Source organism: Pseudomonas syringae pv. coryli str. NCPPB 4273 (genome assembly GCF_000972175.1).
GTDB lineage: Bacteria > Pseudomonadota > Gammaproteobacteria > Pseudomonadales > Pseudomonadaceae > Aquipseudomonas > Aquipseudomonas syringae.
Genome location: NZ_AWQP01000004.1, coordinates 399,305 through 456,975 on the forward strand (window position 1 = coordinate 399,305; position 57,671 = coordinate 456,975).

Annotated in this window: 50 protein-coding genes, 1 tRNA gene and 1 pseudogene (2 of these 52 running past the window's edge); 23 read left to right on the forward strand and 29 right to left on the reverse strand. The window is 60.1% G+C overall.

Going from position 1 to position 57,671, the window contains the following annotated elements:
* The 6 genes from P406_RS03635 to P406_RS03660 all read left to right on the forward strand — a co-directional run.
* Positions 1-261 carry the 3' end of a response regulator transcription factor gene (locus P406_RS03635; RefSeq protein WP_003343378.1) on the forward strand. The gene continues 423 nt to the left of window position 1, outside the view, so the window shows 261 of its 684 coding nt (coding positions 424-684); the start codon falls outside the window, past its left edge; it ends in the stop codon at positions 259-261.
* Positions 239-1,636: a sensor histidine kinase gene (locus P406_RS03640; protein ID WP_003411536.1), complete on the forward strand. Its 1,398-nt coding sequence runs from the start codon at positions 239-241 to the stop codon at positions 1,634-1,636. The genes P406_RS03635 and P406_RS03640 overlap by 23 nt, the downstream gene beginning before the upstream one ends.
* A gap of 498 nt (positions 1,637-2,134) precedes the next feature.
* Entirely contained in the window at positions 2,135-2,998 is an 864-nt protein-coding gene (locus tag P406_RS03645) for an alpha/beta fold hydrolase (protein WP_003417546.1), read from the forward strand.
* A gap of 100 nt (positions 2,999-3,098) precedes the next feature.
* Entirely contained in the window at positions 3,099-4,286 is a 1,188-nt protein-coding gene (locus P406_RS03650; protein WP_082100694.1) for an efflux RND transporter periplasmic adaptor subunit, read from the forward strand.
* Positions 4,283-5,374 (forward strand): efflux RND transporter periplasmic adaptor subunit, encoded by a 1,092-nt coding sequence (locus P406_RS03655; protein WP_046235368.1) that lies wholly within the window; start codon positions 4,283-4,285, stop codon positions 5,372-5,374. The genes P406_RS03650 and P406_RS03655 overlap by 4 nt, the downstream gene beginning before the upstream one ends.
* Entirely contained in the window at positions 5,371-8,409 is a 3,039-nt protein-coding gene (locus tag P406_RS03660; protein WP_046235369.1) for an efflux RND transporter permease subunit, read from the forward strand. The genes P406_RS03655 and P406_RS03660 overlap by 4 nt, the downstream gene beginning before the upstream one ends.
* A gap of 4 nt (positions 8,410-8,413) precedes the next feature.
* Here the strand turns inward: P406_RS03660 and P406_RS03665 are convergent, their stop codons facing one another.
* From P406_RS03665 to P406_RS03675, 3 genes are read right to left on the reverse strand one after another with little or no spacing between them, the layout of a single operon-like run.
* Positions 8,414-9,259 (reverse strand): amidohydrolase family protein, encoded by an 846-nt coding sequence (locus P406_RS03665; protein WP_046235370.1) that lies wholly within the window; start codon positions 9,257-9,259, stop codon positions 8,414-8,416.
* A 54-nt stretch (positions 9,260-9,313) separates the two neighbouring features.
* Positions 9,314-10,600 (reverse strand): MFS transporter, encoded by a 1,287-nt coding sequence (locus P406_RS03670; RefSeq protein ID WP_046235371.1) that lies wholly within the window; start codon positions 10,598-10,600, stop codon positions 9,314-9,316.
* Positions 10,601-10,649: 49 nt separating this feature from the next.
* Complete coding sequence (locus P406_RS03675; RefSeq protein ID WP_046235372.1) at positions 10,650-11,381, reverse strand: GntR family transcriptional regulator; 732 nt, start codon at positions 11,379-11,381, stop codon at positions 10,650-10,652.
* Positions 11,382-11,643: 262 nt separating this feature from the next.
* Between P406_RS03675 and P406_RS03680 the strand changes: the two genes are divergently transcribed.
* Entirely contained in the window at positions 11,644-12,840 is a 1,197-nt protein-coding gene (locus P406_RS03680) for an MFS transporter (protein ID WP_032698748.1), read from the forward strand.
* 227 nt (positions 12,841-13,067) lie between these two features.
* Complete coding sequence (locus P406_RS03685; RefSeq protein WP_046235373.1) at positions 13,068-13,814, forward strand: hypothetical protein; 747 nt, start codon at positions 13,068-13,070, stop codon at positions 13,812-13,814.
* Between the two features lie 42 nt (positions 13,815-13,856).
* On the opposite strand, the gene P406_RS03690 is transcribed toward P406_RS03685, so the two are convergent.
* The 13 genes from P406_RS03690 to P406_RS03750 all read right to left on the reverse strand — a co-directional run bounded on the left by P406_RS03690 (position 13,857) and on the right by P406_RS03750 (position 25,037).
* Positions 13,857-14,579, reverse strand: a complete 723-nt coding sequence (locus P406_RS03690) for an alpha/beta hydrolase (RefSeq protein ID WP_046235418.1) — start codon at positions 14,577-14,579, stop codon at positions 13,857-13,859.
* Between the two features lie 73 nt (positions 14,580-14,652).
* The gene (gspD, locus tag P406_RS03695) at positions 14,653-16,980 is read right to left on the reverse strand and encodes a type II secretion system secretin GspD (RefSeq protein WP_003405006.1); all 2,328 of its coding nucleotides are present in this window, start codon (positions 16,978-16,980) and stop codon (positions 14,653-14,655) included.
* Complete coding sequence (locus tag P406_RS03700; protein ID WP_003417561.1) at positions 16,980-17,510, reverse strand: type II secretion system protein, XpsN-like; 531 nt, start codon at positions 17,508-17,510, stop codon at positions 16,980-16,982. The genes gspD and P406_RS03700 overlap by 1 nt, the downstream gene beginning before the upstream one ends.
* A complete protein-coding gene (gene gspM / locus P406_RS03705) occupies positions 17,507-18,118 on the reverse strand; it encodes a type II secretion system protein GspM (protein ID WP_003343405.1) in 612 nt (203 codons plus the stop codon). Before gspM ends, P406_RS03700 begins: the two co-directional genes overlap by 4 nt.
* Entirely contained in the window at positions 18,093-19,175 is a 1,083-nt protein-coding gene (locus P406_RS03710; RefSeq protein ID WP_046235374.1) for a type II secretion system protein GspL, read from the reverse strand. Before P406_RS03710 ends, gspM begins: the two co-directional genes overlap by 26 nt.
* Positions 19,172-19,906 (reverse strand): general secretion pathway protein GspK, encoded by a 735-nt coding sequence (locus P406_RS03715; RefSeq protein WP_003411568.1) that lies wholly within the window; start codon positions 19,904-19,906, stop codon positions 19,172-19,174. The genes P406_RS03710 and P406_RS03715 overlap by 4 nt, the downstream gene beginning before the upstream one ends.
* Positions 19,903-20,535, reverse strand: a complete 633-nt coding sequence (locus P406_RS03720; RefSeq protein WP_046235375.1) for a type II secretion system protein GspJ — start codon at positions 20,533-20,535, stop codon at positions 19,903-19,905. The genes P406_RS03715 and P406_RS03720 overlap by 4 nt, the downstream gene beginning before the upstream one ends.
* The gene (locus P406_RS03725) at positions 20,532-20,903 is read right to left on the reverse strand and encodes a type II secretion system protein (protein WP_003343408.1); all 372 of its coding nucleotides are present in this window, start codon (positions 20,901-20,903) and stop codon (positions 20,532-20,534) included. Before P406_RS03725 ends, P406_RS03720 begins: the two co-directional genes overlap by 4 nt.
* A complete protein-coding gene (locus P406_RS03730; RefSeq protein ID WP_074594479.1) occupies positions 20,903-21,337 on the reverse strand; it encodes a prepilin-type N-terminal cleavage/methylation domain-containing protein in 435 nt (144 codons plus the stop codon). Before P406_RS03730 ends, P406_RS03725 begins: the two co-directional genes overlap by 1 nt.
* 8 nt (positions 21,338-21,345) lie before the next feature.
* Complete coding sequence (gene gspG / locus P406_RS03735; RefSeq protein WP_003317918.1) at positions 21,346-21,777, reverse strand: type II secretion system major pseudopilin GspG; 432 nt, start codon at positions 21,775-21,777, stop codon at positions 21,346-21,348.
* Positions 21,778-21,802: 25 nt separating this feature from the next.
* A complete protein-coding gene (gene gspF / locus P406_RS03740; RefSeq protein ID WP_003417566.1) occupies positions 21,803-23,005 on the reverse strand; it encodes a type II secretion system inner membrane protein GspF in 1,203 nt (400 codons plus the stop codon).
* The gene (gene gspE / locus P406_RS03745; protein WP_046235376.1) at positions 23,002-24,726 is read right to left on the reverse strand and encodes a type II secretion system ATPase GspE; all 1,725 of its coding nucleotides are present in this window, start codon (positions 24,724-24,726) and stop codon (positions 23,002-23,004) included. Before gspE ends, gspF begins: the two co-directional genes overlap by 4 nt.
* A gap of 83 nt (positions 24,727-24,809) precedes the next feature.
* Positions 24,810-25,037: a hypothetical protein gene (locus P406_RS03750; RefSeq protein WP_017278752.1), complete on the reverse strand. Its 228-nt coding sequence runs from the start codon at positions 25,035-25,037 to the stop codon at positions 24,810-24,812.
* 494 nt (positions 25,038-25,531) lie between these two features.
* Between P406_RS03750 and P406_RS03755 the strand changes: the two genes are divergently transcribed.
* On the forward strand, positions 25,532-28,273 hold the full coding sequence (locus P406_RS03755; RefSeq protein WP_046235377.1) for a beta-glucosidase: 2,742 nt from the start codon (positions 25,532-25,534) through the stop codon (positions 28,271-28,273).
* 38 nt (positions 28,274-28,311) lie between these two features.
* Here the strand turns inward: P406_RS03755 and P406_RS03760 are convergent, their stop codons facing one another.
* Entirely contained in the window at positions 28,312-28,956 is a 645-nt protein-coding gene (locus tag P406_RS03760; protein WP_046235378.1) for a TetR/AcrR family transcriptional regulator, read from the reverse strand.
* Between the two features lie 113 nt (positions 28,957-29,069).
* The gene (locus tag P406_RS03765) at positions 29,070-29,609 is read right to left on the reverse strand and encodes a GNAT family N-acetyltransferase (protein WP_003411586.1); all 540 of its coding nucleotides are present in this window, start codon (positions 29,607-29,609) and stop codon (positions 29,070-29,072) included.
* A 104-nt stretch (positions 29,610-29,713) separates the two neighbouring features.
* Here P406_RS03765 and P406_RS03770 point away from each other — a divergent pair, with 104 nt between their 5' ends.
* The 3 genes from P406_RS03770 to solA all read left to right on the forward strand — a co-directional run bounded on the left by P406_RS03770 (position 29,714) and on the right by solA (position 34,055).
* On the forward strand, positions 29,714-30,604 hold the full coding sequence (locus P406_RS03770) for a LysR family transcriptional regulator (protein WP_046235419.1): 891 nt from the start codon (positions 29,714-29,716) through the stop codon (positions 30,602-30,604).
* Positions 30,605-30,867: 263 nt separating this feature from the next.
* Positions 30,868-32,451: an aldehyde dehydrogenase (NADP(+)) gene (locus P406_RS03775; protein WP_046235379.1), complete on the forward strand. Its 1,584-nt coding sequence runs from the start codon at positions 30,868-30,870 to the stop codon at positions 32,449-32,451.
* 428 nt (positions 32,452-32,879) lie between these two features.
* Positions 32,880-34,055, forward strand: a complete 1,176-nt coding sequence (gene solA / locus P406_RS03780; protein WP_046235380.1) for an N-methyl-L-tryptophan oxidase — start codon at positions 32,880-32,882, stop codon at positions 34,053-34,055.
* On the opposite strand, the gene P406_RS03785 is transcribed toward solA, so the two are convergent.
* From P406_RS03785 to P406_RS03810, 6 genes are all read right to left on the reverse strand, one after another.
* On the reverse strand, positions 34,056-35,405 hold the full coding sequence (locus P406_RS03785) for a TolC family outer membrane protein (protein ID WP_046235381.1): 1,350 nt from the start codon (positions 35,403-35,405) through the stop codon (positions 34,056-34,058). It lies immediately after the preceding gene.
* 1 nt (position 35,406) lies between these two features.
* Positions 35,407-36,744: an HlyD family type I secretion periplasmic adaptor subunit gene (locus P406_RS03790; RefSeq protein ID WP_003371807.1), complete on the reverse strand. Its 1,338-nt coding sequence runs from the start codon at positions 36,742-36,744 to the stop codon at positions 35,407-35,409.
* Positions 36,741-38,537, reverse strand: a complete 1,797-nt coding sequence (locus P406_RS03795) for a type I secretion system permease/ATPase (RefSeq protein WP_046235382.1) — start codon at positions 38,535-38,537, stop codon at positions 36,741-36,743. The genes P406_RS03790 and P406_RS03795 overlap by 4 nt, the downstream gene beginning before the upstream one ends.
* Positions 38,538-38,626: 89 nt before the next feature.
* Positions 38,627-39,010, reverse strand: coding sequence for a protease inhibitor Inh/omp19 family protein (locus tag P406_RS03800; RefSeq protein ID WP_003411602.1), 384 nt, complete (start codon positions 39,008-39,010; stop codon positions 38,627-38,629).
* A gap of 58 nt (positions 39,011-39,068) precedes the next feature.
* Positions 39,069-40,499, reverse strand: a complete 1,431-nt coding sequence (locus tag P406_RS03805) for a serralysin family metalloprotease (RefSeq protein WP_046235383.1) — start codon at positions 40,497-40,499, stop codon at positions 39,069-39,071.
* A 482-nt stretch (positions 40,500-40,981) separates the two neighbouring features.
* Positions 40,982-41,653, reverse strand: coding sequence for a Bax inhibitor-1/YccA family protein (locus P406_RS03810; protein ID WP_003317937.1), 672 nt, complete (start codon positions 41,651-41,653; stop codon positions 40,982-40,984).
* Between the two features lie 121 nt (positions 41,654-41,774).
* Between P406_RS03810 and P406_RS03815 the strand changes: the two genes are divergently transcribed.
* From P406_RS03815 to P406_RS03835, 5 genes and pseudogenes are all read left to right on the forward strand, one after another.
* Positions 41,775-41,862, forward strand: a tRNA-Ser gene (locus tag P406_RS03815).
* Positions 41,863-42,013: 151 nt separating this feature from the next.
* Positions 42,014-44,556: pseudogene (locus tag P406_RS03820) on the forward strand (tellurite resistance TerB family protein).
* Positions 44,553-45,848 (forward strand): ATP-binding protein, encoded by a 1,296-nt coding sequence (locus tag P406_RS03825; protein WP_046235384.1) that lies wholly within the window; start codon positions 44,553-44,555, stop codon positions 45,846-45,848. The pseudogene P406_RS03820 and the gene P406_RS03825 overlap by 4 nt, the downstream one beginning before the upstream one ends.
* Positions 45,849-45,891: 43 nt before the next feature.
* Entirely contained in the window at positions 45,892-48,075 is a 2,184-nt protein-coding gene (locus tag P406_RS03830) for a DEAD/DEAH box helicase (protein WP_046235385.1), read from the forward strand.
* Positions 48,076-48,149: 74 nt separating this feature from the next.
* On the forward strand, positions 48,150-49,058 hold the full coding sequence (locus tag P406_RS03835) for a LysR family transcriptional regulator (protein ID WP_046235386.1): 909 nt from the start codon (positions 48,150-48,152) through the stop codon (positions 49,056-49,058).
* On the opposite strand, the gene P406_RS03840 is transcribed toward P406_RS03835, so the two are convergent.
* Positions 49,044-49,823 (reverse strand): substrate-binding domain-containing protein, encoded by a 780-nt coding sequence (locus tag P406_RS03840; RefSeq protein WP_046235387.1) that lies wholly within the window; start codon positions 49,821-49,823, stop codon positions 49,044-49,046. The genes P406_RS03835 and P406_RS03840 overlap by 15 nt on opposite strands.
* Before the next feature lie 15 nt (positions 49,824-49,838).
* A complete protein-coding gene (locus P406_RS03845) occupies positions 49,839-51,140 on the reverse strand; it encodes an MFS transporter (protein WP_046235388.1) in 1,302 nt (433 codons plus the stop codon).
* Positions 51,141-51,374: 234 nt separating this feature from the next.
* Here P406_RS03845 and tusD point away from each other — a divergent pair, with 234 nt between their 5' ends.
* From tusD to P406_RS03875, 6 genes are all read left to right on the forward strand, one after another.
* Entirely contained in the window at positions 51,375-51,767 is a 393-nt protein-coding gene (gene tusD / locus P406_RS03850) for a sulfurtransferase complex subunit TusD (protein WP_046235420.1), read from the forward strand.
* A 1-nt stretch (position 51,768) separates the two neighbouring features.
* A complete protein-coding gene (gene tusC, locus P406_RS03855; RefSeq protein ID WP_046235389.1) occupies positions 51,769-52,131 on the forward strand; it encodes a sulfurtransferase complex subunit TusC in 363 nt (120 codons plus the stop codon).
* Complete coding sequence (gene tusB, locus P406_RS03860; protein WP_003317942.1) at positions 52,131-52,430, forward strand: sulfurtransferase complex subunit TusB; 300 nt, start codon at positions 52,131-52,133, stop codon at positions 52,428-52,430. Before tusC ends, tusB begins: the two co-directional genes overlap by 1 nt.
* Positions 52,427-52,762 carry a TusE/DsrC/DsvC family sulfur relay protein gene (locus P406_RS03865; RefSeq protein WP_003411635.1) on the forward strand — a complete coding sequence of 112 codons (336 nt, stop codon included), beginning with the start codon at positions 52,427-52,429 and terminating at the stop codon, positions 52,760-52,762. The genes tusB and P406_RS03865 overlap by 4 nt, the downstream gene beginning before the upstream one ends.
* Entirely contained in the window at positions 52,759-53,760 is a 1,002-nt protein-coding gene (locus tag P406_RS03870; protein ID WP_046235390.1) for a glycosyl transferase family protein, read from the forward strand. The genes P406_RS03865 and P406_RS03870 overlap by 4 nt, the downstream gene beginning before the upstream one ends.
* Positions 53,761-53,856: 96 nt before the next feature.
* Positions 53,857-54,855, forward strand: a complete 999-nt coding sequence (locus P406_RS03875; protein WP_003395708.1) for a glutathione S-transferase family protein — start codon at positions 53,857-53,859, stop codon at positions 54,853-54,855.
* Between the two features lie 50 nt (positions 54,856-54,905).
* Here P406_RS03875 and cysG read toward each other — a convergent pair whose 3' ends face one another.
* The 3 genes in view from cysG to crcB are tightly spaced (at most 16 nt apart) and all read right to left on the reverse strand, a layout consistent with a single transcriptional unit that may run on beyond the window.
* Positions 54,906-56,300 carry a siroheme synthase CysG gene (cysG, locus tag P406_RS03880; RefSeq protein ID WP_003426143.1) on the reverse strand — a complete coding sequence of 465 codons (1,395 nt, stop codon included), beginning with the start codon at positions 56,298-56,300 and terminating at the stop codon, positions 54,906-54,908.
* Entirely contained in the window at positions 56,301-57,581 is a 1,281-nt protein-coding gene (serS, locus tag P406_RS03885; protein WP_003317946.1) for a serine--tRNA ligase, read from the reverse strand. It abuts the gene before it with no gap.
* 16 nt (positions 57,582-57,597) lie between these two features.
* On the reverse strand, positions 57,598-57,671 hold the 3' end of the coding sequence (gene crcB / locus P406_RS03890; protein ID WP_003317947.1) for a fluoride efflux transporter CrcB. It continues 301 nt past the right edge of the window; only the last 74 of its 375 coding nucleotides appear in the window; its start codon lies beyond the right edge, outside the window; its stop codon occupies positions 57,598-57,600.

A 57,671-nucleotide genomic window follows, 5' to 3' on the forward strand; every position in this document is an offset into this window, starting at 1 on the left:
CGGGAAGCGTGTCGCGGCGGCGAGCCGCTGATCCTGCTGCCCACCGAATTCAAGCTGCTTGAGTTTCTGATGCGCAACAGCGGACAGATCATCACCCGAATGATGATTTTTCAGGAAGTCTGGGGCTACCACTTCGATCCGGGCACCAACCTGATCGACGTTCACATCGGCCGTTTGCGCAAGAAGATCGACCAACCCGGTACCGCACAGCTCATTCAGACCGTGCGAGGATCCGGCTATGTCATTGCCGAACCCGTCTGACGGCTGGCGATCATCCACAAGTCGATTACTGGCGCTGTACAGCTCGCTGTTCGTAGCCTGGAGCGTGATTCTGCTTGGCGTGCTGTATTGGGAGGTGACGTCCTATCTGGACACCCTCGCCCGCCAGTCGCTAACCCATCGCCAGCAACTGTTTTCACGCTTCGAGGGCCAGGGTCTGGTGGACGCTCTGGCCACCAGCATGACCTTCGATACCCGCTCGGTGGATGCCTACGGTCTGTTCGACGAGAACTTCGGCCCGGTTGCCGGGCCTATCACCAGCGTCCCGAAAAACCTGCCTATCGACGGCCAGATTCATGTGCTGAACGATTGCATCGAATCGGACGATCCAGGCATGCCGCAAGGCAGTTGCGATGCGATCGTCAATCGCACGTCGGACGGCCGCTGGCTGGTGCTGGTTCGCGAGAACGGCTCGCTGTTTGCGGTGAGCACGCTGATCCTGCATGCCTTGCTGTGGGGCATCTCGCTGACCATTATTCCCGGGGTTGCCGGCTGGCACTTGCTGCGCCGTCGGCCGTTGCGGCGCATCCGTGCGATCCAGGCCAGCGCCGAATCGATCATCGCCGGCGACATGGCCGGCCGTCTGCCGGTCTCCAACAGGCGCGATGAACTGGACATGCTGGCGGTGATCGTCAACGCCATGCTGGACCGCATCGAAAAGCTCATGAACGAGGTCAAGGGCGTCTGCGACAACATCGCCCATGACCTGCGCACACCGCTGACCCGCTTACGTGCGCAGCTTTACCGTATTCAGCAGCAGTCAGCCCACGATTCGACCCATGCCACACAGATTGCCCAGGTCATCAGCGAAGCTGACACGCTGATGGCACGCTTCCGTGGACTGCTGCGCATTTCCGAGCTGGAAGACCGCCAACGGCGCTCGGCATTCGTTGAAGTGGAACTGCGTCCACTGCTGCAGGAGCTGCATGACTTCTATCTGCCACTGGCCGAAGAAGACCAGATCACCCTGATACTCGACCTGCATGAAACGTTACCCACCCTGGTAGGCGACCGCGCCCTGCTGTTCGAGGCACTGACCAACCTGCTGGGCAACGCAATCAAGTTCACCCCCGGCGGCGGAATCGTCAAAGTCAGCGCCTACCCTGCCGCAGGCGGCACCACGCCGTGCATCGAGGTACAGGATTCCGGGCCTGGCATCCCCGTCGCCGAGCGCGCCGCTGTCTTCCAGCGCTTCTATCGCAGTGAGGCTGGCACCGAGCAAAGCGGCTTCGGCCTCGGTCTCTCGGTAGTGGCCGCAATCGTCAATCTGCACGGTTTTACACTGCAAATAGGCACCAGCGAATACGGCGGCGCAAGCTTGCTGCTGGAATGCCGCACAGTGAATACGCTGGCCTGAGATTCAGGCACCTTCCAAGCCCTTGATTGCACGATCGTGCCTGCTTTTTGACGAGATTAATGCGTCTGGCTCAAGGGTTTCAGCGATTTCGATATTAATCTGGCGCGTTCTGCCAAGCGTAAGTTTGTAACTAGATGTTGCAAATCTGCACGCAGCTTGACGGTTTCAGCACTGACAAGTTCTTCCCAATAAATACGCTTTTCAGGCTCGATACGGCGTTTTTCCCCGATTAAATCCTTCTCTTGTGCAAAAGATGATGGCCAAACGCCAAGGTGAATTGTGAGCAACTAGACATTTTTATGACGTCAGTGACTTGTCGCAATGCTGGCACTGCGTTATCTATGTCCGGGCAAACACAGTTCCTGCGGTAACGTTTCCGCTGCACCCAGAATAATAACTCACCGGATTTCGCCACTTACCAGGCGAGGCTTTGGCATGGCTGCCGAAGCAGAGAACGCTGTACTAATTGCTGGATAAAATTTTAGCTGGGAGGCTGTTATGGGCGCACAATCGAAGATTCTAACCATCGGTAAGTACAAGGTTTACGCCGAGACTTACTGGAAAGGCAGCGACGCCAAGACCATTCTGCTGGTCAACGGTGCACTGTCGACCACTGGCTCTTTCGGGCAGACGGTCAAGTACTTGCAACCGCACTACAACCTGGTGCTGTTCGATCTGCCGTTTTCAGGACAATCCCGAGCGCATAACCCGGACGACATGATTGTCAGCAAGGAAGATGAAGTAAACATTCTCCTGCAACTGATTGATCTCTATCAGGTAAACCACCTGCTGTCAGTCTCCTGGGGCGGTGTCTCGGCCCTGCTGGCCCTCTCCGAATGCCCTCCATCCGTGGAAAAGGCCATCATCAGCTCGTTCTCGCCGGTCCTCAACGAGGCCATGCTCGACTATATCGATAACGCCCAGATCTACCTCGCCGCCCGCGAAAAACGCAAGATCGGCTCACTGCTCAACGACACCGTGGGCAAGTACCTGCCGCGCCTGTTCAAACTCTATAACTACAAGCACCTGATCAGTCTTGCCGAGCATGAATATCGCCAGATCGACTTTCACATCAGCCAGATTCGCCAACTAAGCGCCAGCAATTACGTCGAGCGTTTTTCCTCGATCAACATTCCGGTGCTGTTCATCAACGGTGAAAAAGATGAATACACCACTGTTGAAGATGCCCGCATGTTTTCCAACTACATCGCCAAAAGCAGTTTCAACGTAGTTCCGGACACCGGGCATTTTCTGGACCTGGAAAGCAAGGCGGCATGGCACCATTCGCAAAGAACCGCACTGACATTTCTGGGCACTGAAGCGACCCAAGAGGTATGGCCCAGCGTCACCGCGATGGCCTGAAGCTCGCTCGCCTGGCCCGGGAAGCCCTTGCGCTTTTCCGGCCTGACGCTGTGACTCATGGATGATGTTGGCTTCTCTGATCGGGCAGTGCTATTCGTTGATGACTTTTCCCTTTGCAACGCTCCGGCGTTCGTGCTGCCGTGTTTCCGGAAATATCCGGCCGTTGCACTCCCTGTACACTCAGCCCGGCGTGGTGCTGGGGTTCATCTCGCTACTCTCGCTCAGCGCTTGCTCTGCAGGAAAACCCGCAGAAAAGGCGCTGGTGCGAGTCGTCGCGCAACCGGTTGCCCTACTGAACGTTGCCAGCAGTGTGACGCTGACGGGCGATATCCAGGCCCGCAAGGAAACTGAGCAATCGTTTCGCGTCTCCGGCAAGCTGATCAAGCGCTATGTGGATGTCGGGGATCGAGTGCGGGTCGGACAGGTTCTGGCCAGACTCGACGCACGCGAGCAAAACACCGAACTGGCGTCAGCCAGTGCCGAAGTCGCCGTACGACAGTCGCGGCTGCACCTCGCCGAACAGAACTACCAGCGTCAGCAAATGCTGCTGCCCAAGGGCTATACCAACCTCAGCGAATACCAGAAGGCACGCTCCGGGCTCGACAGTGCGCGGGGGGATCTGGCCGCACTGCAGGCACAGCTGGCCAACGCGCGTGATCAGGTCGGTTACACCGAGCTGTTCGCCGCAGCCGATGGCGTCGTGACGGCGCGCTATGCCGAAGAAGGTCAGGTGGTTCAGGCCGCCACTGCGATTTTCAGCGTCGCTCATGATGGCGAGCGCGAAGCGGTGTTTTCCGCGTACGAATCGCTGCTGCGCGCCGATCAGACCGGTGCTGCAGTGACTGTCAGCCCCTTGGGCCAGCCGGAGATGCAGCTGACCGGCATCATCAGGGAAATCACCCCTATCGTCTCCGCCGCGAACGGCACGTTGCGAGTGCGCGTTGCTCTGCAGGGTGCCGCTGCGTCGCTCGCACTGGGCTCCGTGGTCAGCGCTCGCTTGCAGACGCAGTCGCAATCGGTGTTCGCCCTGCCCTGGTCCGCCTTGAGCCGTACACAAGGACAACCGGCAGTCTGGCGGGTGGACGCTCAGGCCAAGGTCAGGCTGACGCCTGTGAAAGTGCTGCGTTACGAACAGGGCCAGGTCATTGTTTCAGAGGGCTTGTCCGAAGGTGATCGAGTAGTTTCCCGGGGGCTGCAGTTTCTCTACCCGGGACAACGGGTAGAGGTCGCAGGGCAAGCGCAAGCCGAACAAAGCGTCTCGCTGACGTCATCGGGAGCTGCGCAATGAGCACCTCGTGCGTAGAACCACGAACGAGATCCCGCTGCTGGCTGATCTGCATTCTGATCGTGGCACTGCCGGGCTGCCGCGACAAACCGCTTCGCGAGGTTGTCGCACGCCCGGTGCTGTTCACCGAAATAGTCGATCAGCGCAGCGCCTCTTATGGCCGCTTCGCCGGCGTCATCCAGCCGCAGTATGAAGTGGCATTGGGGTTTCGTGTCGCCGGGCGACTGGCAACCCGGCACGCTGAGATCGGCGATCAAGTGCGCAAGGGCGATCTGCTCGCCACCCTGGAACCCGCCGACCAGCAACACCGTTTGCACTCCCGCCAGGCCGAACTCGGCAAAGCCCAATCCGCCTGGCAACAGGCACGCGATGAGTTGACGCGCTACCAGCAACTCTATGAGCGCGGTATCGGCTCGCGGGCGCGAATGGATCAACTGGACAGCGACCTGCGCACTCAGGACGCGCTGCGCAATCAGGCACGCGTCGCCGTGCAGCAGGCCACTGATCATGTGTCCTACACACGCTTGTCAGCCGAGTTCGATGGCCTGATTACTGGATGGCAAGCCGAGGTCGGCCAGGTCATGGCGACCGGTCAGGCAGTGGTCAACCTTGCGCGCCCGGACAGCCGTGAAGCGCTCGTCGACTTGCCACTCGGTTCGCTGAATGAGAGGCACCGCATCAGAGTGATTTCGCAACTGAACGAACAGCTTTCAGTGGCCGCGAATGTCCGCCAGCTTGCACCGCAAATCAATGCCGAGACCCGCACTCAGCGCGTCCGCCTGGCCTTGCAGAATCCTCCGGACAGCTTTCGCCTGGGCTCGACCGTCACCGTAGAGATCAGTGGCGACGCACCGGCGTTTCATGACCTGCCCGGCAGCGCAGTGCTGCAGCGTGACGGCACGTCTCAGGTGTGGGTGATCGACCCGACGACATCGACACTGGTCCCGCGCGCGGTGCAGGTACTGGCGCGATCGGGGTCAACGGTAAGGGTCAGCGGCGCGCTGCACAAGGGCGAAAAAGTAGTGACTGCCGGCGTCAACGGCATGCAGTCCGGTCAGAAGGTCCGTGTGCAGCGAGAGGTCAGTTTGTGAAGGAGCGCTTCAATCTGTCGGCCTGGGGGCTCAGGCATCGCACGCTGGTCTGGTACATGATGTTCGTTTCATTGCTGATGGGCAGTTGGTCATTCCTGAATCTGGGGCGTGAGGAAGACCCTTCATTTGCCATCAAGACCATGGTCATTCAGGCGCGTTGGCCGGGTGCAACGCTGCCCGACACCCTGCAGCAGGTGACTGATCGGCTGGAAAAGAAGCTCGAAGAAATCGACGCGCTGGATTACGTGAAAAGCTACACGCTGGCTGGCGAATCGACGCTTTTCGTCTTCCTCAAGAGTGAAACCCGAAGCGCCGACATCCCTGCGGCCTGGTATCAGGTGCGCAAGAAGATCAGCGATGTGCGCAGCGAGCTGCCCAGCGGCATCCAGGGCCCTGCGTTCAACGACGAGTTTGGCGATGTGTTCGGCAGCATCTACGCGTTCACCGCCGATGGCCTGTCTTTCCGCCAACTGCGTGATTACGTCGAGCAAGTGCGCGCCGACATCCGCAGCGTGCCTAATCTGGGCAAGATCGAGTTGCTCGGCGCCCAGCGCGAAGTCATTTATCTGAATTTCTCGATCCGCAAGCTCGCGGCGCTGGGCATCGATCAGCGCCAGGTGCTGCAAAGCCTGCAAGCGCAAAACTCGGTTACGCCTGCTGGCGTGATGGAGGCCGGTCCCGAACGCATTGCGGTGCGGGCCAGCGGGCAGTTCAGCAATGAACAAGACCTCGAGGCGGTCAATCTGCGCTTCGGTGACCGGTTCTTTCGCCTCAGCGATCTGGCGACCATCGAGCGCCGTTATGCCGATCCGCCCTCCTCACTGTTCCGCTTCAATGGCCAGCCAGCCATCGGCCTTGCGGTGGCCATGAAGCAAGGTGGCAACATCCAGGCATTCGGCAACCAGTTGCAGCAACGCATCGACGATCTGACCACTGAATTGCCGTTGGGCATCGACGTGCACCTGGTTTCCAGTCAGGCCGATGTGGTCGAAAAAGCCATCGGCGGCTTCACCCATGCACTCTTTGAAGCGATCCTGATTGTGCTGGTCGTCAGCTTCATCAGCCTCGGCATTCGTGCCGGTCTGGTAGTGGCCTGTTCGATCCCGCTGGTGCTGGCGCTGGTCTTCGTGTTCATGGAGTACAGCGGCATCACCATGCAACGTATCTCGCTGGGCGCGCTGATCATCGCCCTGGGGCTGTTGGTGGATGACGCGATGATCACCGTCGAGATGATGGTCACTCGCCTTGAAAGCGGCGATTCGCTACCGCAGGCCGCCACTTTCGCGTACACCTCGACCGCGTTCCCGATGCTGACCGGCACATTGGTGACGGTCGCCGGTTTCGTGCCCATCGGCCTGAACTCCAGTTCCGCAGGCGAATACGTGTTCACCATGTTCGCCGTCATTGCCGTAGCGTTGCTGCTGTCCTGGCTGGTGGCGGTACTGTTCGCGCCACTGATTGGCGTGCACATCCTCAAGGCGTCGGCGCAACACGCCGCGCCGGGGCGCTGGATGCGTGGTTTCAGCCGTCTGCTGGTCAAGGCACTCGAGCACCGCGGATGGGTCATAGGCATCACGGTGCTGATGTTCATCGGGTCGCTGTTTGCAGGAAGGCTGCTGCAGAACCAGTTCTTCCCGGACTCCGACCGGCCGGAAATTCTGGTGGATATCTACATGCCGCAAAACGGCTCCATCGAAGGTACCCGCCAGACCATGGACCGCTTTGAAGCAGCGCTCAAAGGGGACGCCGATGTGCTGCGCTGGAGCTCTTACGTGGGCAAGGGCGCGGTGCGTTTTTACCTGCCGCTGGATCAGCAATTGAGCAACCCGTTCTACGGACAGCTGGTGATCGTCAGCCAGGGTGGCGAAGCGCGTGACCGGCTGACCGAACGCTTGCGTCAGCGCTTTCGCGACGATTACGTCGGCGTGGGTGGCTACGTTCAGCCGCTGAACATGGGGCCGCCGGTGGGCTGGCCGGTGCAATACCGGGTCAGCGGGCCGGACATCGAACAGGTGCGCAGCCAGGCCATGGCGCTGGCGGCGATTCTCGATGCCAACCCCAATATCGGTCAGGTCATCTATGACTGGAACGAACCGGGCAAGGTGCTGAAGATCGACATCGCGCAGGACAAGGTGCGCCAGTTCGGTCTGTCCTCCGAGGACGTGGCGCAAATCCTCAACAGCCTGGTCAGCGGCACCACCATCACTCAGGTGCGTGACAGCACCTATCTGATCGACCTGGTCGGACGCGCCGACAGCGACGAACGCAGCTCGGTGCAGACCCTCGCCAACCTGCAGATCCCGACACCCGGCGGTGCGAGCGTGCCGCTGCTGGCGTTCGCCACACTCAGTTACGAGCAGGAACAGCCGCTGGTCTGGCGCCGCGACAGGCTGCCGACCATCACCCTGAAAGCCAACGTGCTCGGCACCTTGCAGCCGGCAGCGCTGGTCAGGCAATTGAAGCCCGACGTCGATGCCTTCAGCGCCCGCCTGCCGTTACGCTACTCGGTCGCCACCGGCGGCGCAGTCGAGGCCAGCGCGCGCTCACAGGGTCCGATCCTGAAGGTCGTGCCGTTGATGCTGCTGTTGGTGGTCAGCTTTTTGATGATCCAGTTGCACAGCGTGAAAAAACTGCTGCTGGTGGTCAGCGTGGTGCCGCTGGGCCTGATCGGCGTGGTCGCAGCCTTGTTGATTTCCGGCTATCCGCTGGGGTTCGTGGCGATTCTGGGCGTGCTGGCGCTGATCGGCATCATCATCCGCAACTCGGTGATTCTGGTCACGCAGATCGATGAATTCATTGCCGCCGGGGAAAGCGCCTGGACATCGGTGGTCAAGGCCACCGAACATCGCTGCCGACCGATTATGCTCACCGCAGCGGCCGCAAGCCTGGGCATGATCCCGATTGCCCGCGAGGTGTTCTGGGGGCCGATGGCCATTGCGATGATCGGCGGCATCGCCATCGCCACCCTGCTGACCCTGTTTTTCCTGCCGGCGCTGTATATGGTCAGCTATCGGATCAGGCCACCTGCTGTTTAGCAGGTCAGATTTCCACCGGCAGGAAATCGAACAGCGCCTGCGGGGCCTCGACCAACATGATGCGCTTGAGCGGGTCCGGGCATTCGAGCGCGCCGAACTGCTCGATCACATGGGTATAGCTGACCACGTGCTCATGCTGGGTGTGCGGCCAGTCGCTGCCCCATACCAGTCGGCGCGGACCAAAGCTTTGCAGCAGCAACGGCCATGCGGCGCGAGCAAACGTCGCGTTCTGCTCGACACTGCCGCCCAGACGATAGATCGCCGAAATCTTCATCCACATCTGCCCGCTAAGGCCCAACTCCAGCAAGGCCTGGAACGCCGGATCATCAACACCAAGGCGCGCATCGGGCCGCCCGAAATGGTCAATCACCAGCTTGCAACCGAACGGCAACAACTGCCGAATCAGCCCCGGAAGGTCAGCGACCTCGCGGTGCAGTTCGACATGCCAGCCTAGCGTCCAGATGTGTTTGAACAGCGTCTTCCATTCCGGCGCGGCAAAGTCTGGCAGCGGCCTGCCGATCAGGTTCAGGCGGATGCCGACGATGCCCAGCCCGGCCATACGCTGCAACACACCGCGACTGATGTTCGTGTCGACCACCGCCACACCGCGCAGGCGGTCCGGAGCCTGCGCCAGGGCATTGAGCAGAAACCGGTTATCAGTGCCCAGAAAACTGGGCTGGATCAAAACGCCGTGGCTCAGGCCATGTTCGCTCAGGTTGGCCAGATAGGCCTGCACCGTTGCGTCGTAGTCCGGGCTGTAACGCCGTCCTGACGCCAGGCTCAAATCCTTGCTGAAGACATGTGCGTGGGCATCGATGCCCCGTATTGGCGTGGTACAGGAATCAGTCATGGGTTCGTCTATAAGAAGTCAGCACGGCGCCGCAACACCGCGAATGAAAGGTTTTCAAGCCCGCTGCGCTGCGCCCTTCTCCAGTGGTTTGGCAACCGGCAGCGTGGTCTCAAGGTTGCGCCCACGGGTTTCCGGCAGACAGAAAGCGGCAATCATTGCCACGCCGTAGGCGATGCCGGCGTCGATTCCGATGGCGCTGCCGAGCGACATTGACTGGCTCATATGCCCCACCAGAAACGGGAACACCGCCGACAGCACGCGCCCGAAGTTGTAGCAGAAGCCCACCCCGGCACCCCGCACCTCTGCCGGATAAAGCTCGTTGAAAAACGAGCCGAGGCTGGCCGGAATGCCTGCGGCGAAGAAGCCCAGCGGAAAGCCGAGAAACAGTATCTGTGTGTTGCTCAACGGCAGCATCAGGTAGCACTGCACGGTGACCACGCAGCACAAGGCGAACAGCATGATGTTCTTGCGTCGACCAATGCGGTCGATCAACAGACCGCTGCACACGCAACCGCACCAGAACGCAACGATAATGACCGCCAGATAGCCGCCTGAACTGAGCACGGACAGGTTGCGCTCGGTTTTGAGAAAGGTCGGCAACCAGGTCATGACTGCGTGATAACCGCCGTGCGCACCGAGCCCCAGCAAGCCACCGAGCAAGGTAACGCGCAGCAGCTCGGGGCGAAAAATCCCGGCCATCGACTTGAAGAAGTTGACCTTCGGCGCGGCGCTTTTCTGCCTGCGCAGGAAGCTCTCCGGTTCTTCGACATTGCGTCGTACCCAGATGATCATCAGGGCAGGCAGCAGGCCGACAAAGAACATCACCCGCCAGGCAATATCCTCCGGTACAAACGAATAAATCAGAGTAAACAGCACCACTGCCAGGCCCCAGCCGACGGCCCACGCACCTTGCACGGTGGCCATGACCTTGCCGCGGTAGCGGGACTGAATCGTCTCGGCCATCAGCACCGCGCCTGCTGCCCACTCACCACCGATGCCAAAGCCCTGCAGCGCCTTGACGATCAGCAACTGGTTGAAACCGGTCACGAACGCAGACAAAAAGGTAAAGAAGGAAAACCACAGAATCATCCACTGCAGCGTGCGCACCCGGCCATAGCGGTCGGACAGCGTCCCGCCCACCCAGCCACCCAACGCCGACGTTACCAGCGTCACCGCGCTGATCAGCCCGGCATCGCCCTTGGTCAGGGCAAACGCAGCAATCAGGGCGGGAATGGCCAGACCGAACATCTGCACTTCCAGAGCGTCCAGCGACCAGCCGCCAAAACAGGCCCAGAAGGTCTTGCGCTCTTTGGGAGTGACATCGCGATACCAGTTGAACATGGCGTTTATCCTGATGGGCGTTGCACGGCTCGGGCAGACTGCAGCGCTGTCAGCGAATGTCCACGCTGTAGCGGAAATGGCTGGCATGCCCTCGCGAACGACGCCATTCCAGTGGTTCACCGGCGTAATTACGCGCCACACGCTCGATGACCACCACCGCACTGCCGACCGGAATCTGCAGCAACCGGCCGTACACGTCGTTGACCGTCTCGGCCGTCAGGCTTTCTTGCGCACAGGCGACCACCTGACCGCAGACGTCTTCGTAGATCGGATAAAGCAATGGCCCCTGCGTATCGAGGTCAAGCTCCAGCAATGCCTGAAACCGCGCACGTGGCAGCCAGATCTCTTCGGCCAGCACCGGCTGGCCATCCAGCAACCGCAAGCGGACCATACGAATCACCGGCGCACCGGCGGCCATCCCCAGCGCCTGAGCGACCGACGAAGGCGCGTCCACAGGCTCGACGGACAAAATCCGGCTTTCCGGCACCCGGCGTTCACCCGCTTCGGTTTGAAAACGGAAAAAACGAAACAGCGAGGACTGGAACTGCGCGCGACGAATGAACGTGCCACGCCCCTGCTGGCGCTCCAGAATGTTGTCGCTGACCAGCAAATCAATGGCCTTGCGCACCGTACCGGTGGACAGGCCATACTCGGCAGACAACGCCGCTTCGGTAGGAATCGCCTCGCCCGGACGCCAGCGATTATTGGCAATCTGCTCAGCCAGGCTGTCGCGCAGGCGTTGATAAAGCGGTAGGCGTTCGTCGCTGGAAAGCTTGTTCATTGTTTTATTCATCCAGTCATCTATATGAATTTCTGAAAAGAGTATTCATCCGTGGCAAGCGAAGGTCAATAGTTCGCGAGCGTGCGTGACTATACCGACACATCGCTGCGCTTCGCTGATCATCATTCCCGGAAATATCCTGTATCAACTCGCAGCACCTACTTAATGGCCGATAAAACCGTTAGCCTGCGCTGCATCGATCAAAAACCGCCTGACAGACACGCGTCCAGCGTCTGACAGTCCATGCTCAAGCGAGACTTTCATGCCCCACTCGTCCCAATCCGCGCATAACGCTGTGACCATGACCCCGGCCATGGTCATGCTGTTTGCCTTCTGCTGTGGCGCGATCGTCGCCAACATCTACTACGCCCAGCCGATCATCGAGCTGATTGCGCCGGACATCGGGCTGTCGAGCACGGCGGCCAGTCTGATCGTTTCATTGACGCAGATCGGTTATGCGCTGGGGCTGTTCTTTCTGGTGCCGCTGGGCGATTTGCTGGAGAACCGCAGGCTGATGCTGGTGACGACTGTCGTCGCGATTCTCAGCCTGCTGGGTGCCGCCTTCGCCGAGCAGCCGAATGTGTTTTTGCTGGTCTCGTTGCTGGTGGGCTTCAGTTCAGTATCGGTGCAGATGCTCATTCCGTTGGCGGCGCATCTGGCTCCGGAGGAGTCGCGTGGGCGGGTCGTTGGCGGGATCATGGGCGGACTGCTGCTGGGGATTCTGCTGGCGCGGCCGATTGCCAGTCTGGTGGCCGACCATTTCGGCTGGCGGGCGGTGTTCGGCTCGGCGGCTGTGGTCATGATCGGCATCAGCGTGGTACTGGCGACTACCATGCCGAAACGCCTCCCGGATCATCGTGCGTCCTACGGCCAGTTGCTGTTCTCGCTATGGACTCTCCTTCGTACCCAGCCGGTGCTGCGCCAGCGTGCCTTTTATCAGGCCTGCATGTTCGCGACCTTCAGCCTGTTCTGGACCGCCGTGCCGCTGGAGCTGTCGCGCAACCACGGGCTGTCGCAAAGCCAGATCGCGATCTTCGCCCTGATCGGCGCGATCGGTGCCATTGCGGCGCCCATCAGCGGCCGCCTGGCAGACGCTGGCTACACCCGCATCGCATCACTGGGCGCACTGCTGTTCGGCGCACTCAGCTTTCTTCCAGGCCTGGTTCATCCAGCGTACAGCGTGATTGGCCTGGCCATAACCGGCGTGGTGCTGGATTTCTGTGTGCAGACCAGCATGGTCTTGGGCCAGCGCACGGTCTACGCGCTGGATGCCGCCAGCCGCAGCCGGCTCAACGCGCTGTACATGACCAGTATTTTCATCGGTGGCGCCATTGGCTCGGCAGTCGCCAGCCCGCTGTTTGATCACGGTGGCTGGACCTGGGTGCTGATCGCTGGCACGGCACTCCCACTGATTGCATTGCTCGCGCTGCTCAGGGACCGATCCAGGCAGAATGCGTAAACCCTGCACTTTGTAACTGAATTGCAGGATAATGCCGCGGCGATGGCATAGCCCATCGCCCTTCTGGCTCTCTCTCGCACCTAAAGGCTCGCGTATCCGGCACCTCTGGATCTGCGCGATTGAACACGGATTGTACAGACGCCTCATCCCAAGGCCCCGAATCCGTCGATACTGCTTTTCAAGCGGATCGGCACGCACTTGCGCAACCCGAACAAGGCATAACAGCAATGGACGCAGCACCACGAACAAGCAAGATTTCCGCGATTTTCGCCAAGATATCGCTCGGCATCAGCGGTATGATCGGGGCTATCTGGAGCATCTTCACCTACCTTTTCCCGGACCCGGCCGTTCTTGGCCTCAGTATTGACTTCATAAACTGGAAGACACTGGTCATTATCGTCGGCACCGGTATGGTGATAAGCGGGCTGTACATCGCAATCATGGCCAGAAAGCTTCCATCGCCGCTCAAGCTCGGCGTCTGGCTGGCACTGTCACTGTTTCTCTGCGCGGTGTTCTTCAAACTGGGCGGCGAATACGCTAAACCTTCGGTCGATTTCGCTCGTGCTCAGACACTGTTCACCGAGAACGAAAGCGCCAACCTGTTCGGCAAGCGCTCCGAGACCGTCGACAACGTAAGTATGGAGTTGCTGGGTTGTGACCAGAACGGCCAGTCGCCTACCTGCATGCTGGAGCTGATCAATAAAAGTGCCGATCGCGACTTCAGGTTTCTCAACCCGGTCAGCCTGTTCGAAGAAACCGGCGGCGCGCTGGGGCTTTCGCAACTGCGTGTCGGCGATGCAAAGTTCGATCGCTGGGACAGCTTCCAGTTGATCCGCAACGTGCCTACCCGCGTGACACTGATCTTTGAAGCGACCAAGGGCCGTGTGAAGCAGTCACCTGCCTTGAAGCTGACCTTCCGCGATCGCGAGAACAAGGACAACGTGCTCAAGTTCAACGAGGTCAAGGTCAACTAGTTGACCGAAGATTGTGCGTCGCCCCTCGGACGACGCACGTATTCACTGGCGGTTTGACTGTTTCAACCAGGCCGCCAGATCCATCACTTCAGCCTCGTTGATGCTGTGCCCCATGCCTTCATACGCATGCAACTGCGGCGTCAGACCGAGCGATTTCAGCGTCGCTTCGGCTTGCGGGGCGCTGGCATAGGCCACCTGGCGATCCTGCGTGCCGTGACCGATGAATACGCTCAGTGCCTTGAGATCGTCGGAGGCTTTGACCTCGGACTTCACGACCGGCAGCAGCCTTCCGCTCAACGCCGCGAAGCCACCCACCAGTTTGGGCTGTCGCAGGGCGACTTCGTAACTCATCATGGCGCCCTGGCTGAAACCGATCAGGAAGACCTTGCCTGGCTGCGTATGAAACTTCTCGGTGGCTTTGCCGATGAACGCAGCCAACCGGGTACCGCTGCTTTTCAGGTCATCAGTCACACCGTCGTAATCCGCGACGCCGGGCTTCTGGGTGAACCATTTGTAGCTGTCAGCGCGCAACTCCATCGGCGCCTGTACCGACACGTAGTTGTAGTCGGCCGGAAGCTCTTCCTTGAGCCCGAACAGGTCGGCCGCATTGCTGCCGTAACCGTGGATGAAAATCACCAGCGGCTGGTCAGGCTTGTCGACATTGGTCTGCGCCAGGTAATCCAGTGGCAGATCGGTGTGCAAGGTGTCCTGGGCCTGTGCCATTGCGGTGAAGGCAAACAGCAAGGCAGCGAAGAATTTCAGCATGTTCATCACCTCTGTTTGACGCTGCCAACGGGCAGCGTCGTGAGTGGGCGTGGTGGCAGAAACCAGCACAGCGTCAGTTCTGCATGCTGGTCCGCGAAACTTCCGGCTTGATCAGCTGCATCTGCTGACGGTAATCATCCGTCACCTGACGCGCCTGGCTGCTGCTGGTAATGACCCGCGGCGTGATCAGCACGATCAGTTCGGTACGGTTCTTGGACTTGCTGGTATTGCCGAACAGCCATCTCAAGCCCGGGATGCGTCCCAGATAAGGTACGGCACTGACCGACTCGGCGTTATCCTGCTTGATCAAACCGCCCAGCAGTACGGTCTGACCACTCTGCGCGGCCACCTGCGTGGCGACCGAGCGGGTGGAGATACGCGGATTGCCGTTGGCGTCGTTGCCAGTGGTATCGGTGTCGGCACTGCTGACCTGCTGCTGAATGTCCATATACACCAGCCCGCCCGGGTTGATGCGCGGCACGACGTCGAGAATCACGCCGGTCTGCACATATTCGACGCTGCTTAATGTAGTGTCGGTGGAGGAGTTGGTGTTGATCGAGGTCTGGCTGATCGGGATATTGTCGCCGACCTGAATCTGCGCCTGCTGGTTGTTCATCACCACCAGCGACGGTGCCGACAGGACCTGGGTACGCCCATTGGTTTCCAGCGCCCGCAAGGCGACTTGCAGGTTGTTGCTGACGAAGGAGTAGAAGAACGCGTCAGTAGAGGCCAGCGCCGCCCCGCCGGTACCAATCGCACCCTGACTGCCTGAGGTGTTGGTGACGTTGCCGGTCGTACCCGAGTTGCCCGCCAGACGCCCGAGGTACCACTGCACGCCCATATCCAGCTCGCCCGTGAGCTGTACTTCCAGAATGCGCGTCTCGATCTGCACTTGCAGCGGCGGATTATCGAGGCGTTTGATGGCCGACTCGATCTCCTTCCACTGCGCCGGGCGGGTGCGCACCAGTAGCTGGTTGCTGCTCTTCTGCGCAGTGATGCGCGTGCTGGCGTCCAGAGACTTGTTGTTGCCGCCAGACCCGCTGCCGTCCTGGCTGGCCGAATCCGAATCGCCGCTGCTCTGATCGTCGCCTTCCGATTCGCTGTCGCCATTGGTCTGGCTGTTGTTCATGCCCTGACTGTTGCCAAAACCTCCGCCATTGCTCAGGCCGCTGCCGGTACCGCCCAGCCCGTTGGAGCTGCTCATGCCGCCCACACCGCTGCCGCCACTGGAGTTGAGCGACGACAAGGTGGTGGTGCGCAGGCCCGGTGCAACCTTGGCCGCAGCGTCTTCCTTGATGGCGCCGGTGCCGTAAATCTGCCGCAGGTATTTGGCCAGATCGGTGGCCTTCATGTTGCGCACGTCATACACGTACATCTGCGGCTCGTTGCCACCGCCTTCATCGATGGTGTGAATCCACTCGCCGACTTCGTGCAGGTATTCAGGCTGCGAGGAAATCGCCACCACCGAATTGGTCCGCTCGATCGGCAGGAAACGCACCATGCCCGCCAGCGGCATGCCGCTTTCCGGGCCGAACATTTTCTGCAGCTCGGGCATCAGTTCGCCGACCGAAGCGCGCTGCAGGCCGAAGACTCCGACCGACATGCCTTTGAGCCAGTCCACATCGAAGGTGTCGATGGTGTCCTGATAGTTGGCCAGCTCTTCGGGCGTACCCGCCAGGCTGAGCACGTTGCGCGCCGGGTCGACCAGCAGGAAAGCGTTTTCGCGAGCGAACGGTTTGAGCAGCTTCTGCATCTCGGTCGCCGAGATGTAGCGCAGCGGGAACAGCCGCGCCGACATGCCCGCCGAAGGTTGCGCAACGCGCATTTCCGGGACCAGCTTGCCCGCCACCGCCTGGTTCGACGGCAGGATCACGTAGCGGTTGCCCTGCTTGATCATCGCGTTGTCGGTCCAGGACAGCAGCGTCTCGAGAATCGACAGTGCCTGTTGCTTGTTGACCGGCTTGGACGTCGAGAAGCTCACATCGCCCTTCACACCCTGGGCAATGCTGTAATTCTCGTGCAGCAGATCGCCCATGATGCTGTTGATCACCGCCTGAATCGGCTGATTGGTGAAGTTGAAGACGATGTCACCGGTCTCGGCCTGACGCGCTGCGGGAGCAGCGGCGGGCTGACGGATGAAACGCTGGTTGCCTTTGATGATCTGCCGCTGCGGCGAACTCGTCGTCTGTTGGGAAGGTGGCTCGACGGGCGGTCTTTCGCTGCGCGGGTCTACCGGCGGGCGTTGTGAACCGGTTCCCTGGAGCGCTTCCTGCAGCATGCCATTGTCGGGATCGAGTGTGTCTGACTGTGACGCGCAGCCGCCAAGGGCGACGGCGGTGGCCAGGCAAAGCAAGGGTGTGCGCAAGGTAGCGATGGCAGGAACTCCAGAAAAGGTACCCATCACAGGGTGGAATCGTTGGTTAAGGTAATCGGCGGTGTATTCGACGGCGGCGGCAGACGCAGCGCGGGCAGGCGCAGGACTTGCGTGCGGTCATCGAGTTTGAACGTAGCCTGGGTGGGCTCCAGACGGTCCAGCGTCCAGCCGTTGGGCAAGCGATCGCCCTGACGGACTTTCAATGCCGGACCGCTGGCCTGCTTGAGCAATGCCACACGCAGCGAGCCGTCCATGATCACCCCGGTCAGGGTCAGGCCAGCCAGATTGGTGGCTTGCGCATCGGCTTTGCGAACGGCCACGTCAGGGCTGCGATCAGGACTGAACAGAGGGGTTTTCCAGGTATTGGCGAGGCTGTCGAGTGTCGCCGACGGCGCGCTGTGGACCTGCGCCCTCTGATCGACCGGGTTGCGCGGCGCCTGCTCGGGCAGCCAGTCCGGTGAATGCGCAGCGCCGCTGAAGACCAGTGCGATCAAGGCTGCCAAGACTGCAGCGAAAGCCAGCAGTGCCCACTCCAGCGGACGCAGTGAACCGATCATTGCTCGCCCTCCCCGGCACTGGCCGGTTGCAGGTAGCCGCGCACCAGCAGGTGCACCACCAGTTTGCCGGCAGCACCGCTGGCCGGAGCGTTGGCGTCGCGACGCATACTCATCTCGTCAATGAACAGAAACGGGCGCTGATACTCAAGCGCATGCAGGATGGCAGTCAGTGGTTCGATGGCGCAGTTCAGGGTCAGGCTGACCTTGACCTGCCGATACGGCTCGGCACTGTCCTGCTCCGGGGTGATCGGCATGCGCTGGGTCAACTCGCAGCCGCCGCCGGTGCTGGCCTGGCTGCTGATCAGGTCGGCAATGCGCTGCATCAGATCAGCAGCCACGGCACTGGGATCTTCGCCCGGCAGCAGGCTGGTGCTGCTGGCCGGATCACGGCGGGCCTGCTCCAGTTGCTCGCGCAACGAATCACCCTGCTGCAGAAGGCCCGCGTAGCGCTGCTGCTGTTCGCGCAACTGGTCGGTCTGCTCGTTGATGTCGCGCAGCGGCCCGGCGAACCAGCTGTCGATCAACAACCAGTAAGCCAGGCACAACACCAGGGCCAGAATCATCAGGGCAGCGCCCCGCCGCTCACGGCTTGTCAGTGGACGGCGCATCGGCGTTCTCCTGCTGCTGGTTCTGGTGCAAATGCGCGCGCAGGGAGTACTGATCCTTGCCGGTCTTGGTGTCGGGCTGTATCACCCCCTGAAACTGCGCATTATCCAGACTTCGGCAGTCCTTGACGCGGCCGATCAGCGCACTGGCCTTGGCGCTCTGCCCGGAAAAGGCCACCTCGGCACTGTCGCTGATTTCCAGATGTTCGATCCAGGTGTCCGAAGGCAGGCAGGCGGTCAGCTCGCTGAGCAGCGCTGAAAGCGGCGGCTGCGCAGCCTTGCGGCGCAACAGGTAGTTGGCGGCCCCCAGGGTGTTGGTCAATTGCTGGCGCAGTTGTTGGACCTCGCCAACCTGAGCCTTCTGCGCCTTGACGCTGGCCTGCATGTCATCGAGCAGGCTCTGCCGATCGTTCAGCCACAGCAACATGGCGCTCAGCAGCAGGCCGGCACACAGCCAGATCAGCCCGCGCTGCAAGCGATGGCCGGAGCGCGACTGCTGCGGACGCAGTGGCATCGGCAGCAGATCAATCCCCATGCGCTGCCCGGCAGTCAGGTTGTCAGTGCCCACATCGACAGCGTCGGGACGCAAGCCACGCTCGGCGCACTCGCTGAGTATCGCGTCCAGCCGCTCGCGCAGGATTGCCACCAGCGTGACCTGCACAAAGCTGGCGCTGCGACTGTCCTGACGGGCGACGAAGTACAACTGGCCCGCGTCAAATGGCGTGAAACGATCCAGCTCGTAGCCGACCACGGTCGACAGATTGCGTGCCGCAGCCGCAGGAAGCTGCAAGGTCTGCAACAGCACAGCCGAGGGCGGCAGCAGCAGAACCCGCCGTACCTGAGGCGATGCATCGGGCAGCGGCTCGACCAATGGCCAGACAAGCGCCTGCTCCACGGTCTCGCGGCCCAGCCATCGACGCACACGCGGCGGCAGGCAGGCGCGAAGCTCCGTCACCCACCATTGCCAGGCGTGTTGCGCCGGACTGCCACGCCACTGCCGGGCGACCTGTTCACGTAACGCGTAAACAGGCGCCAGACGTGCAGAAACTGATGAATTCATTCTTGCCAACGCAACACCCTGTAGGGTTGTGCGCCTCCCTCCGATGGGCTCAATAAAACCGTGGTCTGTAACAGGGCGGTCACGCCGCCCGGCCGTTCTGCGCGCGTGTCGATGGCCAGGACCTCACCGGGGTCGGCCCCGACCGCGCTCTGGTTCGGCAGGTTCAAGGCCCGACGCAGCAACGCCGAAGCGAACGCCGGGTCGGGCCGATCCAGACCGCTCCACAATGTTATTTCCGGCAACAACCGGGCATACAGCGCCTGGCTCATGCCCGCCAGCTGACGAACTTCCTCTACCACCCGCAGCGGTGACTGACCGCCATTGCGCTGCGACTCCAGCACCTGAGCAATACCGCTGGCCTGATTTTTAGCCGCGCCACAGGCCTGCAGCAGGCGCGATATATCAGCAACCGGCGCGCTGTTGAGGTCCAGCTTGCCGCGCTCGCTTCTGATGCTCACCAGCAGTTGCGTGTCATCCATACGCAACGAGACCACACGCCCGTCAGCAATCCAGCGTTTGCGCTGTGCAGGATCGAGCAAGCCCTGTACAGCCATATTCATGCCAGCTTCGGCCGCCATCAGCGCCTGGGTATTTTGCCGTAACCAGAGCGACTGCCGGCTCTCCAGTTGCACCCACCCGGCCAGCCCGCCGAGCAACAGGCTCAACAGTGCCAGCACCCAGAGCACCACCAGCAGCGCAACACCGCGCTGCGATCGGCCTGTCACGTTCATTCGCCGCCCGCCCCGCCGGACAGGTCCAGACGCAAGGCCACCACTTCAGAAACCCATTTCACCGCGCCATGGGTCTGCATGTCGATGCGCACCGCACCCGGCAAGCGATTCGGCCAGGGCCATTCGGCCATCCAGCCGGTCGGCTTGCCCTTGGGGGTCAGCCCGCGATAACTGAACGTCAACGACTCGACGTTTTGCAGCAATACCTGAGGCTCACCCCAGGGTTTGAGAGCAATGCCATTCGCACTGGACTGAACCTGAGCGAACGACACCTGCAAAGACCGATGCTCTTGCGGCCCCTTGAGCTCCAGGCTGTGAACCTGGATACCGCCGCCCAACTCGCCGGGCAGCGTTGCGACAAACCGCAACTGCTGCGCCGAGCCTTCAAAAAAACCGCTGTTGACGTCATCTTCGCCAGACGTGTCCAGCGGCAGCGCCTGAGCGATCGAGCTGCGCAGAAACGCTTGCGCGGCGCGGACCTCGTCCAGGTTCACGGTGTAGCGCTCAGCCTTGAGCACCGCACGATTGGCGCCCAGCAATGCCCCGGCAACCAGTACCAGCAACACGCCGAGCAGGCTGATCACCAGCAGCACTTCCAGCAGCGTGAAGCCACGCTGGGTGCGCCTCATGACCCCGCCCCACTGACAGCGCCGCGTAATTTAAACGTGCTGAACTGCGCTTTGCGCTGATGCTCACTGAGCATCAGATCGAGGCGAAACATTCTCGCCTGACCATTGGCACCCGGCAGCTGACGGATATCCAGTGTCCAGTCGATGCCTGCGAGCTCTCCCTTTCGCGTACCGTTTTCCAGCGGACCGGCGCTTTCCTGATCCATTATCGTGCGTGCCGCATGGCTCAGCCGGTCACTGCGCGACACCTGCTGCAAGGAGCGCGCACTTTGCCCGAACGCCACCAGCAGAACACCGCTGCACACCGCCATGACGGTCAATGCAGCAAGCATTTCCAGCAGGGTGAACCCCGACTGCGATGTTTTCATTAAAGCGTCCGGACCTGGACGCTGCCGGTCAGCCAGCCAATATCAATACGCCAGCGTCGATCGCCGTCAGCGACCACCACGTTGCCACCACTGGAGCCGCCGTCCGGGTAGAACTCCACAGCGGAGCCAAGATCGGAGGAAGTCTGCATGGTCACGCGCAGACTTTCCGGCCAGTGCATCTCGCGTTTGCCAGGCGCCTTGAAGGTCGCCTTGCGCAGATTGAACTCGGTGCGCGCCGGCTGACCAGTCACAATCGCACGCACTCTGGTGGCCCGCAGCGCTTCGACCATGTCGCCGACCGCGCGCCGTTCACTGGCGGTGCTCAAACCCTGTTGCAGACCGAAACCCACCAGACCGACGGCGATGCTCATCAACACCAGCACCACCAGCATTTCCATGAGGGTAAAACCCCGGCTTGCGACAGGCGTTCTCATGCCGAGCTTTACTCCCAGTTGCCCAGGTCGGCGCTGTAGCCTTCGCCGCCCGGCTGACCGTCCTGGCCATAGAAGATCAGGTCGAAGCTGCCGTGCTGACCAGGGAAGCGGTAGCCGAATGCGTGGCCGAACGGATCCTTGAGGTCCGAAGGCTTGGCGTAAGGGCCGTTCCAGTTCGATGCATTACCCGGCTTCTCGGTCAATTGCTGCAAGGTCTTGGGTGGCGAACCGACGTCCAGCGCGTAGCTTTCAATCTTCATGCCCAGGCTGGCCAGTTGAGCCTTGCCTGCGCCGTACTTGCCCTTGTCGACGTTGCCGCCCACCTGACGCACGACGATGGTCGCAACGATGCCCAGCAATACGATAACGGCGAGCATTTCCAGCAATGTGAAACCGCCCTGTCGACGGGCGGGTTTGAAACGTGTACGGCTAAAAGTCATCGGAATGGTTTCCTGTTTCATGAATTCAGATATTGCTGGTCAGGCTCATCAGCGGCAGCATGATGGCCAGCATGATCACCGCTACCATGCCCGCCATCACCACCGTCAGCGCCGGTACGAGCGCGGCCAGCATACGGTCGATACCACGCTTGGCCTCGACGTCGAACACATCGGCGACCTTCATCAGCATGGTGTCCAGTTCGCCAGCCTGTTCGCCGACCTCGATCATTTGCAGCGCCAGATCCGGCAACAACGGCTGCGCGCCGAACGCGCTGGCCAGCGTACCGCCACCCTTGACCGATTCGGCCGCCTGCTCGACCTGCGCCTGCAAGGCGCGATTGGTGCAGACCTGGCGAGCGATCACCAGCGCCTGCAACAACGCCACTCCATTGGTCAAAAGCGTCCCGAGGGTGCGTGTCAGACGTGCTGCCTCGATGCGTTGCAATAAAGGACCGATCACCCGAATGCCCAGCAAACGGCGATCACGGCGCTCGCGACGCTGCGGGTCGCGCATGCGAATGGCCATGCCCCAGATCAACGCGATCAGGCCCGCCAGCACCGCCAGCCCGTAGTCGCTCAAAAACTCTCCGAGGTTGAGAATGACCTCGGTGATCAACGGAATCGGCACGCCGAGATCCTTGAAGATCGGTACGAATTGCGGCACGACGTAGGCCAGCAACAGCGCCAGGGAACCCAACACGCCTACCACCAGGAAGGCCGGATAGATCAGCGCGTTGATCACCTCGCCACGCAGCAACTGGCTGCGCTCCAGGTAATCACTCAGCTGGCGCAGCGTGCTTTCCAGTGCGCCACCGGCTTCACCGGCGCGGACCATGCTTATATAGAGGGGCGAAAACTGGCTGCCCTCTTCTTCAAGCGCCACGGACAGCGGCTTGCCAGCTTTTACCTGTTCGCGGATGCGCTCGATCAACGCCTTGGTCTGCGGTTGTCCAGGCTGTTTGAGCAGAATTCCAAGCGATCGTTCCAACGGTTGGCCTGCGCCGAGCAACGTCGCAAGCTGCTGGGTGAAGCTGACCAGCGCCGCGCCATTGAGCAAACCGCTGCCCAGCGCACGGCGCAAACCGCCCAGACCGGCAGCATCGACCTGCAGGACCATCAGGCCACGCTTCTGCAACGCGGCAATCGCGGCGTCCTGATCGCGGGCTTCCAGCGTGCCATTCTGCGGCGCGCCCTGAGCATCCAGCGCGCGGTACTTGAACAGACTCATGTGCCTTCACCACGGGTGACGCGCAGCACCTCTTCCAGCGAAGTCACCCCTGCAACGGCCTGACGCAGGCCTTCTTCATGCAGTGTGCGCAAGCCGCCACGTCGGGCAGCCTCTTCCAGCGTCGAGGCGTCGGCGTGACGCATCAAAAGACTGCGCAGCTCTTCGTTCATCACCAGCAGTTCGGTGATTGCACTGCGCCCGCGATAGCCGCCGCCGGGTGCATCGGCACGCGGGCGATACAGACGGATGGGCCGCTCGTCAGTGAAACGCTCCAGCCCGTGTTCGGCGATCAGCTCCGGTGGCGCATCGAAGGCTTCACGGGTTGCCGGATCGAGGCGGCGCACCAGACGCTGAGCCAGAATCCCGTTGACCGTCGAGGCGATCAGGTAGCTTTCGACGCCCATGTCCAGCAAGCGGGTAATACTCGCCGCCGCGCTGTTGGTGTGCAGCGTCGAGAGCACCAGGTGACCGGTCAACGAGGACTGGATGGCAATACGGCAGGTTTCCAGGTCGCGCATCTCACCGATCATGATGACATCCGGGTCCTGACGCACGATGGAGCGCAGCGCTCCGGCGAAATCCAGGCCGATGGATGGCTTGACCTGAATCTGGTTGATACCTTCGAGCTGATACTCGACCGGGTCTTCAACGGTGATGATCTTGCGCTCGGCCGTATTGAGCCGTGACAGCGCGGTGTACAGCGTGGTGGTCTTGCCGGAACCGGTCGGCCCGGTGACCAGCAGAATGCCGTGCGGACGCTCCAGCACGTCGAGAAATTCGTCCAGCCGTTCGCCATCGAAACCCAGGCTCGGGAAATCGAAGTTGATGGTCTGCCGGTCCAGCAGACGCATGACCACCGATTCGCCAAAGCTGGTGGGCACTGTCGATACCCGCAGGTCCAGCTCCTTGCCCTGGATGCGCAGCATGATCCGGCCATCCTGCGGCAGACGACGCTCGGCGATGTCCAGCCGCGCCATGATCTTCACCCGGGAAATCACCGCCGCCGAAGAGCTGGACGGCGGTGCTTCGGCTTCGTGCAAGACACCGTCGATGCGATAGCGCACCTTCAACTGGCTCTCGAAGGGCTCGATATGGATGTCGGACGCACGCTGTTCGACCGCGCGTTGCAGGATCAGGTTGACCAGACGAATGACCGGCGCTTCGGAGGCCAGGTCCTTGAGGTGCTCGATGTCTTCCAGCGAGCCGCCCTCCTCATCCAGGTTCTCGATCAGGGTGCCCATCGCCGAGCGGCCCTGCCCGTAGTAGCGCTCGATAAGGGTTTCGACCTCGTTGCGCGGGCCAATGGACAGTCGCACCGGCACCTCGCAGGCGTAGGCGATGGCCTGAAACGGGTACAGCGTGCCGGGGTTGGCGCTGAGCACTTGCAGACCTTGATCGCTCCAGCCTACCGGCACGACTTGATAGTGGCGCATGAAGCGTTCGGTCAGCGGCGGCAAAGGATCCAGCAGTGGTGGTACGGCGTCGGCGAGCAACAACGGTGCCTGCAGCAATGCCGCCCATGCGCGGGCCAGTTCGAATTCGGAAACCAGGCCCAGACGCGTCAGCAGCCCGAGCAACTCAGTGCCTTCCGACTCCTGCTGCAAGCGCTGCGCGCGCTCCAGATCGGCCGTTTTCAGACCGGCATTTTCGATCAGCCAGGCACAAACCTGCTGGGCATCCGGAATGAGCAGACGGGGAACTTCGACGGGAGCTGACGGCATGAATGAGGGCATTTTGCTACTTCGGAGGGACATATTACAGCACTCTCCGACCGGAGAGTGCTGCGCTCAAAGGCTTCAAACGATCAGTTTGACTGCTTTTGAGGGGTTGCGTTCTGCGGGCGACCACCTTTTGTCGTTTCGGTCTTCTGGTTTTGCGCCTTCTGCGCTGCCTTGGCGTCCTGAGTCTGGGTCATCACGGTCTCGTCGCTGGCGCCGGAAGTTGCATCTGCATCCGTCGCGTCATCGGCAAAGGCTGCACCACTCAGGGCAAGACCTAACACCACACCGGCACTCATCATGGAAAATTTCATCGCAGTAACTCCTCAAAAAACAAAAAGAGCCCCGCAAAAAAGCGGGGCAGTTGTAGAAACCGGTCAAGCACTAGCGCACAGCATATGTCGCAACTTGCGAGCCGTCTTTCTTCATCCTGAAAAATCTTAAACCCATCGACCAGTAGGTTTAACAAGAGTTCCTCAGATGTAAAGAAAAATTACCAAATCAAAGAAAAATACGCTTTTATTTGACATTTATGCCTTGTTTTATACTTAATTGTATCGTTTTGTAGATTCAAAACGCCATCACATGATGCCAAGGTGATGGCTCTAGACAAGTAAAAAAAGAAACGCCAAACAAAACTAATATGGCAACTAAGGAGTCCTACCTCGCGCCCTTTAAACAGGGAATAAACGCGACGACGGGAAACTGTTGCCCACAGAAAAGTTGGCCGAAAGCAGTAAATAAGAACGCATTTATCCTGCGCACGTGCGCAGGCAGACAGTTATTTGAAACGCAGTTGGAGAGCAATATGAACAAGCGAAAGATGATAGGCGCGCACTCGGCGCTGGCCTTGCTGGCATTGGCAGTATCCCAGGTGCACGCCGCTGACCCTACCGTGCAACAAGGGCGTGAAGATCGCGCCGAAAAAGCCGCACAGAAGACCCTGGCCAAGATGACCATGGAAGAAAAGCTGGCCTACATTGGCGGCACCGGCGGCTGGGACGTCAAGCCACTGACCAACTACGGCGTCCCGCAGATCCACGGCGCTGACGGCGGTGTGGGCGTGCGCTACACCAGCGAAGGCAACGATCAGGGTGTTGTCTACCCGTCCGGCCCTAACCTGGCCGCCACCTTCAACCCGCGTCGTGCCATCGACCTCGGCCGTGCGCTGGGCTATGACACTGCCGTCGGCGGCTACCAGTTCATCACTGGCCCCGGCGTCAACCTGTACCGCATGCCGTTCGGCGGCCGTGCGTTCGAATACCTCTCCGGTGAAGACCCGTTCCTCGGCGCCAGCCTGGCACCAGGTGTCATCAACGGTATCCAGTCTCGTGGTGTATGGGCCAACGCCAAGCACTACGCGGCTAACGATCAGGAAAGCAACCGCTTCAATCTGAACCAGACAATGCCAGAGCGCGTGCTGCGCGAAATGTCGCTGCCTGCGTTCGAATCGTCGTCGAAAAACGGCAACGTGGCGATGATGATGTGCGCTTTCCAGAAAGTGAACGGTGAGTTCGCCTGCGAAAGCGAGCACCTGATCGCCCAGATCCTGAAGAAGGAATGGGGCTTCAAAGGCTTCGTACAGAGCGACTACAACGCTGTCGTTCACGGCTTCAACGCTGCCCGCGCCGGTACCGATCTGGACATGATGGGCTACCAGATGAACAGCTCCGTGCTGAAGCCGCATCTGGACGCCGGCGACCTGAGCGCTGCGACCATCGACGACAAGGTCCGTCGCATTCTCAAGCAGATCTACCTGTACAAGTTCGACAGCAAGACGCCGCTGACCACGCACAACATGAACAGCTCGACCAGCAACAAGGTCGCTCTGAACGCCGCGCGTGAAGGTATCGTACTGCTGAAAAACCAGGACAATCTGCTGCCGCTGGACAAGCAGAAAGTCAAGAAAATCGCCGTTGTCGGCACCCTGGCCAGGTACTCGCCACCGACCGGTTTCGGCAGCGCCAACGTCATGGCCAGCCATTACGTCAGCGAATTGAGCGGCCTGCAGCAAATCGCGCCTAACGCCAAGGTCGACTTCATCGAAGGCCTGTCGCTGGACCCAAGCACCAGTGCCTGGACCACCACCGACGCAACTGGCAATGAAGTCCAGGGCATGAAGGTCGAGTACTTCAGCAACACCAACTGGTCTGGTGATGCAGCGGTCACCCGTACCGAGAAGCATGTTGACCTGGACTGGGCCAACGACAAGAACCTGCCGTTCGAAAGCAACACGTCGACGTCCGATCCGTACGCCACCAAAGGTTCGACCGCTGGCCAGTTGAATGGCGATACGTCGTCGACTTCGATTCGCTACACCGGCAAGGTCACCCCGACCCAGAGCGGCGAGCAGGTCTTCAAGGTACGTGCCGACGGCGCCGTACGTCTGTGGGTCAACGGCAAGAAAATCATCGACAATGGTGACGGCAAGCCGCTTCCGGGCAACAGCATTCCGCCAACCATTCCAGAGTTCGCCAAGATCAATCTGGAAGCGGGCCAGTCTTACGACGTCAAGCTCGAGTACTCGCGCCGTGCCGGCTACCTGTCGACCATGGGCGGCCTGGTAGGTGTGCAGTTGAGCTCCGCCTCGCTGACCGCTCCTCAGGACCTGTCCGGCTATGACGCCGTTGTGGTTGCCGTGGGTAACAGCAACGAATACGAAGGTGAAGGTTTCGACCACAGCTTCGATCTGCCTGAGTTCCAGAACGAGCTGATCCAGAACATCGCCAAGGTCAACCCCAATACCGTGGTGACCATGTATGGCGGTACGGGTCTGAAGATGAGCGACTGGATCGAACAGGTTCCAGCAGCGCTGCACGCCTTCTACCCGGGTCAGAACGGTGGTCAGGCCCTGGCCGAGATCCTGTTCGGCAAGGTCAACCCGTCGGGCAAGCTGCCGATCAGTATCGAACGCAACATCGAAGACAACCCGGCTTACGCTTCCTTCCCGAAATTCGACAATCAGAACACTCTGACCGACATGGATTACAAGGATGACCTGCTGCTGGGTTATCGCGGCTACGAGAAGAAAGGCATCAAGCCGCTCTACCCGTTCGGTTACGGTATGTCGTACACCACGTTCGGCTACAGCAACATCAAGGTCACGCCGGGCGTCGCGGTCGGCAACACGCCGATCAAGGTGTCCTTCGACCTGAGCAACACTGGCAAGGTCGGTGGTTCGGAAGTCGCTCAGTTGTACGTGGGCCAGCAGAACCCGAAAGTCGAGCGTCCGATCAAGGAACTCAAAGGCTACAAGAAGGTGTTCCTCAAGCCGGGTGAAAGCAAGCGTGTGACCATCGAGCTGAATGACCGCTCGCTGGCCTACTTCGACGAGAAGAGCAAGCAGTGGGTGGTCGATGCCGACACCTTCAACATCTCGCTCGGCTCGTCGTCGCAGGACATCCGCCTGAACGCCAAGCTGGTCAACTCGTTCCGTCAGGAACTGTCGACCACCACCAGCAACCCGCTGCCACGCTCCGCTCTGAACTCGGTTCTGGTCGAGAAACCACCGGTCAAGACCGGCGGTGTATTCAAGCAGACCGTTGAGTAAGCATTAGCTGACTGAAGGGTAAACGGACAAATAAAGGCTCAGGGACGAGCCCTTACCGCTGCATCGACCTGCGCAATGTAGGTATCGAAACACTCGACCAGATCCACCTGATCGGGAAAGCGTAACCACTGAATCTGCAAGCCATCCATCATCGCCAGAATCTGCCGGATGATCTTGTCCAGATCCACATCCGCACGCACCTCCCCGCACTCCACCAAGGCCGAAAACTGTCCCAGCAAGTGCGCGTGAATACGCTCGTAGCGCGTCTGGAACCATTCATAGGCAGGCTGGTTTTCCAGCAGACTTTCCGCATTGAGGATCGAAAACGCACGTACCACGCCGGGCGCCGTAGCGTTGGAACGGTTGATCGCGCGCAAGCCGCCGAGCAGACCGGTCAGGGTGTTATCGGTGCGGACTTCGGCAGCGATTCGGCCGTTGACCTCGTCGCGTCGCTCCAGCACGCCCATCAGCAGCGAGATCTTGCTCGGAAAATGGTGCAGCAATCCGGCGACGGAAATACCGACGATGGCTGCCACTTTGGCCACTGAAGCGCCGGTATAGCCTTCAAGGGAAAACACTTGCAGGGCCGCATCGAGCAGTTCTTCGCGGCGCTTCTCGCCCTTTGGCGCGCGTCGCTGTCGGGTGACTGCCGTGCCCGTTTCCGTGGGGTCATGCCGAGTCATATCAGGCTCCTTCTTGAACAGCCGCGTACCCTAACGATTCAGGCAAGCGCTGGCAACGCTATTGAGCCAGATTGTTCGACAATTTCATCTTGTACAGCAGAGCCATGGCAGGGTCAGGTGCGCTCCACCGGAACACTGCCCCAGCCTTCGCCCAGCATGCGCTGCATCAGCACCGTATCTACCCAGCGGCCATGCTTGAAACCGACCGATTCGAACACGCCGACCCGGCGAAAGCCAAGTCGCTCATGCAGGCGCAACGACGCGATATTCTGGCTATTGCCGATAACCGCAATCATCTGCCGCCAGCCGCCCGCTTCACAGTGCTGCACCAGGGCGCTCAACAACGCCTGGCCGATCCCCTGACCGCCGAGTCCATCGCGCACGTACACGGAATCCTCAACGGTAAAGCGGTAGCCTGGACGTGGCCTATACGGCGTGACATAGGCATAGCCGACAATTTCTCCATCGCGCTCGGCGACCATATACGGCAAGCCTTTGGCGAGGACCATGCGACGACGCTGCAGCAATTCGGCCAGGTCAGGCGGCTCCAGCTCGAAGCTGGAAATCCCGTGCAGCACGTGATCAGCGTAGATCGCCTGTACAGCGGGCATGTCATCATCGCGGGCTTCACGCAGGTCAAAGGTTGAAGTCATGTCCAGGCTCTGTACGAATGTCTGTGAATGGCCGCAATGATGCCGCTCGCCACGACATTAAAAAAGCTATGATTTGTCATCCACAGCATAAGAAATACTTTGTCATGCGTCGGCTGAACCTAAACCATCTGCACACGTTTTCGCTGGTCATCGCCTATGGCAGTTTTTCTGCGGCGGCAGAGCGTCTGCACCTGACCCAGCCAGCGGTCAGCCTGCACGTGCGACAACTGGAAGATCAGCTGAAGCTGCAACTGATAGAAAGGGTTGGCAAACGCCTCAAACCGACCTCCGCAGGCAATGTACTGCTGGAGCATATCGCGCGCATCGATGGGGTGGTCGAAGACGCCCTGCAGGCGCTGTCCAGCCATGCCAGCGGCATTGCCGGGAAAGTCGCCATCGGCACCGGCGCAACAGCCTGCATCCATCTGCTGCCGCCCCTGTTGCAGGCGCTGCGTCGGCGCTTCCCCGAACTGGATGTACGCGTCAGCACCGGCAACACCGACGGCATCCTCAAGGCGGTCGAAGAAAACCTTCTGGACCTGGCACTGGTCACCCTGCCCGCCTCCGGCCGCAGCCTGCACATCACACCGCTGCTCGAAGATGAGTTCGTGGCGATTTTCGCCAGCAGCCAGCGAACGATGCCGGCACACATGACCCCGGAGCGCCTCAGCGCACAGCCACTGGTGGTATTTGAAGCAGGCAGCAGCACGCGCCTGCTGATCGACGAATGGTTCCTGCACGCCGGGATCCGGGTAAAACCGGTCATGGAACTGGGCAGCATCGAAGCGATCAAGGAAATGGTCGCTGCAGGCCTGGGCTACAGCATCGTGCCGCGAATGGCCGTTGCTGCGCTGCACCATCGCCGTGGCTTGCAGATGCTGCCGCTGGCAACAGCGCTGAGTCGCACGTTGGGAATTGCCTTGCGCCAGGACAAACCGGTCAGCAAGGCGCTGCGTCAGGTGCTGGACGCGCTGCAAGACCTCAAAAAATCATGAAGGCGCGCCACGATAGAGGCTTGATTGCGCCCATGCACTATAAAGAGCAACGGCACTCGGCCTGGCAAATTAGGTCGACAGTTGCACAGGCAGCGAATCAGGTTGTACGATGACTGCCCACTGTTAACTGAAAACATGATGGCTGGCCTGCTTTTAGACGCCCCATCACTGACAATCTGTAAAGCAACTCGGCAACCCATAAGGAGCGCCGGTCCGGATACCTTCCCTGCCGACCTCCAACCTCAAAACAACAGGAGATACCGATGCCTAACATTCTCGGCCAGAACTTCATCGCTGGCGGCCGCAGCGCTTTGGGCCAGAGCCTGCAAAAAAGCCTGGATGCCACCACCGGCGAAGAGCTGCCTTACAGCTTTCATCAGGCCACCGACGGCGAAATCGACGCTGCGGCACTGGCTGCCAAGGCTGCATTCCCGGAATTTCGTCAGTTGAGCCCGGCCCGTCGCGCCGATTTCCTCGACGCCATTGCTGATGAACTCGACCGGCTGGGCGATGACTTCGTCGCCATCGTCTGCCAGGAAACCGCCCTGCCTCAGGCGCGTATTCAAGGTGAGCGCGGTCGCACCAGTGGTCAGATGCGTCTGTTTTCCAAGGTTCTGCGTCGCGGTGATTTCGTCGGCGCACGGATCGACTTGGCGTTGCCGGATCGCAAGCCGCTGCCACGGGTCGACCTGCGCCAATACCGCATCGGTGTGGGCCCGGTTGCGGTGTTCGGGGCAAGCAACTTCCCGCTGGCGTTTTCCACTGCGGGCGGTGATACCGCAGCAGCACTGGCCGCCGGTTGCCCGGTGGTGTTCAAGGCGCACAGCGGTCACATGGCGACTGCCGATCTGGTGGCCAGCGCCATCATTCGCGCTGCCGAGCGTACGCAGATGCCCAAAGGTGTGTTCAACATGATCTTCGGCAACGGCGTCGGTGAAGGTCTGGTCAAGCACCCGGCCATCCAGGCGGTCGGTTTCACCGGCTCGCTGAACGGTGGCAACGCGCTGTGCAAAATGGCTGCCGAGCGTCCACAACCCATTCCGGTGTTTGCCGAGATGTCCAGCATCAACCCGGTGGTGCTGCTGCCAGGCGCCTTGCAGGCACGTGGTGAAACCGTGGCCAAGGAGCTTGCCGGCTCGGTGGTCATGGGTGCCGGTCAGTTCTGCACCAACCCCGGCGTGGTCATCGGCCTGCGCTCCCCGGCGTTCTCGACATTCATCGAGCAACTGACCGAACAGATGGGCAGTCAGGCTCCGCAGACCATGCTTAACGCGGGCGGCCTGCGCAGTTACAGCAAGGGTGTGGAACACCTGCTGGCGCATCCTGGCGTGACGCATCTGGCCGGCAAGCCACAGGAAGGCAAGCAGGCTCAGGCGCAACTGTTCAAGGCTGACGTCAGCCTGCTGCTGAACGGTGATCAGTTGCTGCAAGAGGAAGTCTTCGGCCCGACCACGCTGCTGATCGAAGTCGCTGACGATGCGCAGTTGAAGGACGCGCTGCAAGCCTTGCGTGGTCAGCTGACTGCGACGGTGATCGGCGAGCCTGCGGACTTGAGCCAGTACAGCTGGCTGCAACCGATTCTCGAAGAGAAAGTCGGGCGCATTCTGTTCAACGGCTACCCGACCGGTGTCGAGGTCTGCGAGGCCATGGTTCACGGCGGCCCGTACCCGGCCACCTCGGACGCACGCGGTACCTCGGTGGGCACCCTGGCCATCGACCGTTTCCTGCGCCCCGTGTGCTATCAGAACCTGGCGGACAGCCAGTTGCCACCTGCGTTGCAGAACGCCAACCCGTTGGGCCTGCGTCGCCTGGTCAATGGCGAATGGAGTGATCAGCCTGTCGCGTAATCGCCATCGGCTAAATCCGCAACACAGCAGCGCGACCTGATGAGGGTCGCGCTTTTTTTTGGAAAATATTTCTTTTTTGTGCCCGAAGTCGCTTATAGCGGACCGCTTTTGTACCCTGACGGCAGCACCATAGAAGTGCAAGACAGGGGCTGTTCATAAAATAACCACACAGCTGTAAGCCACGTGTAACAAGGGTTTCAAAAAGTTACCCACAGACATACCCACGATTTCCGTGGACAACTTTTCATCGATTTCGGACCTTAAAAACCCTGAGCAGTGCAAGCGTAAATTTTTGACGGGTGTCTGCAATCCGGGTGTGATGGCATCTGTAATGGCCCACGAGGCCGTCTGACATAACCTTATGCACGTCTGGCGGTTGATTCGACAGGCTGTCCATAGTGAGATAAACGATTTATCGAGGCTCCCCTATGCAACAGCGTTGTAAAGTGGCCGTGCTCGGCCTGGGTGCCATGGGTGCAGCCACTGCCTATCAACTGGCAAAGGCTGGAGTCGATGTGATTGGCATCGACCGCTACGACCCTCCGCACACACAAGGCTCCAGTCACGGTGATACCCGCATCACGCGGCTGTCGGCCGGTGAAGGGCCGCAATACCTGCCACTGGTGCGCAGCTCACAGCGCATCTGGCGCGAACTTGAAGCATTGAGCGGCGAGTCGCTGTTCGAGCAGTGCGGAGTGCTGGTGATGACTTCAAGCGCCGCTTACGATCCTGAGGACGTCAACGACTTCACCCATCAGACCATCGCGCTGGCCCGCACGTATGGGGTGAAGCACGAGGTATTGGCGGCTGCAGCGATTCGCGAGCGCTTTCCTCAGTTCGCTCCTGTGCTGGATAGCGCCATCGGCTATTTTGAACCTGAAGGCGGATTCGTCCGGCCCGAGCGCTGCATCGCCGTACAGCTCAAGCTGGCAAGGCAACACGGCGCGCGTTTGCTGACCCACGAAACGGTCACGCAATTGCAGGCGCATGGCGATCAGGTACGAATCACCACCGACAAGGGCTCGATCATCGCCGACAGGGTCGTGGTCAGCGCGGGCATGTGGTCGGCCGACTTGCTCGGCGCACCGTTCAGCGACCTGCTGCGGGTGTGCCGGCAAAAGCTGTTCTGGTTCGAGGTGCAGCACGAGGCCGCCTTTGCTGCGCCGTCGCCAAGCTTCATCCTGATTCACGGGCCGGGCGACGCCGATGTCAATTACGGCTTCCCGCCGCTGCCCGGTGAAAACAGCATGAAGGTCGCCACTGAGCAATACCTCGAGACGTCAGCGGCTGACCGGTTGGACCGCACCATTACCGCGCGGGAAGAACAGGAAATGTTTCGCACCCAGGTGCAGGGCAGGATTGCGGGACTGACGCCAAAGGTGGTCAAGTCTTCGGTGTGCGCTTACACGGTCACGCCGGACTGCCACTTCATCATCGATGAACACCCGCACCTGAAAAACGTGACGGTGGTCTCGGCCTGTTCCGGCCACGGTTTCAAGCATTCGGCCGGGCTCGGACTGGCGCTGGCGCAACGCTGTATTGATGGCGAGAGCGATGTGGATCTCTCGGCCTTTTCACTGCAACGCTTCGCCAGGCAGGCTTGATCAGCGCGCCACCACGAACGCCTCGTCGATGCGCGCCAGATCGGTATCACGCAAGGTGCCGGCGTAGTAATGCAGCTTGATCCAGGCCATCAAATAGTCGTAACGGGCTTTCGCAAGATCGCGACGAGTACTGTAAAGCTGCTGCTCGGCGTTGAGGGCATCCAGGCTGATGCGCTCGCCACCCAGAATGCTCTGGCGGGTCGATTCGACCAGCGCCTGCGCCGAGATCAGCGCCTTCTGGTAGGCGCGCAGCTTGCTTACCCCTGACGCACAGGCGTTGAACTGGCGGCGCAGCTCGATCAGGGTTTCGCGGGTCTTGCCCTCCAGCTCGTATTCAGCCTGCTCGCGCTTGCTGTTGGCCTGGCGCACCGAGGCGCTGGTGCCACCTCCGGCGTACAGCGGAAGACTGAGCTCGATGCCTATCGTGTTGGTGTCGTAACGCTGATTGTAGGTGTTGCCGCTGTCCGATTCATTCTGACGAATACTTGCGTAGGCATTCACCGTCGGCAGATGCCCCGCGCGGTTGCGTTCCACCTCGTATCGCGCCACTTCCAGGGACTGACGCTGCGAAGCCAGGATCGGGCTGTTGGCCATGGCCAGCGCATGCCACTCGGTAAAGCTGGACGGTGCGAGGACCAACGCCTGAAAGCTGTCCCTCAAGGGCTCCAGCTGCGCAACATCGACACTCGGCTCGCCCAGCAACGCGGCCAGCTCGCGCAAGGCCGCGTCCTGCTCATCGCTGGCTTCGATCTGCTCGGCAATCGCCAGTTCGTTGCGCGACTCCGCTTCGAGAATATCGGTGCGCGTGCCCTCTCCCCGCTCGAACATCTGCCGGTTCTGCGCGAACTGGCGTTCGAACGCCTGCTGCTTGGCACGCGCGATATTGATCTGGTCCTGGGCGAAGAGTGCCTGGGTGTACAGGGTCAACACCCGCACCAGTAACTCCTGGCTCTTGCTGCGAAAGGTCTCGTCGGCAAACAGCGCCTGGGCCAGTCCCTTGCGGTAATTGGCGTACGCCTCGTAATCGATCAATGGCTGCTGAACCGTCAGGCTCGAACCAAAGCTGTTGTAGTGGCGATGATCAGTGGTGTCTTGAGCGCTGCCTTTGAGGGTCGCCTTGGAATCGTTGCGCCCCTTGTTGTAGCTGTATGACACGCGAGGCAACAAGCCGGCACGACCGATCACCCGGTTTTCCAGGCCCGCGTCGCGCTCCTTCAGCGCGCCCAGATAAACCGGGTCATTGCGAAGCGCCAGTTCATAGACCTGAAACGGGCCCATGGCCTGGCTCAAGGGTGCAGTGCCCAGCAGAATGGCCGTCAGCAAAGCGGCTTTAAGGGGATGGCGAAACATCCTATTCCTCCGTCAACGCGGAGCCGGCACGGTCCAGCAAAGGTTTGAACAGATAATTGAGCAGCGAGCGTTCACCCGTGCGCACAAACATTTCAGCGGGCATGCCGGGTTTGATCACCAGCCCGTTGAGTTTTTCCAGCGCAGCGTCGCCCACCGAGGTGCGCAGCACGTAATACGGCTGGCCGGTTTTTTCATCCTGCATCTGGTCGGCGGAAATCAGGCTTACCTCACCGGAAACCCGCGGCGTGCGGCTTTGATTGAAGGCGGTAAAGAGGATGTCGACCGGTAGATGGCTGGCGACCTTGTCGATCAGTTGCACTGGCAGCCGCCCTTCAACTTCAAGCCGTGTGCCTTGTGGGACGATTTCCAGCAGGGTTTCGCCGGCACGCACCACCGCACCTTCGGTGTGCACGCCCAGATTGACGGCGATGCCATCCGCCGGCGCCAGGATGGCGCTGTGTTGCAGACTGAAACCGGCCGAGGCCAGTTGCTGCTCAAGGGTAAGCGCCTTGACCTGGGCATCGGCCCATTGGCTGCGCACCTCTTTCTGGTACTCCTCGCGCTGCTGCTGAAGGCGCAAGCGCGACTCGACGATACCTTGTTCTATACGCCCGGTTTCACCTGCGTTTTGCGCCAGGCTCTGCTGCACCTGAGAAAGCTGACGCTGGAACTCCAGCAGGCGATTGCCGGGAATGAACCCGTTCTGCGCCAGCGGCTCCAGGTTACTCAGTTGCTTGCGTAGCGAGTCAGCCTGAGCCAGCAGGTCCGAACGGGCCCGGCGCATACCGGCGAGCTGCAGTCCAGCCCCCTCGATGCTCGCCTGCAAGCCGGACTGCTCGCGCGCCAGCGCCTGGCGCCTGCTGCTGAACAACTGCCGCTGCCCTTCAAGCACCAGCGCCAGCCGAGGGTCGGGATCTTGCCCCTGCCCGGCTGCAATCAGCTCTGCGGGAAAGCGCACCTCGTCAAGGTTGTCGCGCTCGCTCTGCCAGCGCGCCAGGCTGGCCCAGGCCATTCGATACTGGGCTCGCAGCGATTGCACGTCGGCTTCGACCTGAGTCTGATCGAGGCGAAACAGCGGTTCGCCCTCTTTCACCAATTGGCCTTCACTGACCAGAATTTTGCTGACCACACCGCCATCCAGCGACTGCACGGCCTTGCGCTTGCCAGAAACAACTACCGTCCCCTGCACGGCAATACCCTGATCCAGAGGAGCAAGACTGGCCCACAGAAAGAAACTGCCCGCCCCCGCCAGCATGAGAATCCAGCCGGCGCGAACGAAGAACTGCACGCCGCGCTCCTTGCCCGGCACGGCGTAATGAGTGTCGATAGGGCTGTTCATACGTCGGACTGCCTGTTCTGCGTGCCGTACTGACGGCTCATGGAAAGCCCGGCAGGTGCAGGGCGAGATTGCGATTGAGCGTGCGCTTGCGCTGCTTGCGCTGACGATGGCTGCCCGGACAAGGCCTGCAACACCTGAGCCGTGGCACCGAATGCCTGCATGCGACCTTCGCTCAGCACCAGCAGGCGATCGGTCTGGTTCAGCGACTGCGTGCGGTGGGTGACGAGCACAACGGTACAGCCGCGGGTCTTGAGTTCAGCAATCGCCTGAGTCAGCGCCGATTCACCCGCGGCATCCAGATTGGAATTGGGCTCATCGAGCACCACCAGTCGCGGATCGCCATACAGCGCACGGGCCAGCGCGACGCGCTGTTTCTGACCGCCGGACAAGCCAGCGCCATCATCGCCCAGCCGCGTGTCGTAGCCTTGCGGCAGGCGCAGAATCAATTCGTGCACGCCCGCCAGTTGTGCGGCAGCGACCACGGCGCTAGCGTCGCCCTCGCGAAAGCGCGCGATGTTTTCTGCCACGCTGCCACCGAACAGCTCGATGTCCTGCGGCAGATAACCAATATAGGGACCCAGCGCCTCTCGGTCCCAGCGATGCATGTCGGCCCCGTCCAGACGTACCGTCCCGCCCAGCGCCGGCCAGACACCAACCAGCACGCGTGCCAGGGTCGATTTTCCGGAACCGGATGCGCCCAGCACGCCGAGCACTTCACCGGCCTGCAACTGGAAGCTGACTTGCTGAATCGTCGGCGACGTTTTGCCGGGAGGCGCAGCGCTGACCTGTTCGGCGCTGATCTGACCGCGCGGTGCCGGCAGCGGCATGCGCGGCGCGGGCTCGGCGTAGGTCTTGAGTAACTGGTCAAGGCGCCCGTAGGCCAGGCGTGCAGAGCTCCATTGTTTCCAGACGGCGATCAACTGGTCGATGGGGCTGAGGACCCGACCCATGAGGATTGAGCCGGCGATCATCATGCCTGCGGTCATGTCTCCATTTATCACCAGCAGTGCGCCCAGGCCCAGCACCAGCGACTGCAGGCACAGACGCAGGGCCTTGCTGATCGAACTGATCACCGCTCCCGTATCACTGGCCCGGTTTTGCAGGGCCAGAAAGCGCCCATGCACATGGAACCAGCGACGCCGCAAGACCTCGAGCATGCCCATCGCCTGGATCGCCTCGGCCTGTTGCAGATGCCGGGTCGCCAATTGCGCAGACTGCTGCGAGTAGCCGCTGGCTTCGGCCAGCGGTTTGCGGGTCAGCCATTCGTTGAGGCAGGCCAGTCCGACCAGCAATACCGTCCCCACACTGGCCAGCACGCCTAGCCAGGGGTCGAAAAGAAAGATTACCGCCAGGTAGATGGGAAACCACGGGGCGTCAAAGAACGCGAACAGCGCCGGCCCGGTGAGGAACTGGCGGATGAAGGTCAGGTCACCCAGCGCCTGTCCAGCCTGACGCTGTCCGGCGTGCAGGTTGCTCTCGAACGCGGCCTGATAGACGCGCAGATTGAAACGCTTCTCCAGCTCGCTGCCGATGCGGATCACCACAAAGCTGCGGATCATCTCCAGCAAGCCGATAAACGCAAAGAACCCGACCACCATCAGCGTCAGCATGGCTAGAGTAGTCTGGTTCTGTGAGGTCAGTACGCGGTCATAGACTTGCAGCATGTAAATCGATGGGGCGAGCATCAGCACGTTGATCAGCGCGGTAAAGCAACCGACACCAATCAACGCGCTCTTGTAGTCAGCCAGCGCTTTGTACAACGGCGTAGGGTTGCCTTGGGACGACATACTCATGGTTCTTCCTTGAAAGCCGCGTGGGCGGCCGGGCGACATCCTTGGGGACGTTCATTTCGGACATTTTTTCGGTGCACGGCCGGCACCCTTTATTCGGCTGAGCGCTCCAGCCTCAGCACCTGACCGCTCGGCAGGCGCGCCTCATAGCGCTGCTCTCCCATATGGTTGAAATGAATCAGTCGATTGCCCTGTTTGTCGGTCAAGGCGAGACCGTCAGGCGTCGGGAACCAACCGACTGGTGCTTCGTTCAGCCATTTGGTGGCGCAGGCGGTATCGCCGCCCAGCTGGGGCGCCTCGGTATTCAACTGCAGTTCGCAGGCTCGATCGGCCTGTGAATGAATAAACAGGTGCCACTTGCCGCTGAGTTCAGCGGGGCTTGGCAGTTTCAGACTCATGGCCATGCATGCTCCAGAAAGGCTCACCAGCAGCGCAAGAGCGGCTGGAGCGAATTGAAAGAAACGGTTGAGCTTCATAAGGACGAACGTTCCAGATCATGGGCGGGTCGATCGACTCGCCCATGATCTTTACCGGTTAAACGATGATGTCAGCAGCGACTGCCTGACCTACGGTACCGACCAGGAAATCGCCGATGCCCTGTCCGGTGAAGTCGATCGCCAGACTGCCCAGATTGCTGCTCTGGTTATAGTTGAGGATCGCCTCGCCAGCATGGCCGCTGAACGCGTTGACGAACTGCAGCGCGCTCAGCGTGGAAATGGCCGATACGTCGATCTTGTCCTGACCGCTGACGAAATCACGAATCGTATCCTGGCCCGCACGGTTGGAGTCGGAGCTGGCGCCAAACACGAAGATGTCGGCACCCGCACCACCGGTCAGGCTGTCGGCGCCGCCCCCCCCGTAGATGATGTCGTTGCCGGCACCACCCTTGAGGTCGTTGGCGGCAGCATTGCCGATCAACAGGTCATTGCCCGAACCGCCCACCGCGTTTTCAACCACCACACCCTTGGCGATCGAAACGTTGCCCACCATGCCACCGACATCCGAGAACGAGGCGGCATTGAGGTTGATCTTCTGGTTCTGGGTGAAGCCGGAGAAGTCGAGGGTATCCTTGCCCCCGCCATCCCACACCGAGAACACCACCTTGGAGGAGGCGGACGTGGCGCTGTAGAAATCGCGCCCGGCAGTGGAGTTGAACCCATAGACCGTATCACCGGCACGGGTGCTCATGTTCGCGCCATAGAGCTGCTGAACGGCAGTGATGTCATCCAGCAACGGCGCCGAAGAGTACGACGGAGCGCCGCCCTTGACGAAGTTCTGGTCAGTGTTGGACTCACTCCAGTAACTCATGACGCTGTAGCCACGGGTGTCTTCTGCGTAGGTGGCGTCCTTGTAGCTCGGATTGCCCTCGCCCGCGTTGTAGTCACCAGGGTGAGACAGGCCCAGGGTATGGCCGATTTCATGGGTCAGGGTCTGACGGCCGTAATTGCCATTGTCCGGGGTGGTGTTGACCTTGTAGCTGTTATCGACAAGGTACCAGGACTGGCCGTCAGTACGGCTGTTGCCGCTGGGCAGGTAGGCAAAAGCTGCCCCGCCTGCGCTGCCGTTGCTGTAGTTGCCGAAGGTCATATGCCCGTCGCCGCCGGACGCCGCCTGGGTAAAGCTGACCTTGGCGACGTCTGCCCAGGATTGCATCGACAATACCGCCTGTGCTTTCTGCTGCGCGTTGAACGCACTGAAAGTCCCCAGCGAATTGTCGAACCCGGCAGGCTTGGCCGTCAGGAACGTGTAGGTGAGGTTGATGGTGCCGTTGCCATCGCGATCCGTCCAGGCGGCGTCGTCGCGAAGAATATAATCAGCGGCCTGATCGACCGAATACGAGGGCTTGCCATTGATCGTGAGGTTGCCGCCACGGTCATACTGGTGCGCGAACGTATTGATCTGGTCGAAAGAGGTGCTGGTAGCAGCGGAAAGTTGGATTGCAGCATTTTCTTTGACTTTCGTCATGACACTTCCTTGTTTGCTGATTGATTGACAGGTTAGGTACGACAAGACTCTCCCCTGAAGCGAGAGAGTCCAGTCACTCGCCTTGTAAAGCGTGAAATCGTGTTGCGTAACAAAACTGACACATCTTGAAATCTTGTGTCCAGCGCTGTTCGATGATGTCAAGTGGCCCTAAATGGGCAAGCGCCTACAGGCATTGGAGAATCGCCTGATATTATTTTTTGTGATGATGAGATAGTCGATAAACGCTTGAACAGGCTGTAACAAGCTTGATAAATATGACTGATAGGTCAGGAATTTTATGGGTTCGACGGAGCACGAATGCGTTGGGTAATGACCCGGCCCACTCACCTGCGATAAATAGCACTTCGCCAGCCTTGCCACAGGTCAAGGTGATACTTTTCCCCGCCACACAAACGTAAAAAGCCCCGACGAGTCGGGGCTTTTGTTGAAGCGCAGCAGCCTGAATATTTAGGCCTGGTAAATCAGTCGTCGCGGCTCATGATGCCGAAGATCTGCAGCAGGCTGATGAACAGGTTGTAGATCGATACATACAGGCTGACCGTCGCCATGATGTAGTTACGCTCGCCACCCTGAATGATCGCGCTGGTCTGGAACAGAATGCACACCGACGAAAACAGCACGAAGCCCGCGCTGATAGCCAGTTGCAGACCGCTGATCTGGAAGAACATACCGGCCACTACCGCACCCAGCAGTACGAAGAAACCTGCGGTGATGAAACCACCCAGGAAGCTCATGTCCTTGCGGGTAATCAGTACGTAGGCTGACAGGCCACCGAATACCAGAGCCGTCATCGCGAAGGCGGAGCTGACCACTTCAGCACCACCGGCCATGCCCAGGTAACGGTTGAGGATCGGGCCCAGCAGGAAACCCATGAAACCTGTCAGGGCGAAGGTCGACACCAGACCCCAGACCGAATCACGCAGCTTGTTGGTCAGGAAGAACAGACCGTAGAAGCCGATCAGCACCACGAAAATGTTCGGGTAGCCGACGCGCATCTGCTGAGCGACGAAGGCCATGACACCGCTGAAAGCCAGTGTCAGGGCGAGAAGACCGTAAGTATTGCGCAGGACACGACTAACCTCGAGCTGGTCGGCCTGCATGCCGGTTTTAAGGCTGTAATCCTGTTCGCGCATGGCGAAACTCCTTGCTGTTGAAATGTTGAGTTGCAAAGATCATAACAGAGGCGCTGCAACTGGCTAGTCACAGAGTTTGACAGCTTGTTTCATTCCGGTATTATGGCGCCCGCAACGAAGTGGAGGTATGGCCGAGTGGTTTAAGGCAGCAGTCTTGAAAACTGCCGACTGTAACAGGTCCTAGAGTTCGAATCTCTATGCCTCCGCCATATTTGGCAGCGCAAAGCCCTGATTATTCAGGGCTTTGTCGTTTCTGGGGTCTGGCCAATGCCTCCGCAAGCTCATCAGCCCATACTTGGCCCACGCTGACAAAATGTGGATACTGCCAGTTTGCCAGCCGATGAACCACGGAAGACCCCAATGGCTCCCAGCCGAACGTTTGTCCATCCTGTTGGAGGCACGCAACCCCATGCGGATGAGATTCGGCGCGCTATCAAGGCTGATGGTCACGATTCAGCGCCAGCCACCTTGGGAATAGACGGTATCGATGAAGGGCTTGAACGCCTCGCGATCGGCCGATATGCCCGCTTCAGTAGAGCGTCAGACAATCTCGCGGGCGGCACTCAGCCGTTAACCGATCCTATCCATACCACGGTTTCCGATGGGCATCACGCCGACCTGGCCATAGGGCGCTATGCGCGCTTCAGCAGACCGTCTCCCAACCTGGTTGGCGGTACGCAACCCCGGGCGGACACGCCGTCGGAACAGGCACCCTCGCCCTTCACCCCGCAGATGCGCCATCCAGAGCGTGAATCCGAGTTCTTTACCATCCGGCAGGACTCACCCGGCGCCAACTCGTTCAACATCCCCAAGGCACCTGATCGCCCGGCGAAAGCCAGATGGCTGCGTCCAGGGGAGCCGCTCACCGTGGCCGATATCACCTTGCCCGGCGGCATGATCTACACAGGCACGCAAAACCCCGAATTCAGACTATCCGAACCTTCTTTCATAGACGCAGCCTTGCCGGTGGCCGGTTCCGACACGCCTCCCGTTGCGGGGGTGGCCTACTATTGGTCGACCTACAAAGATCTTGAACCTGCCGCGCGCAGGGGCTATCTGCAGTGGCTGGCGGGGGGACGTTGTGATCCTGAGGCAAGCAGTGGTTACCTGTTCATGTTTTTCCACGGCCTTGAACGGCGTTTACTGATCGACAGCCTTTCTGATCCCGATGCACGAAAAGAGATTCCCGCGATAAAAGAGGAAATCGAGCGTTTGCGGACTGTCTATCATCGGGATCTTTCGTTTTATAACCAGGCTTCGCGGCTTCTCGAATACCTGAACATGCCTGTCATATCAGGGCAGATGTATTTGCGCGAGCCACCAATGGAGTCGGCCGACCGCTATGAAATGCCCATCGTGCTGCGAGTGGCGCTGGGCCAGATGGCCATCGACAAATACCCGTTGAACGCATCCTGGGCCTTATCCTGGGCGCTGACGGATCCGAATATCTCGCGTGGCAAACCTGTTGGCAGATGCGCAGATCTGTTTCAGCGCCTGTTCAGAGCCGAATATGAAGAGCAGTTTCCCGACGGCCTGAAGCTGCTGAGGAACAAGACCCGACTATGGGTCGCCTATCGCCCATCGTCCGCCTACCTCGATGTACCGGAAATACCGGTGGGTGATCTGCCAGACGTCAGCATTACGTCCGCCACCCGCAAGAAAATCCAGGTCCTCGTGCAGGGCTGTGCTTCAGTGCTCGCTCCATTCAGTCGGTACATGGGCCGCAATGCCGATGATCTCGATAAGCATGAGTCATTGGAGGCGCTGCTATTGCTGCCGGTGTCGCTATGGCCTGAATACGCCAGGCATGAACTGCGACAGCTTCAATCGGAAGTCAGGACGGGTACGAAGCTGATGACGCTTGATCAACTGGCCATACGTTTCAAGTCTGACGGCGCCCAGGCACGCAACCAGATCATCGCGCTGATAAAAGTGCTTGAAGACATGCACGTAGGAATGGAACCGGATGTGCTGGCAGGCAATCGTGCGCCAAGCCTGAGGACAGCATCGTTCTGTTCGCGACCGAGCCCGACCCAGGCATGTCGCGGGTGACAGTGGACTACAACGCGGCTGTCGTCACTCTGGATCTCGCCAGCAGCGTGGCAACGGTTGATGGCGGCACAAGCCAGCATGCTGTTGCACTGCTCGAACAGCATATCGATTCATGGAGGCATCTGCGTGTCGCGCATCGAACACGTCTCAAGGCGTATCTGTTGACGCAACTGCAGCAGCCGCCCAACCTGGCAAGCCTGAAAAAGAAGCTGGGTTCGCTGAATCATGAAGAAAAGCAGACCATCGTCGCTTGCCTGACTCACCTTGCCCACGCTGATGGAGCGGTTACGCCTGAGAAAGTCAGGTTGCTTGAGCGGATCTACCGGGCACTTCAACTCGATCCACACGCCCTTTACAGCAACCTCCATGGTGCTGCGACCGGTTTGCAGACAGGACAAGCCTCGACAGCGCTGTCAGCCACTACAGCAACAGGCCCCGACAAGAAGCCAGGCTCCGGAATCGTGCTGGACATGGGCAGGGTTGCCCAGTTGCGACGCGAAACGGCAGAGGTGTCGGCGCTGCTGGCTGATGTGTTTCGCAACGATCAGGAAGACGAACAGCAGGACGACACGCAGATAGCCGAAGACGATGCTTCACAAGACACCCCAGACACTGGCGCCCATCTCCATGGACTGGATGCAGGGCACTCTGCGTTTCTGCGCCTGCTGGTCTCGCGCAACCAATGGAGTCGACGAGAGCTGGAAATCGCGACGGCAGGTATGGCGTTGATGCTCGACGGTGCACTGGAGCAAATCAACGATATGGCATTCGAATTGTTCGACATGCCGGTTTCCGAGGGCGATGACCCTATCGAAATCAACCCGGATATTTTAAGCGAGCTTGCCCTATGAACAAGATACGAGCCAAGGATCGCGATGCGGTCATTCAGTCACTGCGCGCAGGTGTCGTTCCTCGTGTCGGGCAACACTTGATCCAGGTCGGACGGGCGGGTGAGCTGGCAGCTCTTATCAAGGATGTCGACCGGCTGGCCGAAGGCGGTTCTGCCTTTCGTATCGTGGTCGGCGAGTATGGCGCAGGCAAGACCTTCTTCCTCAATCTGGTCAGAGGCATTGCGATGGAACGCAAGCTGGTGACGATGCACGCTGATCTGAACCCCGATCGGCGCCTGCACGCCTCAGGCGGTCAGGCGCGCTCCCTGTACGCGGAGCTTGCCAAGAACATGTCTACACGCACCAAGCCGGACGGCGGCGCGCTTCAGGGTATCGTCGAAAAGTTTATTTCCCAGGCCAGAACCCACGCGAGCAGCAAAGGCGTAGACAGCGAGACCGTCATACGCCAGAACCTCGCCGAGCTTACCGAAATGGTCAACGGCTATGACTTTGCCGAAGTCATAGCCGCTTACTGCCGTGGCTTTAACGAAGGCAACGAACAGCTGAAAGCCGATGCAATACGCTGGCTTCGCGGGGAGTTCACCACCAGGACGGATGCACGAGCGGCCCTGGGGGTCAGAAGCATCGTTGACGACGCGTCCGTTTACGATCAGCTCAAACTGCTTTCCCGATTTGTGCGTCTGGCAGGCTTCGGCGGGCTTATGGTGTGCCTGGACGAACTGGTCAACCTCTACAAGCTTGCCAACACGCAGGCTCGCAATGCGAACTACGAACAGATCCTGCGCATCCTCAATGACTCACTGCAAGGGTCGACTGACGGACTGGGCTTCGTTCTGGGCGGCACGCCGGAATTCCTGATGGACACTCGCCGCGGCCTCTACAGCTACCCGGCTCTGCAGTCGCGCCTGGCAGAAAACACCTTTGCCAAGGCCGGCTACGTCGACCTTTCCGGCCCTGTCATTCGGCTGACCAGCCTGACCCCGGAGGACTTCTATGTCCTGCTGCTGAACCTGCGTAATGTTTATGCCTACGGCGATGCGGAACACTACCTGCTTCCGGAAGAGGCCATCCCGGCCTTCATCGAGCACTGCGGTCAGCGTCTGGGCGAGGCTTACTTTCGAACGCCACGCACCACCATCACCGCGTTCATCAACCTGCTGGCGGTTCTTGAGCAAAACCCTGAGGCCGACTGGAGAAACCTTTTAGGCGCCATTGACATTGCCAGGGATGACGGCGGCAAAAGTGATTTCACTGTAGAGGCCGATGATGAACTCACAAGCTTCAAGCTCTGACTCATCCGCATTCGAACGGCTTCACCCCGATGTACAACAATGGGTGTGGTCGCAAGGCTGGACATCGCTCAGGGATGCTCAGGAATGGGCCATACCTGCGCTGATCGACGCTGATCGCGACGTCATCATTGCGGCCTCCACTGCAGCGGGCAAGACCGAGGCGGCGTTTCTGCCCATTCTGACCCATTTGCTCAACAACACCGATGCGCCAGGCGCGGTGCTCTATATCAGCCCGCTCAAGGCCTTGATCAATGATCAGTGGGACAGGCTGACACGTCTTTGCGAGCGCCTGGAAATCCCGGTGGTCGGCTGGCACGGGGACGTTTCGGCAAGCAGGAAGCACCGCTTTCTGAAATCACCCAGAGGGATCCTGCTCACAACCCCAGAATCGCTGGAAGCCTTGTTCGTGAACCGGGGCTCAGCGCTTGCGGGGCTCTTTCAGCCCCTTCGCTATATCGTCATCGACGAATTACACGCGTTCATCGGCAGCGAGCGCGGTAAACAATTGCAGTCGCTGATGCACCGCGTAGAAACGGTTGTCGGCAAAAAACTGCCACGCGTAGGCCTGTCTGCGACCCTGGGCGAGATGGCACTCGCCCGCGAGTTCCTGCGTCCGGGGCAAGGCCGACGCATGGACGAAATCATTTCCCGAGCCTCGGGCCAGGACCTTCAGGTTCAGGTACGCGGTTACACCATGCTGCCGATGAAGAAACTGACAGCAAACCTGCAGATGGTCGTGACAAAAGACGATGGCAACGATGATCAGGACGAAGAGCAGGAAGAGGATGTCTCCGGGACCAGGCACGCCATAGCCGCGCATATGTACAAGGTGTTGCGTGGCAGTAACAACCTGATATTTCCCAACAGCCGCGACAAGGTCGAATGGTACGCCGACCGGCTGCGGCACTTGTGCGAAAACGACGGTTTGCCGAACGAGTTCCTGCCTCACCACGGAAGCTTGTCCCGAGACTTGCGTGAAGATACGGAGCGAGCACTGAAAGCGGGGAGTCCGCCCGCCTCGGCCGTCTGCACCACGACCCTCGAACTTGGCATCGATATCGGCAACATCAAAGCAGTTGCGCAGATCGGACCTCCGCCATCAGTGGCCAGCCTGCGCCAGCGACTGGGTCGCTCCGGACGTCGCGCAGGTGAGCCTGCCATACTTCGCGCCTATTGCCAGGAAGACACCCTGACACCTGATTCGGACCTCTCGGATCAGCTCCGGCAAAACCTGGTGCAGACGATCGCCATGATTCGATTGTTGATCGAGAAGTGGTTCGAACCTCCGAGAGCCAACGGCCTGCACGCCTCGACGCTGGTTCAGCAGTGCCTGTCGACGATTGCACAGCAAGGTGGTGCACATGCCTCGCAGCTGTGGAATGAGCTGATCGCGAGCGGAACATTTGCAGCCGTTGATAAAACCGACTTCATGGACCTTCTCAAGGCGCTGGGTGAAAAGAAACTGATCGTCCAGGACAGCTCTGGCCTGCTATTGCCTGGCGAGATCGGTGAAAAGCTGGTCAACCACTATGAGTTTTACAGTGCATTCAGCAGCGATGAGGAATTCAGACTGCTTCGCGATGGCAAGCCGTTGGGTTCCATTCCTGTCAGTCGCCCGCTGACCCTGGGGCAACGCATCATCTTCGCAGGCAAACGCTGGCAGGTCATGGATGTAGACCTGGAAAAGAAAGTCATTGCGGTCAGACGCGCACGTGGCGGCGAACCTCCGGTATTCGACGGGCTGGGCGCCAAGATCCATGACCGGGTGCGTGAAGAAATGCGCGCGGTACTGACGGAGGTCACGCCCTGCCCGTTCCTTGATGCCAATGCACAAGCCCTGCTGGCGGAAGCGCGCCAGACCTTTCACCGGCTGGGGCTGGCTGACCAGCGCCTGACGGGTTCGACCTCAAGCAGCTACCTGCTGACCTGGGCGGGCGACTACACCAATGATGCGCTGTGCCTGCTGCTCAACCAGGCTGGGGTCATGTGCACAGCTTCGGGGTTGGTACTGGAAATCAGCGCTTCTCAGGAAAGTGTGCTGGCAGCACTGGCCAGAATTGCAGAGCTGGATGCGACCGATGTGGAACCCTTGTTGAAAGATGTGAAGAATCTGATCCGCGAAAAGTGGGACTGGGCCCTGCCAAAATCGCTGTTGATCAAATCATTTGCCTCCAGCCAGCTGGATATACCCAACGCGATTGCGCTTGCGAAGACATTGACGACCTGACGGCAGGCCTGGCGGCTCGGCCCGCGCCGTCTGATATATTGATGCGCATCCCGTATTAATAGATCGACCTTCAAATGTCCATCAATTTCGACCTCAACGACCTCCAGGCATTTCGTGCCGTGGTCGAGAATGGCAGCTTCCGCAAGGCCGCTGAAACCGTGCAGATCACCCAGCCTGCGCTCAGTCGGCGAATAGAAAAGCTCGAGTCTGCGCTGAATGTGAAGCTGTTCGAGCGGACCACCCGCAGGGTCAGCCTGACCACGGTCGGCCGCGCATTTCTGCCTCAGGTCGAGCGCATTCTGGACGATCTGGACAGCGCGTTGATGACCATCGAAGGCGTCGGCTCCACGCGAATGGGCAGCGTGACGATTGCCTGCGTGCCTTCAGCCGCCTATTACTTCATGCCGCAGGTCATCAGCGCCTTTCACCGGTTGTTTCCGAAAATCAGAATTCGGGTCATGGACGCCAGCGCCAATGAGGTCAACAGTGCGGTTGCCTTGGGCGAAGCCGATTTCGGGGTGAGTTTCAGCGGGAATCTGGCGCCGGAGGTGGATTTCGAACTGCTGCTGCAGGAACGCTACGTGATGGCCTGCAGGCGGGATCACCCTTTGGCAACGTGCGACAGCGTCAGTTGGGAAGAGATGTACCGCCACGACTACATCGGCCTGGACATCACCTCGGGTAATCGTCTGGTGCTGGATCAGGCGCTGGCACCGTCGCGCCCGCATAAGGAAAGCATCTGCGAAACCCGTCATGTCACGACCATGATCGGCCTGGTGGAAGCCGGGCTTGGCGTGGCTGCGGTGCCGTCGATCGCGATGCCGATGACCGCTCACCCGTTTCTGGTGAGCGTGCCATTGGTTGCGCCCGAGGTGATTCGCAACGTAGGGCTGATCAAGCGTCGAGGCAGGACCTTGACACCGGCAGCCCTTGAGCTGGAACAACTGGTCAGGAAAATGCCGTCACGCTCAGCGGGGAACTGAATCCAGACCGGTAGACTGCACTGTAGCCTGGGATTTCGGGGAGGCCAGGTAATCCAGCAAGGCTTTCGCCTCTTTCGGGTGCTCGGCATTGACCGGGATGCCCGCGGCATAACGGGTAACCGACTGAACGTCTTCCGGGATCTTCGCCACGAACGTCACGCCGGAAATCGGCAGCAGCTCGGCAACCTGTTGAAAGCCAACCTCGTAGTCGCCCTTGGCAACCACCGAAGCAACCGGGATGCGCTCGATCATCTTGCCCTTCGGCGCGAGCTCCTTCTCGATACCGAGCTTTTTGAAAAGCTCTTTTTCGATGTACACACCACTGGCGCTGTCGGAGTAAGCCACCGACCTGGCCTTGAGCAAGGTAGCCTTGAGCTCACTGTCGGTGCCGATCGCAGGTTTGGCTGCGCCCTCCTTCACCACCATTCCAATCCGCGAGTCAGCCAGTTCGACCCGCGATGCCGGGTCTACCTTGCCTTGCTTGATCAGATCATCCAGCGCATAGCCGACCATGATCACCACATCGGCGTGCTCACCACGGGCCAGACGATTCGGAATGGCCTCGGGCGCCTTGCCCATCGATGGGCCGAGAATGGTGTCCAGCGAGTCCCCGGAAGACGCCGCGTATTGCGGTCCGAGCAGTTTGTACGCAGCCGTAAAGCCGCCGGAGGTCATGACCTTGAGCTGTTCAGCCTGCGCCGCCGCACTGACCGCGATACAGCCGAGAAAAAGCGCGGCCAATTGAGTTTTGTATAACGATTTCATAGCGATTTTCCTTGATTAAACAGCCAGTTGCGGGCGGGTCGAGATGTGCCGGTAGAGCACCAGTGTGGCGCCCAGCGCACAGGCTGCAGCGAACGTCATCCAGTAAGCAGGTGCAGCCTTGTCGCCGGTGAGGTGGATCAACCAGGTCGAGATCGCCGGAGTGAAACCACCGAAAACCGCCGTCGCCAGGCTGTAGGCCAGCGAGAAACCGGCAACACGCACCTCTACCGGCATGATTTCGGTCAGCGCCGGGATCATCGCGCCGTTATACAAGCCGTAGAGGAACGAGAACCACAACAGCACTTCCAGCATGTGTCCGAAGCTGGGCGCCAGAGCGAGGAAAGACAGCGCCGGGTACGCACTGATGATGGTCAGCAGGGTCATCGCTACCAGCAGTGGCTTGCGCCCGAACCGGTCGCTCAACACGCCGCCGACCGGCAGCCAGATAAAGTTGGAGACACCGACCAGCAAGGTCACCAGAAGTGCATCGGAGGTACTCAGGTTGAGTACGGTTTTGCCGAATGTCGGTGCGTAGATGGTGATCAGGTAAAAGGTGGTAGTGGTCATCGCCACCATCAGCATTCCGGCAATCACCACGCGCCAGTTTTGCAGCAGCGTCGCGAATACCTGTCGCATGGTCGGACGATGAGAGCGAGTGGCGAACTCTTCGGTTTCCTGCAGGCTGCGGCGCAGCAGAAAAATGAAAGGGATGATCAGGCAGCCGATGGCGAACGGAATTCTCCAGCCCCAATCAGCGACAGCAGCAGGCGCCATCCATTGGTTCAAGCCGTAACCCAGTGCAGCGGCAACAACGATTGCCACCTGCTGGCTACCTGACTGCCAGCTGGTGTAGAAGCCCTTGCGGCCGGGTGTCGCCATCTCCGCCAGATACACTGACACGCCACCCAACTCGGCACCGGCAGAGAAGCCTTGCAGCAAGCGGCCGACCAATACCAGGGCCGGCGCCCACAGGCCGATGCTTGCGTAACCGGGTACCAGAACGATCAGCAGCGTGCCACTGGCCATGATCGACAGGGTCACAATCAAGCCTTTGCGCCGGCCCACGTCATCGATGTAAGCGCCCAGAATCACGGCACCCAACGGACGCATCAGGAAGCCCGCACCGAAGACCGCGAAGGTCATCATCAGCGAAGCAAACTCACTGCTGGCCGGGAAAAAGGCGGAGGCGATCTGGGTGGCGTAAAAGCCGAACAGGAAGAAGTCGAATTGCTCGAGGAAATTACCGGAGGTGACCCGAAATACCGCGCCTGCCTTCGACCGGGAGGATTCTTTTCGTAATGAGGATGAGCCGTGCATCAGTGTTCTCCAGCGATCTTATTAGAGTGTTGTAAGCGCTTGTGATGGAGGAGTCTGCCGGACACACTTTGAAACGATAAGTGCTATGTTTTCATCGATTGATGCCCATTGGACATTAATCCGGGCGCAAACCGTCGCATCCCGGCCCAGCGCTTGCAGGTCAACACGCGCCAAACTCACACGCCTGCCCTTGAATTCTTTATCATTGCGCATGTTTTGTTGGCAGAGCCGATCATGAAATTCGCCATCTCCCTTTTTTCCGCCGCCCACGCGCCCTCCTCTCGGCGAGCCTTGCAGTTCGCCAGGGCGGTGCTGGCAGGCGGGCATGAAATTGTCCGGTTGTTCTTCTATCAGGACGGCGTACACAGCGCGTCGGCCAACGTCGTAACGCCGCAGGACGAGCAGGATATGGCACTGCAGTGGCGTGACTTCATCGCCGAGCACAAGCTGGACGGCGTGGTGTGCATTGCCGCCGCGTTGCGTCGCGGTGTGCTCGACACGCAAGAGGCCGAGCGTTATCAGCGGCCGGCGGCAAACCTGCGCGAGCCATGGGAATTGTCCGGGCTGGGCCAGTTGCACGATGCCGTGCAATCGGCTGATCGCCTGATCTGCTTCGGAGGACCATGAGATGCCCAGATCACTATTGGTTGTCAGCCGTCAGTCGCCGTGGTCCGGTCCAGGTGCCCGCGAAGCGCTGGATATCGTACTGGCGGGCGGAGCATTCGATCTGTCGGTGGGCTTGCTGTTTCTGGACGATGGGGTTTTTCAGTTGTTGCCACAGCAGTCGCCCGACGCCCTGCAACAGAAAGACCTGACCGCAAACCTGAAAGCCCTGCCGATGTTCGGTGTCGAAGACCTTTACGTCTGCGGACAAAGCCTGGCCGAGCGCGGCATCTCTCCTGACGCATTGAGCGAAGAGATGAGCCAATTGACTACGCGCGCGGAATTGTCAGCGCTTTTTGACCGCTACGACGAGGTGATCACGATCTGATGGCTACTTTGCACGTTCTCTCTCACTCGCCGTTTGCCGACACCCGACTGGACAGTTGCCTGCGCTTGCTGGGCAACGATGATGGCGTACTGCTCTGTGGCGATGCCACCTATGCGCTGATGCCATCCAGTGCGCAGCTCAAAGCCCTTCAGTCGTTGGTCGACTCATCGCAACTGTTCGCCCTCGACGAAGACCTCAGCGCACGCAATCTGCCCCTCCCTGCCGGAGTCAGCAGCATCGATTACCCGGCGTTCGTGGAGCTGTCGCTGCGCTTCGACAAGGTCAATACCTGGTTATGAAACAGTTGAACATTAACGGGCGCAGCATCGAACTGGACAAGGATGGTTTTCTGCAAGACCTCAGCGACTGGTCGCTGGACGTCGCCCACGCCCTGTCCGCCGAAGAAGGCATCGAGCTGAGTGCCGAGCACCTTGAAATCCTTGAGCTGCTGCGAGGTTTTTACGCCGAGTTCCAGCTTTCGCCCGCGACACGGCCGCTGATCAAATACACCGCGCTGAAGCTGGGTGCAGAAAAAGGCAACAGCATGCACCTCAATCGCCTGTTCAACGGCACTCCCGCCAAACTCGCCGCCAAGCTGGCGGGCCTGCCCAAGCCGACCAATTGCATATGAATGATTACGCTGCGCTTGTCACTGAAACACCAGAAGAGCATCCCTTTGCGACCTTCGTTCGCATTCTGGGCAAAGGCAAACGTGGCGCGCGCAACCTGACTCGCGAGGAAGCACGGGAAGCCATGGGCATGTTGCTCGATGAAAAAGTCGAGGACACCCAGCTTGGCGCTTTTCTGATGCTACTGCGCCATAAGGAAGAAAGTCCCGAGGAGCTGGCGGGGTTTACCGAAGCGGTGCGTGAACGTCTCAACGCTCCCGACATGCAGGTCGACATCGACTGGCCGACCTACGCCGGGAAAAAGCGTCACCTGCCCTGGTATTTGCTGGCAGCCAAATGCCTGGCGCAAAACGGCGTCAGGATCCTCCTGCACGGCGGCGGTGCGCATACCGCAGGGCGTCTGTACACCGAACAACTGCTGGACCTGCTGAAGATACCGCTGTGCCGCAACTGGTCAGCGGTCAAGAATTCGCTCGAGCAAGACCATCTGGCGTTCATTCCGCTCGCTGACTGGGCACCGCAGTTGCAGCGCATGATCGATCTGCGCAACACGCTGGGGCTACGCTCGCCGATTCATTCGCTGGCACGCATTCTCAATCCGCTGCAGGCGCGTTGCGGTCTGCAAAGCATTTTTCACCCGGGCTATCAAAGCGTGCATCGCGATGCCAGCAGCCTGCTCGACGACAACGCCATCGTGGTCAAGGGTGATGGCGGCGAAATCGAGATCAACCCCGACACCATCAGCCACCTGTACGGCACCACCGGCGGCCAGCCGTGGGATGAAGAATGGCCAGCGCTCTCACCACGCCGCCACGTAAAACCGGCGACACTCGACCCGCAGCAACTGCTGGCCTTGTGGCGAGGAGAAATCGAAGACAGTTACCCGCAACTGGCATTGATATCGACCATGGCGCTGGCCTTGCGCGGCCTGGGCGTCGATCGTGAAGAGGCCTTCGCCCAGGCGCAGGTATTCTGGGATCGCCGCGACATCAATCTGTGACCCTTCGGCCTTTCGACAATGAAAGGCCGTAATCCAGTCGAACCGATGCACCTGCGCTGACCTCCAAGCTCTATCACCTGGAAATGGGAGTCGGACATGGGCCTTCTGGTCGAAGGACACTGGCAAGACCAGTGGTACGAAAGCAGCAAAGATGGCGCATTTCAGCGCGAAAATGCGCAGCGACGCAATTGGGTCACGCCCGATGGACAGCCGGGACCATCCGGTGCAGGCGGGTTTGCTGCGCAGGCGGGCCGCTATCACCTGTACGTGTCTCTGGCTTGCCCGTGGGCACACCGCACGCTTATTTTACGCAAGCTCAAGGGCCTGGAAGGCCTGATCGATGTATCGGTAGTCAGCTGGCTGATGCTGGAAGACGGCTGGACCTTCGATCAGCAGAAAGGCTCCAGCGGCGATGCCCTGGACGACCTGCAGTTCCTTCACCAGCGCTATACCGCCGACGACCCTCGATACACCGGCCGCGTCACCGTTCCGGTGCTGTGGGACAAGCAGCAGCAATGCATCGTCAGCAACGAATCTGCGGAAATCATCCGCATGTTCAATTCTGCATTCGACGAGCTGACCGGCAATACGCTGGATTTCTACCCGCAAGCGCTACGCGCGAGCATTGACGAGCTCAACGAGCAGATCTACCCGAAGGTCAACAACGGCGTGTACCGGGCTGGTTTCGCCACCTCGCAGGGCGCGTATGAGGAGGCGTTCGATGATGTGTTCGCTGAACTGGACGTGCTGGAAAACCTGCTCGGTGAAAAGCGTTACCTGACAGGCAAACACCTTACCGAAGCCGACATACGCCTGTTCACCACCATCGTGCGCTTCGATGCGGTGTATTACAGCCACTTCAAATGCAACCTGCGGCGCATCGCAGATTACCCCAATCTCAGCAACTGGCTACGCGAGCTGTATCAGTGGCCGGGTATCGCGGAGACGGTAAGTTTCGAGCACATCAAAGGGCATTACTACGGAAGCCATCGCACCATCAACCCGACCGGCATCATACCGAAGGGGCCAGCACTCGATCTGCAGGCAGATCACGACCGTGAGCGACTGTCCGGTGAAGGTGTCTGGAACAACTGACGTATGGGAAGAAGTGGTGGATAGCCCGGACGGGCTACCCACCATTGGCATCAGAGAGTCGCCTGAGCGCCCTCGAACCACGCCAGCTTTTCACGCAACTTGACCACCTCACCGATGATCACCAGCGTCGGCGCATGAACATCATGCTCGGCAACCAGCTGCGGCAGGTTTGCCAAAGTACCCGTGAACACACGCTGATTGACGGTGGTGCCCTGCTCGACCAGTGCAGCAGGCGTGTCGGCAGAGCGACCGTGCCGGATCAACTGCTCACAGATAACCGGCAAACCGATCAGCCCCATGTAAAACACCAGTGTTTGCGCAGGGGCTACCAGGTCTGACCAGGGCAGATCTGTCGTACCGTTTTTCAAGTGCCCGGTGATGAAGCGCACCGATTGCGCATGATCACGGTGCGTCAGCGGTATACCCGCATACGCCGCGCAACCGCTGGCAGCGGTGATGCCAGGCACCACCTGAAACGGGATGCCATGCGCCGCCAGTTCTTCGATTTCCTCGCCGCCACGGCCGAAGATGAACGGATCGCCGCCCTTCAGACGCACCACTCGCTTGCCCTGTTTTGCCAGTGCCACGAGTTGCTGGTTGATCTGCTCCTGCGGAACGGCATGCTCCGCACGGCGTTTGCCAACGTAAACACGCTCGGCATCACGACGGCACAGGTCAAGGATCGTTGGCGCGACCAGGCGATCATACAGCACCACATCCGCCTGCTGCATCAGGCGCAAGGCGCGGAAAGTCAGCAAATCCGGATCACCGGGACCCGCACCAACCAGATAGACCTCACCGGTCTCGGAAGGCGGCTCGCCGGCAATCTTGGCGATCAGCATACGTTCGGCTTCAGCACCCTGCCCGGCCAGCTGGCGGTCGGCAATGGCGCCCTGAAAAACATCCTCCCAGAATGCTCGGCGCTGCTGCACATTCGGAAACAGGCCTTTGACCTGATTGCGAAAGCGCGCAGCCAGTCCGGCGAGCTGCCCGTAGCTGGAGGGAATCCAGGTTTCCAGCTTGGCGCGAATCAAACGCGCCAGCACCGGCGCATCGCCGCCACTGGACACGGCAATCACCAAGGGCGAGCGGTCGACGATGGCCGGAAAGATCACCGTACACAGCGCCGGGGCGTCAACCACGTTGACCGGAACGCAACGCAAGCGGGCATCGCGGGACACCTGCGCGTTGAGCGGCTCATCATCCGTCGCAGCGATGATCAGCACGCAACCATCGAGGTCGCATTCGCTGTAGCCGCGCAGGATCATTTCACCGCCGCTCTGGACAACCAGCTCGCTCAGTTGCGCCTCGATTTCCGGCGCAACCACGCGCAGCACTGCACCGGCGTCGGCAATCAGGCGTGATTTGCGCAGGGCAATTTCACCGCCACCAACCACCAGCACACGGCTGCCACGCAGGTTATGGAACAGCGGCAGAAATTCCATTTAACCGATGACCTCAAGGCCGCCCATGTACGGCTTGAGCACCTCAGGCACACGAATCGAACCGTCCGCCTGCTGATAGTTCTCCAGCACTGCCACCAGTGTGCGGCCTACCGCCAGGCCCGACCCGTTGAGGGTGTGGACCAGCTCCGGCTTGCCGGTTTCCGGGTTGCGCCAGCGAGCCTGCATGCGCCGCGCCTGGAAATCACCGCAGTTGGAGCAGGAAGAGATTTCGCGATATTTGTCCTGGCTCGGAATCCAGACTTCAAGGTCGTAGGTCTTCACCGCACTGAAACCCATATCGCCGGTGCACAGCGCCAGCGTGCGATAAGGCAGTTCAAGCAGTTGCAGCACGCGTTCGGCGTTGCCGGTCAGCGACTCGAGCGCGGCCATGGAGTCATCAGGCGCAACGATCTGGACCATCTCGACCTTGTCGAACTGGTGCTGGCGAATCATGCCGCGGGTATCACGCCCGGACGCGCCCGCTTCACTGCGGAAGCAAGGGGTATGGGCGACAAACTTGAGAGGCAGCTGTTTGGCATCGAGAATTTCACCCGACACGATATTGGTCAGCGACACTTCGGCAGTCGGGATCAGGTACAGATCGGCTTCGCCTTCGCGGGAGATCTTGAACAGGTCTTCCTCGAACTTGGGCAGCTGACCTGTGCCCTGCAACGCTGGAGCCTGCACCAGATACGGCGTGTAAGTCTCTTCGTAGCCGTGCTCGTTGATGTGCAGATTGATCATGAACTGTGCCAGGGCACGGTGCAGACGCGCGATCGGGCCACGCAGCAGCGCAAAACGCGCGCCGGACAGCTTGGCGGCAGTCTCGAAATCCAGCCAGCCGAACTTCTCGCCCAGCGCAACGTGATCCTTGACCTCGAAATCGAATGACGTCGGCGTGCCCCAGCGACGTACTTCGACGTTGCCTTCTTCGTCGGCACCGACCGGCACGGACTCGTGAGGCAGGTTCGGAATGCTCAGCACCAGCGCATCAAGTTCGGCCTGAATGCCATCCAGCTCGACCTTGCCTTCGCTCAGCTCGTTGCCCATGCGCTCGACATCAGCCATCAACGGCGCAATGTCTTCGCCGCGCTGCTTGGCCTGACCAATGGATTTGGAACGTGCATTGCGCTCGGCCTGCAGCTGTTCGGTGCGGGTCTGCACTACCTTGCGCTGGGCTTCCAGCGATTCAATGCGCGCCACATCCAGTGTGAAGCCACGGGAAGCCAGGCGATCCGCTACGTCCTGAAGTTGAGTACGTAACAGTTTGGAATCGAGCATATCGTTCTCTCGTCTATCAAAGTCTGGTCAGGGACAGGCCAGCCCAGGTTGCGAGCAGCCCGCCGAATACGCTGATACCGGCATAGCCGA

What these genes read in the sequence shown, in the direction of transcription:
- P406_RS03640 (WP_003411536.1), top strand. Translation starts at nt 239, where the DNA reads ATGTCATTGCCGAACCCGTCTGACGGCTGGCGATCATCCACAAGTCGA.
- P406_RS03645 (WP_003417546.1), top strand. Translation starts at nt 2,135, where the DNA reads ATGGGCGCACAATCGAAGATTCTAACCATCGGTAAGTACAAGGTTTAC.
- P406_RS03650 (WP_082100694.1), top strand. Translation starts at nt 3,099, where the DNA reads ATGACTTTTCCCTTTGCAACGCTCCGGCGTTCGTGCTGCCGTGTTTCC.
- P406_RS03655 (WP_046235368.1), top strand. Translation starts at nt 4,283, where the DNA reads ATGAGCACCTCGTGCGTAGAACCACGAACGAGATCCCGCTGCTGGCTG.
- P406_RS03665 (WP_046235370.1), bottom strand. Translation starts at nt 9,259, where the DNA reads ATGACTGATTCCTGTACCACGCCAATACGGGGCATCGATGCCCACGCA.
- P406_RS03670 (WP_046235371.1), bottom strand. Translation starts at nt 10,600, where the DNA reads ATGTTCAACTGGTATCGCGATGTCACTCCCAAAGAGCGCAAGACCTTC.
- P406_RS03675 (WP_046235372.1), bottom strand. Translation starts at nt 11,381, where the DNA reads ATGAACAAGCTTTCCAGCGACGAACGCCTACCGCTTTATCAACGCCTG.
- P406_RS03680 (WP_032698748.1), top strand. Translation starts at nt 11,644, where the DNA reads ATGCCCCACTCGTCCCAATCCGCGCATAACGCTGTGACCATGACCCCG.
- P406_RS03685 (WP_046235373.1), top strand. Translation starts at nt 13,068, where the DNA reads ATGGACGCAGCACCACGAACAAGCAAGATTTCCGCGATTTTCGCCAAG.
- P406_RS03690 (WP_046235418.1), bottom strand. Translation starts at nt 14,579, where the DNA reads ATGCTGAAATTCTTCGCTGCCTTGCTGTTTGCCTTCACCGCAATGGCA.
- gspD (WP_003405006.1), bottom strand. Translation starts at nt 16,980, where the DNA reads ATGGGTACCTTTTCTGGAGTTCCTGCCATCGCTACCTTGCGCACACCC.
- P406_RS03700 (WP_003417561.1), bottom strand. Translation starts at nt 17,510, where the DNA reads ATGATCGGTTCACTGCGTCCGCTGGAGTGGGCACTGCTGGCTTTCGCT.
- gspM (WP_003343405.1), bottom strand. Translation starts at nt 18,118, where the DNA reads ATGCGCCGTCCACTGACAAGCCGTGAGCGGCGGGGCGCTGCCCTGATG.
- P406_RS03710 (WP_046235374.1), bottom strand. Translation starts at nt 19,175, where the DNA reads ATGAATTCATCAGTTTCTGCACGTCTGGCGCCTGTTTACGCGTTACGT.
- P406_RS03715 (WP_003411568.1), bottom strand. Translation starts at nt 19,906, where the DNA reads ATGAACGTGACAGGCCGATCGCAGCGCGGTGTTGCGCTGCTGGTGGTG.
- P406_RS03720 (WP_046235375.1), bottom strand. Translation starts at nt 20,535, where the DNA reads ATGAGGCGCACCCAGCGTGGCTTCACGCTGCTGGAAGTGCTGCTGGTG.
- P406_RS03725 (WP_003343408.1), bottom strand. Translation starts at nt 20,903, where the DNA reads ATGAAAACATCGCAGTCGGGGTTCACCCTGCTGGAAATGCTTGCTGCA.
- P406_RS03730 (WP_074594479.1), bottom strand. Translation starts at nt 21,337, where the DNA reads ATGAGAACGCCTGTCGCAAGCCGGGGTTTTACCCTCATGGAAATGCTG.
- gspG (WP_003317918.1), bottom strand. Translation starts at nt 21,777, where the DNA reads ATGACTTTTAGCCGTACACGTTTCAAACCCGCCCGTCGACAGGGCGGT.
- gspF (WP_003417566.1), bottom strand. Translation starts at nt 23,005, where the DNA reads ATGAGTCTGTTCAAGTACCGCGCGCTGGATGCTCAGGGCGCGCCGCAG.
- gspE (WP_046235376.1), bottom strand. Translation starts at nt 24,726, where the DNA reads ATGCCGTCAGCTCCCGTCGAAGTTCCCCGTCTGCTCATTCCGGATGCC.
- P406_RS03750 (WP_017278752.1), bottom strand. Translation starts at nt 25,037, where the DNA reads ATGAAATTTTCCATGATGAGTGCCGGTGTGGTGTTAGGTCTTGCCCTG.
- P406_RS03755 (WP_046235377.1), top strand. Translation starts at nt 25,532, where the DNA reads ATGAACAAGCGAAAGATGATAGGCGCGCACTCGGCGCTGGCCTTGCTG.
- P406_RS03760 (WP_046235378.1), bottom strand. Translation starts at nt 28,956, where the DNA reads ATGACTCGGCATGACCCCACGGAAACGGGCACGGCAGTCACCCGACAG.
- P406_RS03765 (WP_003411586.1), bottom strand. Translation starts at nt 29,609, where the DNA reads ATGACTTCAACCTTTGACCTGCGTGAAGCCCGCGATGATGACATGCCC.
- P406_RS03770 (WP_046235419.1), top strand. Translation starts at nt 29,714, where the DNA reads ATGCGTCGGCTGAACCTAAACCATCTGCACACGTTTTCGCTGGTCATC.
- P406_RS03775 (WP_046235379.1), top strand. Translation starts at nt 30,868, where the DNA reads ATGCCTAACATTCTCGGCCAGAACTTCATCGCTGGCGGCCGCAGCGCT.
- solA (WP_046235380.1), top strand. Translation starts at nt 32,880, where the DNA reads ATGCAACAGCGTTGTAAAGTGGCCGTGCTCGGCCTGGGTGCCATGGGT.
- P406_RS03785 (WP_046235381.1), bottom strand. Translation starts at nt 35,405, where the DNA reads ATGTTTCGCCATCCCCTTAAAGCCGCTTTGCTGACGGCCATTCTGCTG.
- P406_RS03790 (WP_003371807.1), bottom strand. Translation starts at nt 36,744, where the DNA reads ATGAACAGCCCTATCGACACTCATTACGCCGTGCCGGGCAAGGAGCGC.
- P406_RS03795 (WP_046235382.1), bottom strand. Translation starts at nt 38,537, where the DNA reads ATGAGTATGTCGTCCCAAGGCAACCCTACGCCGTTGTACAAAGCGCTG.
- P406_RS03800 (WP_003411602.1), bottom strand. Translation starts at nt 39,010, where the DNA reads ATGAAGCTCAACCGTTTCTTTCAATTCGCTCCAGCCGCTCTTGCGCTG.
- P406_RS03805 (WP_046235383.1), bottom strand. Translation starts at nt 40,499, where the DNA reads ATGACGAAAGTCAAAGAAAATGCTGCAATCCAACTTTCCGCTGCTACC.
- P406_RS03810 (WP_003317937.1), bottom strand. Translation starts at nt 41,653, where the DNA reads ATGCGCGAACAGGATTACAGCCTTAAAACCGGCATGCAGGCCGACCAG.
- P406_RS03825 (WP_046235384.1), top strand. Translation starts at nt 44,553, where the DNA reads ATGAACAAGATACGAGCCAAGGATCGCGATGCGGTCATTCAGTCACTG.
- P406_RS03835 (WP_046235386.1), top strand. Translation starts at nt 48,150, where the DNA reads ATGTCCATCAATTTCGACCTCAACGACCTCCAGGCATTTCGTGCCGTG.
- P406_RS03840 (WP_046235387.1), bottom strand. Translation starts at nt 49,823, where the DNA reads ATGAAATCGTTATACAAAACTCAATTGGCCGCGCTTTTTCTCGGCTGT.
- P406_RS03845 (WP_046235388.1), bottom strand. Translation starts at nt 51,140, where the DNA reads ATGCACGGCTCATCCTCATTACGAAAAGAATCCTCCCGGTCGAAGGCA.
- tusD (WP_046235420.1), top strand. Translation starts at nt 51,375, where the DNA reads ATGAAATTCGCCATCTCCCTTTTTTCCGCCGCCCACGCGCCCTCCTCT.
- tusC (WP_046235389.1), top strand. Translation starts at nt 51,769, where the DNA reads ATGCCCAGATCACTATTGGTTGTCAGCCGTCAGTCGCCGTGGTCCGGT.
- tusB (WP_003317942.1), top strand. Translation starts at nt 52,131, where the DNA reads ATGGCTACTTTGCACGTTCTCTCTCACTCGCCGTTTGCCGACACCCGA.
- P406_RS03865 (WP_003411635.1), top strand. Translation starts at nt 52,427, where the DNA reads ATGAAACAGTTGAACATTAACGGGCGCAGCATCGAACTGGACAAGGAT.
- P406_RS03870 (WP_046235390.1), top strand. Translation starts at nt 52,759, where the DNA reads ATGAATGATTACGCTGCGCTTGTCACTGAAACACCAGAAGAGCATCCC.
- P406_RS03875 (WP_003395708.1), top strand. Translation starts at nt 53,857, where the DNA reads ATGGGCCTTCTGGTCGAAGGACACTGGCAAGACCAGTGGTACGAAAGC.
- cysG (WP_003426143.1), bottom strand. Translation starts at nt 56,300, where the DNA reads ATGGAATTTCTGCCGCTGTTCCATAACCTGCGTGGCAGCCGTGTGCTG.
- serS (WP_003317946.1), bottom strand. Translation starts at nt 57,581, where the DNA reads ATGCTCGATTCCAAACTGTTACGTACTCAACTTCAGGACGTAGCGGAT.